General features: G+C 70.0%; 57 protein-coding genes. 33 read left to right on the top strand and 24 right to left on the bottom strand.

Annotated features, from left to right (window positions below; genetic code table 11):
• The first annotated feature begins 43 nt into the window (after positions 1–43).
• From IEZ13_RS11020 to IEZ13_RS10995, 6 genes are all read left to right on the top strand, one after another.
• Positions 44–829 carry a hypothetical protein gene (locus tag IEZ13_RS11020; RefSeq protein ID WP_183220920.1) on the top strand — a complete coding sequence of 262 codons (786 nt, stop codon included), beginning with the start codon at positions 44–46 and terminating at the stop codon, positions 827–829.
• 18 nt (positions 830–847) lie between these two features.
• Positions 848–1,585, top strand: a complete 738-nt coding sequence (locus IEZ13_RS11015) for a VOC family protein (RefSeq protein ID WP_183220918.1) — start codon at positions 848–850, stop codon at positions 1,583–1,585.
• 22 nt (positions 1,586–1,607) lie between these two features.
• Positions 1,608–2,258 (top strand): hypothetical protein, encoded by a 651-nt coding sequence (locus IEZ13_RS46420; RefSeq protein ID WP_203833801.1) that lies wholly within the window; start codon positions 1,608–1,610, stop codon positions 2,256–2,258.
• The gene (locus tag IEZ13_RS11005; protein WP_203833802.1) at positions 2,255–2,662 is read left to right on the top strand and encodes a GrpB family protein; all 408 of its coding nucleotides are present in this window, start codon (positions 2,255–2,257) and stop codon (positions 2,660–2,662) included. Before IEZ13_RS46420 ends, IEZ13_RS11005 begins: the two co-directional genes overlap by 4 nt.
• Positions 2,659–3,180, top strand: a complete 522-nt coding sequence (locus tag IEZ13_RS11000; RefSeq protein WP_183220912.1) for a hypothetical protein — start codon at positions 2,659–2,661, stop codon at positions 3,178–3,180. Before IEZ13_RS11005 ends, IEZ13_RS11000 begins: the two co-directional genes overlap by 4 nt.
• Before the next feature lie 414 nt (positions 3,181–3,594).
• Positions 3,595–4,122, top strand: coding sequence for a GNAT family N-acetyltransferase (locus tag IEZ13_RS10995; protein WP_183220910.1), 528 nt, complete (start codon positions 3,595–3,597; stop codon positions 4,120–4,122).
• 33 nt (positions 4,123–4,155) lie between these two features.
• Here the strand turns inward: IEZ13_RS10995 and IEZ13_RS10990 are convergent, their stop codons facing one another.
• Positions 4,156–4,824, bottom strand: coding sequence for a potassium channel family protein (locus tag IEZ13_RS10990; RefSeq protein WP_183220908.1), 669 nt, complete (start codon positions 4,822–4,824; stop codon positions 4,156–4,158).
• Entirely contained in the window at positions 4,817–6,391 is a 1,575-nt protein-coding gene (locus IEZ13_RS10985; protein WP_229794616.1) for a TrkH family potassium uptake protein, read from the bottom strand. Before IEZ13_RS10985 ends, IEZ13_RS10990 begins: the two co-directional genes overlap by 8 nt.
• 270 nt (positions 6,392–6,661) lie before the next feature.
• Here IEZ13_RS10985 and IEZ13_RS10980 point away from each other — a divergent pair, with 270 nt between their 5' ends.
• Genes IEZ13_RS10980 through IEZ13_RS10955 form a run of 6 tightly spaced genes read left to right on the top strand, consistent with a single transcriptional unit; the run spans position 6,662 to position 14,518 of the window.
• Positions 6,662–6,751, top strand: coding sequence for a potassium-transporting ATPase subunit F (locus IEZ13_RS10980; protein ID WP_183220906.1), 90 nt, complete (start codon positions 6,662–6,664; stop codon positions 6,749–6,751).
• Complete coding sequence (kdpA, locus tag IEZ13_RS10975) at positions 6,751–8,397, top strand: potassium-transporting ATPase subunit KdpA (RefSeq protein ID WP_183220904.1); 1,647 nt, start codon at positions 6,751–6,753, stop codon at positions 8,395–8,397. Before IEZ13_RS10980 ends, kdpA begins: the two co-directional genes overlap by 1 nt.
• 41 nt (positions 8,398–8,438) lie before the next feature.
• A complete protein-coding gene (kdpB, locus tag IEZ13_RS10970; RefSeq protein ID WP_203833817.1) occupies positions 8,439–10,526 on the top strand; it encodes a potassium-transporting ATPase subunit KdpB in 2,088 nt (695 codons plus the stop codon).
• A gap of 5 nt (positions 10,527–10,531) precedes the next feature.
• On the top strand, positions 10,532–11,374 hold the full coding sequence (locus tag IEZ13_RS10965; protein ID WP_183220900.1) for a potassium-transporting ATPase subunit C: 843 nt from the start codon (positions 10,532–10,534) through the stop codon (positions 11,372–11,374).
• On the top strand, positions 11,361–13,844 hold the full coding sequence (locus IEZ13_RS10960; RefSeq protein WP_183220898.1) for a DUF4118 domain-containing protein: 2,484 nt from the start codon (positions 11,361–11,363) through the stop codon (positions 13,842–13,844). The genes IEZ13_RS10965 and IEZ13_RS10960 overlap by 14 nt, the downstream gene beginning before the upstream one ends.
• Positions 13,841–14,518, top strand: a complete 678-nt coding sequence (locus tag IEZ13_RS10955; RefSeq protein ID WP_183220896.1) for a response regulator — start codon at positions 13,841–13,843, stop codon at positions 14,516–14,518. Before IEZ13_RS10960 ends, IEZ13_RS10955 begins: the two co-directional genes overlap by 4 nt.
• A gap of 6 nt (positions 14,519–14,524) precedes the next feature.
• Here the strand turns inward: IEZ13_RS10955 and IEZ13_RS10950 are convergent, their stop codons facing one another.
• Positions 14,525–15,019, bottom strand: coding sequence for a GNAT family N-acetyltransferase (locus IEZ13_RS10950; RefSeq protein ID WP_183220894.1), 495 nt, complete (start codon positions 15,017–15,019; stop codon positions 14,525–14,527).
• 68 nt (positions 15,020–15,087) lie between these two features.
• On the opposite strand from IEZ13_RS10950, the gene IEZ13_RS10945 reads away from it, so the two are divergent.
• The gene (locus IEZ13_RS10945) at positions 15,088–15,834 is read left to right on the top strand and encodes an alpha/beta fold hydrolase (RefSeq protein WP_183220892.1); all 747 of its coding nucleotides are present in this window, start codon (positions 15,088–15,090) and stop codon (positions 15,832–15,834) included.
• Here the strand turns inward: IEZ13_RS10945 and IEZ13_RS10940 are convergent.
• Both IEZ13_RS10940 and IEZ13_RS10935 read right to left on the bottom strand, forming a co-directional pair.
• Positions 15,822–16,106: a VOC family protein gene (locus tag IEZ13_RS10940; protein WP_229794646.1), complete on the bottom strand. Its 285-nt coding sequence runs from the start codon at positions 16,104–16,106 to the stop codon at positions 15,822–15,824. The genes IEZ13_RS10945 and IEZ13_RS10940 overlap by 13 nt on opposite strands.
• A gap of 101 nt (positions 16,107–16,207) precedes the next feature.
• Entirely contained in the window at positions 16,208–16,606 is a 399-nt protein-coding gene (locus IEZ13_RS10935; protein WP_183220888.1) for a tautomerase family protein, read from the bottom strand.
• Between the two features lie 177 nt (positions 16,607–16,783).
• On the opposite strand from IEZ13_RS10935, the gene IEZ13_RS10930 reads away from it, so the two are divergent.
• The 4 genes from IEZ13_RS10930 to IEZ13_RS10915 all read left to right on the top strand — a co-directional run bounded on the left by IEZ13_RS10930 (position 16,784) and on the right by IEZ13_RS10915 (position 18,843).
• Positions 16,784–17,113, top strand: coding sequence for a hypothetical protein (locus IEZ13_RS10930; RefSeq protein WP_183220885.1), 330 nt, complete (start codon positions 16,784–16,786; stop codon positions 17,111–17,113).
• A gap of 227 nt (positions 17,114–17,340) precedes the next feature.
• Positions 17,341–17,679, top strand: a complete 339-nt coding sequence (locus tag IEZ13_RS10925; RefSeq protein WP_183220883.1) for a YnfA family protein — start codon at positions 17,341–17,343, stop codon at positions 17,677–17,679.
• Between the two features lie 27 nt (positions 17,680–17,706).
• Positions 17,707–18,198 (top strand): GNAT family N-acetyltransferase, encoded by a 492-nt coding sequence (locus IEZ13_RS10920; protein WP_183220881.1) that lies wholly within the window; start codon positions 17,707–17,709, stop codon positions 18,196–18,198.
• A 108-nt stretch (positions 18,199–18,306) separates the two neighbouring features.
• Complete coding sequence (locus tag IEZ13_RS10915; RefSeq protein ID WP_183220879.1) at positions 18,307–18,843, top strand: DM13 domain-containing protein; 537 nt, start codon at positions 18,307–18,309, stop codon at positions 18,841–18,843.
• On the opposite strand, the gene IEZ13_RS10910 is transcribed toward IEZ13_RS10915, so the two are convergent.
• From IEZ13_RS10910 to IEZ13_RS10865, 10 genes are all read right to left on the bottom strand, one after another.
• Positions 18,840–19,229: a MerR family transcriptional regulator gene (locus IEZ13_RS10910; RefSeq protein WP_183220877.1), complete on the bottom strand. Its 390-nt coding sequence runs from the start codon at positions 19,227–19,229 to the stop codon at positions 18,840–18,842. The genes IEZ13_RS10915 and IEZ13_RS10910 overlap by 4 nt on opposite strands.
• A gap of 12 nt (positions 19,230–19,241) precedes the next feature.
• Positions 19,242–20,696: a SulP family inorganic anion transporter gene (locus IEZ13_RS10905; RefSeq protein WP_229794615.1), complete on the bottom strand. Its 1,455-nt coding sequence runs from the start codon at positions 20,694–20,696 to the stop codon at positions 19,242–19,244.
• A gap of 67 nt (positions 20,697–20,763) precedes the next feature.
• On the bottom strand, positions 20,764–21,534 hold the full coding sequence (locus IEZ13_RS10900; RefSeq protein WP_183220875.1) for an ABC transporter ATP-binding protein: 771 nt from the start codon (positions 21,532–21,534) through the stop codon (positions 20,764–20,766).
• The gene (locus IEZ13_RS10895) at positions 21,531–22,289 is read right to left on the bottom strand and encodes an ABC transporter permease (RefSeq protein WP_183220873.1); all 759 of its coding nucleotides are present in this window, start codon (positions 22,287–22,289) and stop codon (positions 21,531–21,533) included. The genes IEZ13_RS10900 and IEZ13_RS10895 overlap by 4 nt, the downstream gene beginning before the upstream one ends.
• Positions 22,286–23,065, bottom strand: a complete 780-nt coding sequence (locus IEZ13_RS10890) for a class I SAM-dependent methyltransferase (protein WP_183220871.1) — start codon at positions 23,063–23,065, stop codon at positions 22,286–22,288. Before IEZ13_RS10890 ends, IEZ13_RS10895 begins: the two co-directional genes overlap by 4 nt.
• Positions 23,062–24,042, bottom strand: coding sequence for an ABC transporter substrate-binding protein (locus IEZ13_RS10885; RefSeq protein ID WP_229794614.1), 981 nt, complete (start codon positions 24,040–24,042; stop codon positions 23,062–23,064). The genes IEZ13_RS10890 and IEZ13_RS10885 overlap by 4 nt, the downstream gene beginning before the upstream one ends.
• A gap of 70 nt (positions 24,043–24,112) precedes the next feature.
• Positions 24,113–24,820, bottom strand: coding sequence for an ankyrin repeat domain-containing protein (locus IEZ13_RS10880; protein WP_183220870.1), 708 nt, complete (start codon positions 24,818–24,820; stop codon positions 24,113–24,115).
• 9 nt (positions 24,821–24,829) lie between these two features.
• Positions 24,830–25,627, bottom strand: a complete 798-nt coding sequence (locus IEZ13_RS10875; RefSeq protein ID WP_203833804.1) for a helix-turn-helix domain-containing protein — start codon at positions 25,625–25,627, stop codon at positions 24,830–24,832.
• Between the two features lie 52 nt (positions 25,628–25,679).
• Positions 25,680–26,195 (bottom strand): DUF6879 family protein, encoded by a 516-nt coding sequence (locus IEZ13_RS10870; RefSeq protein WP_183220868.1) that lies wholly within the window; start codon positions 26,193–26,195, stop codon positions 25,680–25,682.
• A 2-nt stretch (positions 26,196–26,197) separates the two neighbouring features.
• Positions 26,198–26,533: a hypothetical protein gene (locus tag IEZ13_RS10865; protein ID WP_183220867.1), complete on the bottom strand. Its 336-nt coding sequence runs from the start codon at positions 26,531–26,533 to the stop codon at positions 26,198–26,200.
• 179 nt (positions 26,534–26,712) lie between these two features.
• Here IEZ13_RS10865 and IEZ13_RS10860 point away from each other — a divergent pair, with 179 nt between their 5' ends.
• On the top strand, positions 26,713–26,850 hold the full coding sequence (locus tag IEZ13_RS10860; RefSeq protein ID WP_183220866.1) for a hypothetical protein: 138 nt from the start codon (positions 26,713–26,715) through the stop codon (positions 26,848–26,850).
• The gene (locus IEZ13_RS10855; RefSeq protein WP_183220865.1) at positions 26,847–27,200 is read left to right on the top strand and encodes a hypothetical protein; all 354 of its coding nucleotides are present in this window, start codon (positions 26,847–26,849) and stop codon (positions 27,198–27,200) included. Before IEZ13_RS10860 ends, IEZ13_RS10855 begins: the two co-directional genes overlap by 4 nt.
• 87 nt (positions 27,201–27,287) lie before the next feature.
• Here the strand turns inward: IEZ13_RS10855 and IEZ13_RS10850 are convergent, their stop codons facing one another.
• The gene (locus IEZ13_RS10850; protein ID WP_183220864.1) at positions 27,288–28,346 is read right to left on the bottom strand and encodes an NAD(P)/FAD-dependent oxidoreductase; all 1,059 of its coding nucleotides are present in this window, start codon (positions 28,344–28,346) and stop codon (positions 27,288–27,290) included.
• A gap of 125 nt (positions 28,347–28,471) precedes the next feature.
• Between IEZ13_RS10850 and IEZ13_RS10845 the strand changes: the two genes are divergently transcribed.
• Positions 28,472–29,290 (top strand): helix-turn-helix domain-containing protein, encoded by an 819-nt coding sequence (locus IEZ13_RS10845; protein ID WP_183220862.1) that lies wholly within the window; start codon positions 28,472–28,474, stop codon positions 29,288–29,290.
• A gap of 69 nt (positions 29,291–29,359) precedes the next feature.
• Here IEZ13_RS10845 and IEZ13_RS10840 read toward each other — a convergent pair whose 3' ends face one another.
• Positions 29,360–30,376 carry a hypothetical protein gene (locus tag IEZ13_RS10840; protein ID WP_183220860.1) on the bottom strand — a complete coding sequence of 339 codons (1,017 nt, stop codon included), beginning with the start codon at positions 30,374–30,376 and terminating at the stop codon, positions 29,360–29,362.
• Positions 30,377–30,565: 189 nt separating this feature from the next.
• On the opposite strand from IEZ13_RS10840, the gene IEZ13_RS10835 reads away from it, so the two are divergent.
• Positions 30,566–30,790 (top strand): tautomerase family protein, encoded by a 225-nt coding sequence (locus tag IEZ13_RS10835; RefSeq protein ID WP_183220859.1) that lies wholly within the window; start codon positions 30,566–30,568, stop codon positions 30,788–30,790.
• A gap of 63 nt (positions 30,791–30,853) precedes the next feature.
• Here the strand turns inward: IEZ13_RS10835 and IEZ13_RS10830 are convergent, their stop codons facing one another.
• Positions 30,854–31,645, bottom strand: a complete 792-nt coding sequence (locus IEZ13_RS10830) for an IclR family transcriptional regulator (RefSeq protein WP_203833805.1) — start codon at positions 31,643–31,645, stop codon at positions 30,854–30,856.
• A 165-nt stretch (positions 31,646–31,810) separates the two neighbouring features.
• On the opposite strand from IEZ13_RS10830, the gene kduI reads away from it, so the two are divergent.
• From kduI to IEZ13_RS10785, 9 genes are all read left to right on the top strand, one after another.
• Positions 31,811–32,626 (top strand): 5-dehydro-4-deoxy-D-glucuronate isomerase, encoded by an 816-nt coding sequence (gene kduI, locus IEZ13_RS10825; protein ID WP_183220855.1) that lies wholly within the window; start codon positions 31,811–31,813, stop codon positions 32,624–32,626.
• Entirely contained in the window at positions 32,623–33,375 is a 753-nt protein-coding gene (gene kduD / locus IEZ13_RS10820; RefSeq protein ID WP_183220853.1) for a 2-dehydro-3-deoxy-D-gluconate 5-dehydrogenase KduD, read from the top strand. Before kduI ends, kduD begins: the two co-directional genes overlap by 4 nt.
• Before the next feature lie 91 nt (positions 33,376–33,466).
• Positions 33,467–34,519, top strand: coding sequence for a sugar ABC transporter substrate-binding protein (locus tag IEZ13_RS10815; protein ID WP_203833806.1), 1,053 nt, complete (start codon positions 33,467–33,469; stop codon positions 34,517–34,519).
• A complete protein-coding gene (locus IEZ13_RS10810; protein WP_203833807.1) occupies positions 34,516–35,517 on the top strand; it encodes an ABC transporter permease in 1,002 nt (333 codons plus the stop codon). Before IEZ13_RS10815 ends, IEZ13_RS10810 begins: the two co-directional genes overlap by 4 nt.
• Positions 35,514–37,037, top strand: a complete 1,524-nt coding sequence (locus tag IEZ13_RS10805) for a sugar ABC transporter ATP-binding protein (RefSeq protein WP_183220849.1) — start codon at positions 35,514–35,516, stop codon at positions 37,035–37,037. The genes IEZ13_RS10810 and IEZ13_RS10805 overlap by 4 nt, the downstream gene beginning before the upstream one ends.
• Complete coding sequence (locus tag IEZ13_RS10800) at positions 37,034–38,017, top strand: ABC transporter permease (RefSeq protein WP_203833808.1); 984 nt, start codon at positions 37,034–37,036, stop codon at positions 38,015–38,017. Before IEZ13_RS10805 ends, IEZ13_RS10800 begins: the two co-directional genes overlap by 4 nt.
• 18 nt (positions 38,018–38,035) lie before the next feature.
• A complete protein-coding gene (locus IEZ13_RS10795) occupies positions 38,036–39,523 on the top strand; it encodes an aldehyde dehydrogenase family protein (protein WP_183220847.1) in 1,488 nt (495 codons plus the stop codon).
• Between the two features lie 313 nt (positions 39,524–39,836).
• Positions 39,837–44,081 (top strand): LamG-like jellyroll fold domain-containing protein, encoded by a 4,245-nt coding sequence (locus tag IEZ13_RS10790; RefSeq protein WP_203833809.1) that lies wholly within the window; start codon positions 39,837–39,839, stop codon positions 44,079–44,081.
• Positions 44,082–44,350: 269 nt separating this feature from the next.
• Positions 44,351–45,463 (top strand): hypothetical protein, encoded by a 1,113-nt coding sequence (locus tag IEZ13_RS10785; RefSeq protein ID WP_183220844.1) that lies wholly within the window; start codon positions 44,351–44,353, stop codon positions 45,461–45,463.
• Positions 45,464–45,855: 392 nt separating this feature from the next.
• On the opposite strand, the gene IEZ13_RS10780 is transcribed toward IEZ13_RS10785, so the two are convergent.
• From IEZ13_RS10780 to IEZ13_RS10765, 4 genes are all read right to left on the bottom strand, one after another.
• Positions 45,856–46,191: a DUF4387 domain-containing protein gene (locus IEZ13_RS10780; protein WP_183220842.1), complete on the bottom strand. Its 336-nt coding sequence runs from the start codon at positions 46,189–46,191 to the stop codon at positions 45,856–45,858.
• The gene (locus IEZ13_RS10775) at positions 46,184–47,554 is read right to left on the bottom strand and encodes an acyclic terpene utilization AtuA family protein (protein ID WP_203833810.1); all 1,371 of its coding nucleotides are present in this window, start codon (positions 47,552–47,554) and stop codon (positions 46,184–46,186) included. Before IEZ13_RS10775 ends, IEZ13_RS10780 begins: the two co-directional genes overlap by 8 nt.
• A 106-nt stretch (positions 47,555–47,660) precedes the next feature.
• Positions 47,661–48,608 carry an NAD(P)-dependent oxidoreductase gene (locus tag IEZ13_RS10770; protein ID WP_203833811.1) on the bottom strand — a complete coding sequence of 316 codons (948 nt, stop codon included), beginning with the start codon at positions 48,606–48,608 and terminating at the stop codon, positions 47,661–47,663.
• Entirely contained in the window at positions 48,605–49,855 is a 1,251-nt protein-coding gene (locus IEZ13_RS10765) for an MFS transporter (RefSeq protein ID WP_183220839.1), read from the bottom strand. The genes IEZ13_RS10770 and IEZ13_RS10765 overlap by 4 nt, the downstream gene beginning before the upstream one ends.
• Positions 49,856–49,952: 97 nt before the next feature.
• Here IEZ13_RS10765 and IEZ13_RS10760 point away from each other — a divergent pair, with 97 nt between their 5' ends.
• The 3 genes from IEZ13_RS10760 to IEZ13_RS10750 all read left to right on the top strand — a co-directional run bounded on the left by IEZ13_RS10760 (position 49,953) and on the right by IEZ13_RS10750 (position 53,593).
• Positions 49,953–50,642 (top strand): GntR family transcriptional regulator, encoded by a 690-nt coding sequence (locus IEZ13_RS10760; RefSeq protein WP_183220837.1) that lies wholly within the window; start codon positions 49,953–49,955, stop codon positions 50,640–50,642.
• The gene (locus IEZ13_RS10755; protein ID WP_183220835.1) at positions 50,639–51,721 is read left to right on the top strand and encodes a tartrate dehydrogenase; all 1,083 of its coding nucleotides are present in this window, start codon (positions 50,639–50,641) and stop codon (positions 51,719–51,721) included. Before IEZ13_RS10760 ends, IEZ13_RS10755 begins: the two co-directional genes overlap by 4 nt.
• Before the next feature lie 279 nt (positions 51,722–52,000).
• Entirely contained in the window at positions 52,001–53,593 is a 1,593-nt protein-coding gene (locus IEZ13_RS10750) for a methyl-accepting chemotaxis protein (protein WP_183220833.1), read from the top strand.
• Between the two features lie 406 nt (positions 53,594–53,999).
• Here the strand turns inward: IEZ13_RS10750 and IEZ13_RS10745 are convergent, their stop codons facing one another.
• Together IEZ13_RS10745 and IEZ13_RS10735 are read right to left on the bottom strand one after the other, a co-directional pair.
• Positions 54,000–55,595 (bottom strand): cellulase family glycosylhydrolase, encoded by a 1,596-nt coding sequence (locus IEZ13_RS10745; RefSeq protein ID WP_229794613.1) that lies wholly within the window; start codon positions 55,593–55,595, stop codon positions 54,000–54,002.
• Between the two features lie 145 nt (positions 55,596–55,740).
• Positions 55,741–56,073, bottom strand: a complete 333-nt coding sequence (locus IEZ13_RS10735) for an STAS domain-containing protein (protein WP_183220831.1) — start codon at positions 56,071–56,073, stop codon at positions 55,741–55,743.
• Positions 56,074–56,174 lie beyond the last annotated feature (101 nt).

Raw genomic sequence — 56,174 nt, 5'->3', positions numbered from 1 at the left:
GCCGTCGGTAGTATCCAGCGACAGTTCGAATACTGGAGCGTTGATGACCTACCCGCCGCCGCCCGGTGAACCGCTTCCACCGCCCGTCGACCCGTATGAGACGCCGCAGCACACCGCGCCGCTCTACGAACAGCCGGACTTCGGTCGGCCCACCTATGCCCAGCCGGGCTACAGCCAGCCCGGATATGGCCAGCCGGGCATTCCGGCGGCCCCGCCGCAGCCGCAGGGACAGTCGCGAACGGTCGCGATCACACTTCTGTCGGCGGCGATCGCGCTCGTCGTACTCGTCGGTGGTGGAATCGTCTTTTATCTGGTCGGTGAGAAGTTCTCCCAGAACGAGAAGGCGAGCCCCGGCCCGAGCGAAATGGCGAAGGCCGACATCAGCATCCGTGAGCCGAGCACGCTGAACGGTCATTCCAAAATCGAGGCTCAGGAACTGTCGTCGCTCACCATGGACCTGGCGAAGGAACTGGAAGGCTACCCGGGCGCCGCGAACGCGTTCGGGGCCTTCTACGGGTCCCTGGCCGACAAGAAGATGATCGCCGTGCTCGCGGCCGAGGTCGACATCGACGATCCGCAGCGCATGCTCGACACCATGTTCCAGTCGTTCAGTGGCGAGAACCAGCTCACCCAGGTCTCCGCCGTCAGCACCGGCTCGCTCGGCGGCGTGGCGCAGTGCGGCAACAGCGTCATCGGTAAGGAGGACGTGGCCATCTGCGGGTGGGCCGACGAAGGTAGCGTCGGCATGTTCCTGCACTTCTACGTGACCGCGGTGGACGTGAAGGGCGACTTCCCCGACATGCGCGCGGAGATCGAGACCAAGAAGTGAACCTTTAGGATCGGCGGCGTGGCAACGCGGCTCGTACAGATCAACATGAAGGCGTACGACGACGCCGGGCTCGGCGCTTTCTGGGCGGAGGCGCTCGGCTGGGCGGTCTCCAGCGAGGGACCCGGCGTGACCAATCTCGAACCCGAGGGTTTCGTCTACCCCGATCCCGTCGCCGTCTGCATCGACCTGGTCGTCTCCCCGGAGCCCAAGACGGTGAAGAACCGGGTGCACCTCGACCTCGCCACCACCTCGAAGGACCATCAGGCGGAGCTGGTCGCCCGCCTGACCGGCCTCGGCGCCACACCGGTCGACCTCGGGCAGGGCGACGTGCCGTGGAAGGTCATGGCCGACCCGGAGGGCAACGAGTTCTGCGTGCTGGACTGGCACGACCCGGGCTCGGACACCGGGCCGATCTCCACCGTCGTGGTCGACTGCGCGGATCCGCGTGCCATGGCCCGGTTCTGGGGCGCGGCCATGGACTGGACCGTGTTGCGGGTGAGCGACCACAACGCGGTCCTGCGCTCGGCGGCGGGTGTCGGCCCGTATCTGCAGTTCCTGCGCACACCCGACGTCAAGACCGGGTGGAACCGCGTCCATCTCGACGTTCGCCCGTACCCTGGTGACGATCCGGAGGCCGAGGCGGCCCGATTGCTGGGTCTCGGCGCCACCACTGTCGACCTGGGCAAGGATGACATCCCGTGGACGGTTCTCGCCGACCCGGAAGGCAACGAGTTCTGCCTTCTCACTCCGGGTTGATTTCGTTCATCAACATTGACGTGTGGATGATGTTGATGCTCTCGACCGGCTGTACAGGACCGTGTACCGCGCGGCACGGACAGGCGAGGTCGATTGCACGGACGCGTTCGATCTGGCCGCGTCCGTGCTGGAGCTTGAACCGGCGGACCCGGACGCTACCGAGCTGGCCACGCTGAGCCTCGACTGTGCGGACGTGAGCCGGCCCCGGATGGCCGGGCTCGCCCTTGCCCTGCTCGCGGGCATCGGCTTCCAGCCGTGCTTCACGGAAGAGCCGGAGCGGCTGGCCCGCCTCGAGGACGCGATGCGCCTGGTCAACCAGGACGTGGCCGCGACCGGGCTGCCCGATCGGTGCCGGCTTCGGGTTGACGACCACGACTGGCCCGGCCTCACCCGTCACGCCCACGCCGAGACCTGGGACGGCCACCGGGGCACCGGGGGAGGCATCTCTCCGGCGTCCGGCGCCGACCCGGTGTCCGCGCTTGTGGCGGTGGCCGAAGACGTGCAGGACGCGGTGATGCACGCGATTTGGTCGGCATGGCCGGTGTGTCCCGTACACGAGCTCGGGGTTCACGCCCGAAGCCACGACGGGGCCGCCGTCTGGTGGTGCGGTGGTGCCGGCGGACATGCCGTCGCGGCGATCGGCGTGTGGCGCTCCGCTACCGTGCTGCCGTGACGTTCATTGCCGCGTACGACCCGGATCGGCGACACCAGGGAGCGGCTCCGGTCGGCGAGTTGCAGGCCGTGTCGGCGCCGTTGGCGCTGCGGGTCGATCACATCGGCAGCACCTCGATTGCCGGGATGGCGGCCAAGCCGGTGTTCGACGTACAGGTCAGTGTCGTTGATCTTGACGGGGCGGCGGCCGCGTTCGATGGACCGTTGGCCGCGCTGGGATTCTGCCGGCGACTGTACGAGCGGGATCACGTGCCGGCCGGTCGTGCGGATCCGCCGCACCTCTGGGCCAAGCGGTACTGGAACAGGCGTGTACCCGGTGAGCGGCAGGTCAACCTGCATTACCGGGTCGCCGGGTCGCCGGCGGCCGCCACCGGCTGGTCTCCTACGGTGCGGGGGACGGCATGAACCTCGACTCGATACGTGCGGACGTCGCCGTACTCGATGAATTGTTGCGGGAGATCGCGAAGCGCCCGGTCGACGTGGATGACCCGGAGTGGCAGGACAAACTTCGCCGGGCGCCGGTACCGGTGGACGAGGCCGGGGTGGCGGTCGAGGCCGCTGCCGCGTTGGAGGCGCTGCTCAACGCGTACGAAATGGGTGGTCCGTTGATCCGCGAAGAGGTCCGGTCCGTCTTCCGGGACTTTCCGTCGTTCCGCTGGGCGGCCCATCTGCCGGCCGAATCGGAGTCGGTGACGGAGTTTCGCCGCGAGCTGATGCACGTCTCCGCGATGGATCAGGGCGATGACCCGCGCGACGAGCTGATGAGGATCTGGTGGCTGTGCAATCGGGCCCGTGACCGGGGCATCGACGTCGAACCCGTGCTCCGCCGGGTGGCAGACCTGTCCTCTGATGTGGATATCTACGGATTCGGGTCCATGCGGACCCTGATCGTGCGAGGGCTGGAGGTTCACGACCTCGACTAGAAGACCTTTTGTGGTCGAGGTCCGCGTTTCGCTTCCGGCGCCTTCTGTGGTAAGCGTGTTCGCGTTCGGCCCGAAGGGCCGTCCCGTCCGGTCGGCGCCGCGCCCGCCTGAGGACGGGTAGCCGCACACGGAAGACGTCTCGTGGGCGGCCGTCACGGCTATATGCCAGGTGGGCGATCACGATGCCGTCACCGTGTGCGCCTGTCCGTTCGTGGGGAACCGCGACCACCGGCCCGGCGCTGCGGCGGCGAGCGGGCGACCCGGGTGCCTGGCCGGCAGGACCGTGACACCGACGGCGGGTGGCCGTGGCCGGCGGCACATGAGGAAGCGGCGGTCGGGCCGGCCTGCCCGGGCACCGATCTCAGCCCGGGCAGGCCGGCCCGGGCGGAAAGCGCGCTGGCTAGATTCGGTGGCATGCGCACGATCACGAGCGACCGGCTCCTGCTACGTCCCTGGCACGATGACGATGCCGAATTCCTTCTGGATCTGGAGTCGCGCTGGGAGGTCGTGCGCTTCCTCGGCGCGCATCCGGCGGTCATGCGAACGAGGCAGGACGCGCTCGCGTCGATCAGGCGGCGGCGTGCCGTCGACCACCCCGTACAGGGCATCTGGTTGATCACTGCGGCGGACGGGGTGCCGGTCGGAAACCTGCTGCTCAAGCCGATCCCGTTGTCGGCGGGGGAACCCACCGGCGGGCCGGACGAGGTCGAAATCGGCTGGCACCTGCACCCGGACGCCTGGGGACTGGGCTATGCCACCGAGGCGGCGGAGGCCGCCCTCCGCGATGCGTTCGGTCGCGGGCTGGCCAGGGTCGTCGCCGTGACCGATCCGGGCAACCATGCCTCCCAGGCCGTCTGCCGACGGCTCGGCATGACCGCATTGGGGCGGACGGCGAAGTATTACGACGCCGTTCACGAACTCTTCGAGATGGCGCCCGACTGACGCCATGGATGGGGTCGGGCAGTTGGCGGTCCGTCACGGCAGGGTGCAGAAGGCCTGGACGCTGCGGGGGTCGCCCGCGACGATGAGCATGTCCCCGGCGTAGATGGTGGTGGCCGCGGTCGTGTGGGTGAACCGCTCGCCCGGCCGTTTGATCGACATCACGGTCACGCCGTAGGTGCCGCGCAGCTCCATGTCGGCCAGCGTCTGTCCGATGACGGCCTCCGGCGCCCGGGTCTTGGCGAGCACGTAGTCGTCGTCGAACTGGATGAAGTTCAGGATCTGGCCGGTCACCAGGTGGGCCATGCGTTCGCCCATCTCCTGTTCGGGCAGCACCACGTGGTGGGCGCCGACGCGGCGCAGGATGGTGGCGTGCTGGGGGCTCAGCGCCTTGGCCAGGATGTGGGGCACGCCCAGGTCGGTCAGCAGTGAGGCGGTCATGATGCTGGCCTGGATGTCGGTGCCGATGCCGACCACGACGTTGGTCAGTTCGTGTACGCCCAGCTGGCGCAGGGCCTCCTCGTCGGTGGTGTCGGCGACCGCGGTGTGGGCGAGTGCGTCGGCGTGTGCCTGCACCGGGCGCGGGTCGGCGTCGATGCCGATGACCTCCCAGCCCTGGAAGGTCAGTTCCAGGGCCAGGGAGCCGCCGAAACGGCCCAGTCCCAGTACGGCGATGCGTTCGTGGGGTGCCGGTTTCCTAGCCAACGATGGTTCGCTCCTCGGGTAGTTCGTAACGGCGGTTGCGGTGCCGCAGGGCCAGTGCCGCCGCGGCGGTGACCGGGCCGAGCCGTCCGATGAACATCAGCGCGATGAGGACGAGGTGCCCGGCCGTGCCGACGTGGGCGGTGATGCCGGTGGACATGCCGACGGTGGCGAACGCGGAGGTCACCTCGAGCAGGACCTGGTTGAGGTTGAACGGGGTCAGCGCCAGCAGCGACAGCGTGGCGGCCATCACCAGGCCGATGCCGAGCAGCGCGATGGTCAGCGCCTGCCGTTGGATGCCGGTGGGCAGGTTGCGGCCCAGCACGTGCACGCTCGGTTCGCCGCGGATCTCGGCGAGGATCACGAAGCCGAGCAGGGCGAACGTGGTGACCTTGATGCCACCCGCGGTGCCGGCGCTGCCGCCGCCGATGAACATCAGCATGTCGTTGACGAGCAGGGTGACATCGTGCATCTGCGCCACGTCGATGCTGTTGAATCCGGCGGTGCGGGGCATCACCGCGGTGGTGAATCCGGCCAGCAGCCGTCCGCCGACGCCCAGCGGGCCCAGCGTGGCGGTGTTCGCCCATTCGGCCCAGGTGATCAGCAGCCAGCCACCGGCGAGCAGTACGCCGGTCATCGCCAGGGTGACCTTGGTGTGCAGCGACCACTTCCGTGGGGTGCGCAGTTTGCGGCGCAGCTCGAACAGGACCGGGAACCCGAGCCCGCCGATGATGACGGCCGCGCAGATCGGCAGGCAGATCAGTGGGTCGCCGACGAACCGCATCAGGCTGTCCGGGTAGAGGCCGAAACCGGCGTTGTTGAACGCCGACACGGCGTGGAACAGCCCCAGGTAGGCGGCGTGGCTCCAGCTCTGGCCGTAGCCGTCGGCGAACCGCCAGGTGAGCGCCACCGCCACCGTGGTCTCCACCAGCAGACTGATCCGCAGGACGCCGAGGATCACCTGCCGGACGTCGCCGACACTCATGGCCTTGGTCTCGGCCTGTGCGCCCAACTGGAGGCGCATCCGCATCCGGCCGGCGACCAGGAGCCCCAGCAGTGACGCCACCGTCATGATGCCGAAGCCGCCGATCTGGATCAGCCCCAGGATGACGGCCTCGCCGAACCCGGACCAGTAGCTGCCGGTGTCCTCGATGACCAGCCCGGTCACACACACCGCGGACGTGGCGGTGAACAGCGCCGTGACCGCTCCGGCGCCGCGGCCCGACTCGGTCGCCGGCGGCAGCATCAGCAGCCCCCAACCGACCATGACGGCCACCGCGAAGCCGGCCACCACCAGCCGGGACGGGTGCCGCACCACGTGTTCGAGCGCCCGGGTGACCGGTGCGGGTGGCCGTACCCGATGAAGTCTTCGCGCCGTCGCGGCGGCACGCCGCCACAGCCGGGCCCGGAGATCGGTGTCGGTGCGGCGGCGGGCCCATCGCGGCGCCTGTTCGGTGGCCGGCCCGGCCAGCGGCGCCCAGAGCAGCACGACCACGCCGATGGCCACCACGGCGAAGAACCCGGCGATCGTCGCCAGTCCCAGCAGCAGTTGGCCCCACGTCGAGTCCACCCGGTCATGATCCCGAATCGGGCGGGGCGGTGTTGCCGACTCGGCCAACTGCCGGACGCGGCGTCAACAGGGCGTCAACATTCACGCCTGCCGCGTACGCATCGCGTGAACAACCGTTCTCACCGGCTTGCGGGCGCGCTTGGCTGGGGGAGCAGTACCCGAGACATCATCACCTTTCTGGGAGTCCTCCGTGGCTGATCTCCTGTTCGTCGTGCTCACGGTGACCGTGTTCGCCGTGTTCACCGCGCTGGTCAAGGCGGTCGAACGTCGATGAACGCCGTCAACCTGATCGGTCTGATCCTGGCCGTGTCGCTGGCCGTCCTGCTGGTGGCGGCCCTGCTGTTCCCGGAGCGTTTTTGATGACCGGCTGGATCGCCGTGCTGATGCTGGCCGCCGCGCTCGTCGCGGTGCACCGGCCGTTCGGCGACTACATGTACCGGGTGGTCTCCGGCCGGGACCACAACGTCGTCGAGCGCGGTGTCTACCGGCTGGTCGGCGTGGACGCGAACGCCGGGCAGGCCTGGGGTGTCTACGCCCGTGGTGTGCTCGCGTTCTCCGCGGTCTCGATCCTGTTCCTCTACGCCTTCCTGCGGTTGCAGGACCGGCTGTGGCTGTCGCTGGGCCTGCCGGCGGTCGAGGACCACATCGCCTGGAACACCGCGGTCAGCTTCGTGACGAACACGAACTGGCAGGCCTACTCGGGTGAGTCCACGATGGGTCACCTGGTGCAGATGGCCGGTCTCGCCGTCCAGAACTTCGTCTCCGCCGGTGTCGGCATCGCGGTGGCGGTGGCGCTGGTGCGCGGCTTCGCGGCCCGTCGAGCCGAGACGCTCGGCAATTTCTGGGTCGACCTGACCCGGATCACGCTGCGGATCCTGCTGCCGCTGTCGGTGGTGTTCGCCGTCGTGTTCATGGTCGGCGGTGTGGTGCAGAACCTGTCGGCCGGTGTCGATGTGACCACGCTGACCGGCGGTGTCCAGCACATCACCGGCGGCCCGGTCGCCTCGCAGGAGGCCATCAAGGAACTCGGCACCAACGGGGGCGGCTTCTACAACGCCAACTCGGCGCACCCCTTCGAGAACCCCACGGCCTGGACGAACTGGTTGCAGATCCTGCTGATGCTGCTGATCCCGTTCAGTCTGCCGCGGGTGTTCGGCCGGATGGTCGGCCAGAACCGGCAGGGTTATGCCATCGCCGCGGTCATGGCCCTGCTGGCACTCGGCAGCATCGCCCTGACCGTCGGGTTCGAGACGCACGGCGCCGGCACGGTGCCGCAGGCGGTCGGCGCGGCCATGGAGGGCAAGGAGGCCCGCTTCGGGATCCCCGGCTCGGCGACGTTCGCGGCCGCGACCACGCTCACGTCGACCGGGGCGGTCAACTCGTTCCACGACTCGTACACCGCGCTCGGCGGGATGATGCCGATGGTCAACATGATGCTCGGCGAGGTCGCGCCGGGCGGGGCCGGCTCGGGTCTCTACGGCATGCTGATCCTGGCGACGATCACGGTGTTCGTGGCGGGGCTGATGGTCGGCCGTACCCCCGAATACCTGGGCAAACGGATCCGGGTCCGGGAGATTCAGCTCGCGTCGCTGTACTTCCTGGTCACCCCGCTGATCGTGCTCGGCGGAACGGCGGCGGCGTTCGCCACCGGCAACGACGCCACCGCGCTCAACACCGGGCCGCACGGCCTCTCCGAGGTGCTGTACGCGTTCACCAGCGCCGGCAACAACAACGGCTCCGCGTTCGCCGGCATCACGGTCGACACACCGTGGTGGGACGTCGCGCTGGGCCTGGCGATGCTGCTGGGCCGGTTCCTGCCGCTGATCCTGGTGCTGGCCCTGGCCGGGTCACTGGCCGGGCAACATTCGGTTCCGGAGTCCGAGGGCACCCTGCCCACCCACCGGCCGCTGTTCGTCGGCATGGTCGCCGGCGTGACCGTCGTCCTGGTCGCGCTGACGTTCCTTCCCGCGCTGGCGCTCGGCCCGCTCGCCGAGGGCCTGTCATGACCCGGCCCAGCACCGAACGTGAGAAAGGCACTTCGATGACCATGACCCTGGACGACCTGGTCGAGGCCGGGCCGGAACCCGCACCGTCGGCCAGGCCGGTGAAGGCGGGCCTGCTCGACCCGAAGCAGTTGCTGCGGTCGCTGCCGGACGCGCTGCGCAAGCTGGACCCGCGCATCATGTGGCGCAACCCGGTGATGTTCATCGTCGAGGCCGGCGCCGTCTTCACCACCGTCCTGGCCGTCGTCGAGCCGAGCCTGTTCGCCTGGCTGATCACGGTCTGGCTGTGGCTGACCGTGGTGTTCGCGAACCTGGCCGAGGCCGTCGCCGAGGGCCGCGGCAAGGCCCAGGCGGCCGCCCTGCGGTCGGCCAAGCGGGACACCGTCGCCCACCTGGCCGACGGCCGGGACATCCCGGCGACCGAACTACGGCAGGGCGACCTGGTGACCGTCGAAGCCGGGCAGGTCATCCCCGGTGACGGCGACGTCGTCGAGGGCATCGCCAGCGTCGACGAGTCGGCCATCACCGGCGAGTCGGCGCCGGTCATCCGCGAGTCCGGCGGCGACCGGTCCGCGGTCACCGGCGGCACCACGGTCCTCAGCGACCGCATCATCGTGCGGATCACCCAGAGGCCGGGGGATAGCTTCGTGGACCGGATGATCGCCCTGGTCGAGGGCGCGAACCGGCAGAAGACCCCGAACGAGATCGCCCTGAACATCCTGCTCGCCGCGCTGACGATCATCTTCCTGCTGGCGGTCGTCACGCTCCAGCCACTGGCCATCTACACCAAGGCCTATCAGGCGGCGGCGCCGGACACGACGGCGATCGACGGCCACGGCGTCACCGGCGTCGTGCTCGTGTCGCTGCTGGTCTGCCTCATCCCGACCACGATCGGGGCGCTGCTGTCGGCGATCGGCATCGCGGGCATGGACCGCCTGGTCCAGCGCAACGTGCTGGCCATGAGCGGCCGCGCCGTCGAGGCGGCCGGGGACGTCAACACGCTGCTGCTCGACAAGACCGGCACCATCACGCTCGGCAATCGGCAGGCGGCGGAGTTCGTACCGGTCAGCGGGGTTGATCCGAAACGTCTCGCCGACGCGGCGCAACTGGCCAGCCTCGCCGATGAGACGCCCGAAGGTCGATCGATCGTGGTGCTCGCGAAGAACGAGTTCGGGCTGCGGGACCGGGAGCCGGGCCTGCTGGCCGGGGCGCGGTGGGTGCCGTTCACCGCGCAGACCCGGATGAGCGGCGTCGACCTCGACGGGCGCACGATCCGCAAGGGGGCCGCCGCGGCCGTGCTGAAATGGGCCGGGGTACGCGACGCCGAGATCGACGAGATCGTCGACCGGATCAGCTCCGACGGCGGAACCCCGCTCGTGGTGGCCGAGAACGATCAGGTGCTCGGGGTGATCGACCTCAAGGACGTGGTCAAGCCGGGCATGCGCGAGCGGTTCGACGAGATGCGCCGGATGGGCATCCGCACCGTCATGATCACCGGCGACAACCCGCGCACGGCGGCGGCGATCGCCGCCGAGGCCGGCGTCGACGACTTCCTCGCCGAAGCCACCCCGGAGGACAAACTCGCCCTTATCCGGAAGGAACAGGCGGGTGGGCGGCTGGTCGCCATGACCGGAGACGGTACGAACGACGCGCCCGCACTCGCCCAGGCCGACGTCGGTGTCGCCATGAACACCGGCACCTCGGCGGCGAAGGAGGCCGGCAACATGATCGACCTCGACTCCGACCCGACGAAACTGATCGAGATCGTCGAGATCGGCAAGCAGCTGCTGATCACCCGCGGCGCGCTGACGACGTTCTCCATCGCCAACGACATCGCCAAGTACTTCGCGATCATCCCGGCCATGTTCGCCGCCGTCTACCCGGGCCTGGACACCCTCAACGTCATGCGGCTGCACTCACCCGGGTCGGCGATCCTGTCCGCGGTCGTCTTCAACGCGATCGTCATCGTCTTCCTGATCCCGCTGGCCCTGCGCGGTGTCCGCTACCGGCCGGCGGCGGCGAGCCGGCTGCTCAGCCGCAACCTGCTGATCTACGGCCTCGGCGGCGTGGTCACACCGTTCGTCGGCATCAAGCTCATCGACCTGCTCATCCAGCTCATCCCCGGGATCTGATCATCATGCGCCTTCCCGCCTGGCTCGCCCAGCACCTCGCCGCCCTGCGCGCGCTGCTCGTGCTCACCGTCATCCTCGGCCTGGCCTACCCGCTGCTGATCGTCGGGATCGGCCGGCTCCCCGGGCTGTCGGACAAGGCATCCGGCTCGATGGTCTCTGCCGGCAGCACCCTGATCGGCCAGTCCTTCGACGGCGATCCCCGCTATTTCCAGAGCCGGCCGTCGGCGAACCGCTACGACCCGACCGCGACCGGCGCGAGCAACCTCGGCCCGGAGAGCGTCGTCGACACGCTCTCCGGCGACCCGTCGCCGAGTCTGCTCACCCAGGTCTGCGCCCGCAGCCTCGCCATCGGCAAGCTCGAGGGCGTCGACGGCCGCCGCCCCTACTGCACCCCCGACGGCGTCGGCGCGGTCCTCGCGGTCTTCCACCGCGACGGCCTCACCGGGCCGGTCACCCGGGTCGTGTCGGTCAACCAGACCGGCACCCCGTTCCTGACCACCTACCGGGGCGTCACCGTCGAACCGGCCGGGAACGGCACGGACTACCGCGCCCTCGGCGCCGTGATCACCCCGATCCGCGGCGACGCGCCGGCCGACCCGGTCGTGCCCGCCGACGCGGTCACCGCCGGCGGCAGCGGGCTCGACCCGCACATCAGCCCGGCCTACGCCGCCCTGCAAGCGCCCCGGGTGGCCCGCGAACGCGGCCTTCCCGAGGCCCGGGTGCGGGAACTGATCGCCGAGCACACCACCGGCCGGGCGCTGGGCCTGCTCGGCGAACCCGGCGTGAACGTCCTCGAACTCAACATGGCCCTGGACGGGCGGGACAATGAGCCCCATGCCTCGCGGTGAACTGCGGATCTACCTCGGCGCGGCGCCGGGCGTCGGCAAGACGTACGCCATGCTCGAGGAAGCCCGGCGACGCGCCGGACGCGGCACCGACGTCGTGATCGGCCTGGTCGAGACGCACGGCCGCAGACACACCGCCGCCATGCTCGGCGACCTCGAGGTCGTGCCGCGCCGCACGATGACCTACCGCGGCGTGGCCTTCACCGAGATGGACCTCGACGCCGTCCTGCGCCGCCGCCCCGACATCGCCGTCGTCGACGAACTCGCCCACACCAACATCCCCGGCTGCCGCAACGCCAAACGCTGGCAGGACGTCCAGCAACTACTGGACGCCGGCATCAGCGTGCTCACCACCGTCAACATCCAGCACCTGGAGTCACTCAACGACGTCGTCACCCGCATCACCGGCGCCGAACAGCGCGAGACGCTCCCCGACGCGATCGTCCGCGCCGCCGAACAGGTCGAACTCGTCGACATGACCCCGGAGGCGCTGCGCCGCCGGATGGCCCACGGCAACATCTACCAGCCCGAGAAGATCGACGCCGCGCTCGGCAATTACTTCCGCACCGGCAACCTCACCGCCCTGCGCGAACTGGCCCTGCTGTGGCTCGCCGACAAGGTCGAGGACCAGCTCGACAAATACCGCGCCGACCACGCCATCGACTCCACCTGGGAGACCCGCGAACGCATCGTCGTCGCGCTGACCGGCGGGCTCGAAGGCGACACCCTCATCCGCCGTGCCTCCCGCATCGCCGCCCGCACCAAAGGCGCCGACCTGCTCGCCGTACACGTGGCCCGCAGCGACGGCCTGGCCGGCGCCGACCCGGCCGCGCTCGCCAAGCAGCGCGTCCTGGTGGAGAGCCTCGGTGGCAGCTACCACCAGGTCGTCGGCGCCGACATCCCGCAGGCCGTGCTCGACTTCGCCCGCGGCGCCAACGCCACCCAGATCGTCCTCGGCGCCTCCCGCCGCGGCCGGTTCGCCCAGATCCTCTCCGCGGGCGTCGGCGTCACCACGATCGCCCGCTCCGGCTCCATCGACGTGCACCTGGTCAGCCACGAACACGCCGGCCGGGGCCGCCGCCGCGGCCCGATGCCCGCGGCGCTGTCCCGCAGCCGCCGCGTCGCCGGGTTCCTCACCGCGCTGCTCGGCCTGCCGCTGCTGGTCGCGCTGCTCAAGGTCGGCCCGCAACTGTCGCTCACCAACGACATCCTGCTCTTCCTGGCCGCCGTCGTCGGCGTCGCCCTGATCGGCGGACTCTGGCCGGCCCTGCTCGCCGCCGTCGGCGCCTCCCTGGCACTCAACTGGTTCTTCACCCCACCGCTGTTCCGGTTCACCATCGCCGAAGTGCAGAACCTGCTCGCCCTGGCCATCTTCGTCACCGTCGCCGTCGCCGTCAGCTGGGTCGTCGACACCGCCGCCCGCAAGACCCGGCAGGCCGCACAGGCGTCCGCCGACGCGCAGACCCTGGCCACCGTCGCCGGCAGCGTCCTGCGCGGCGAACGGCCCCTGATCGCCCTGCTCGACCGGCTCCGCGAGACGTTCGGCCTCGACTCGGTCACCCTGATCGACGACGGCACGGTCGTCGCCGCCGTCGGCCATCCGGTCTGTGTGGCACCCGTCGACGCCGACGTCGAGGTCAAAGCCGACGAGACCCTGACGGTCCTGCTGCGCGGCCGGATCCTGGAAGCCTCCGACCGGCGCATCGTGGAAGCCTTCGCCGCCCAGGCCGCCGTCGCCCTGAAACAGGAACGCCTCGCCACCGAGGCCGCCGCCGCCAAACCCCTCGCCGAGGCCGACCGGCTGCGCACCGCCCTGCTGGCCGCGGTCAGCCACGACCTGCGCACCCCACTGGCCGCCGCCACCGCCGCCGTCGCCGGACTGCGCAGCCGCGACATCCAACTCGACGACGAGGACCGCGACGAGCTGCTGGCCACCACCGACGAATCCCTGGGCCGCCTCGACCGGCTCGTGGCCAACCTGCTCGACATGAGCCGTCTGCAGGCCGGCGCCCTCGGCGTCGTCGCCATCGACGTCGGCGCCGAAGACGTCGTCCCCCGCGCCCTCGACGAGATCGGCCCCGACGGCCACGACGTCACCGTGCACGTCCCCGACGACCTGCCGCCCTTGCACGCCGACCCCGGCCTGCTCGAACGTATCCTGGTCAACATCGTCACCAACGCGCTGCGCCACAGCCCACCCGGCCGCCCGCCCGTGATCACCGGCAGCAGCCACGGCGACACCGTCGAACTACGCGTCATCGACCACGGCCCCGGCATCCCCCACGACCGGTGGGACGACGTCTTCCTGCCCTTCCAGCGCCTCGGCGACCGCGACACCGGCACCGGCGTCGGCCTCGGCCTGGCCCTGTCCCGCGGCCTCACCGAAGCGATGGGCGGCACCCTCACCCCCGACGAGACACCCGGAGGCGGCCTCACCATGATCCTCGCCCTGCCCGCCGGCGGCATGGCATGACCCGCCTGCTCATCGTCGACGACGACCCACAGATCGTGCGGGCGCTGCGGATCAACCTCAAAGCCCGCGGCTACACCGTCGACACCGCACCCGACGCCACGTCCGCCCTGCACCATGCCGCACGCCACCACCCCGACCTGGTCATCCTCGACCTCGGCCTGCCCGACATGGACGGCACCGAGGTCGTCCGCGGCCTGCGCGGCTGGACCACCGTCCCGATCATCGTGCTCTCCGGGCGTGCCGGCAGCCTCGACAAGGTCACCGCCCTCGACGCCGGCGCCGACGACTACGTCACCAAGCCGTTCAGCATCGACGAGCTGCTCGCCCGGATCCGGGCCGTCACCCGCCGGATCCAGCCCACCGACGAAGCCGGTCCGCAGGTGCGCATCGGTGAGGTCACCGTCGACCTCGCGGCCCGGACGGTCACCGGGAACGGCGCCGACATCCGGCTCACCCCCACCGAGTGGCAGCTACTCGAACACCTGCTGCGCCACCCCGGCAAACTCATCACCCAGCAGAACCTGCTGCACGACGTCTGGGGGCCGGAATACCACAACCAGACCAACTATCTGCGTCAATACATGGCCCGGCTGCGCCGCAAACTCGAAGCCGACCCGGCCCGGCCCCGCCACCTGATCACCGAACCCGGCATGGGCTACCGATACCAGCCCTGACCGCCGTCAGCCCACCAGGATCTTCGTCAGCACGTGCTCGCGGCGGATCCCGTCGGGCATGAGACCGCTGATCTCGCCCGTGTCCCGGAACCCGTTGCGCTCGTACAGGGCCCACGCGTTCTCGTTGCCCTCCGCCACGGCCAGCCTCAGCACCTCGGCTCCCCTCTGGCGGGCCCACCGCTCCACGGCCTCCACCAGCAGATCCCCGGCTCCGCGGCCGCGTCCCGCCGGAGCGACGTACATCGAGATCAGCTCGACGATCTGCTCATTTTCGCCCGGTACGCCGCTCGCCATCCCCACCGGCTGCCCGTCGACGACCGCCACCAGGTTGATCGAACCCGGAATCGCGAGCCGTGCCCGCCACCGGTCCTCCCGGTCGCCCTCGCCCGACCAGTCCGCCAGCCGGGCACCGAACGCGTCACCCGCCTCGGTCAGTGCGGCGAGCCGCAACCCCCGCCAGATCCTCCAGTCGTCCGGAGCCAGCACCCGCGTCTCGATCATGAGTGCAGGCTGCCTCATGAGGGAGGAGCGGACAACTCGATTCCGTCGCCGGATGGCATCATCCGGTGATGGAAGCTGATCTGCGGGTACGCGCCGGCGGCGACGGTGAGCCGCTGCTGCTGTTGCTGCACGGGCTGGGCGCCACCGGTGACGTGTGGTCCGGCTGGTGGCCCGAACTGGCGAACCGCTGGCCCGGCCGGTGGATCGCGCCGGACCTACCCGGGCACGGCGGGTCTCCGGCGCTGCCGGAATACACGTTCGATGCCCTGGCCGAGGCGGTGCGCCCGCTGGTGACCGGCGGCGGCCCCACCGTCGTGCTGGGCCACTCGCTCGGCGGGGTGGTCGCGCTCGCGCTGGCCGCCCGCCTGCCGGTGGCCGCGGTGATCGGGCTCGGCATCAAGGTCGCCTGGAGCGATGAGGATCTGGACCGTGCCGGGGCCATGGCGGATCGGCCGGTCGCCTGGTTCGACTCGGCGGACGAGGCCGCCGCCCGGCATCTGCGGGTGTCCGGGCTGGCCGGGCTGCTCACGCCGGACGATCCGGCGGTAAGTGCCGGGATCCACGAGACCGGCGGGCGCTGGCGGCTCGCGCTCGACCCGCGCGCCTTCGGGGTGGGGAAGCCGGACATGGCCGCACTGGTGGCCGGCACGGCGGCGGCGGTCACGCTGGCCCGCGGCGAACACGACCCGATGAACACCGATGACCAGTTGCGGCAGTGGGGCGTACCGGTGGTCACCCTGGCCGGGCTGGGCCACAACGCCCATGTGGAGAGCCCACGGCACTGCCTGGAGCTGTTGGCGGATCACGTTCGGTAGTACTGAACCAGGCAGAACTCGTGATCCTCCGGGTCGGCCATGACGACCACCACGCCTTCGTCGTAGTCGTGCCGCTCACCGGTGGACCGTCCACCGAGGGCCAGGACCGTCGCCATGGCCTCCTCGATGTCGTCAACGGTGACGTCGAGGTGGATCCGCACCTTGCCGGTGGCCGGCTCGGAGACCGGCTGGAAAACCAGTCGCGGTTGCGGGTCACCCCGTTCGCCGAGATAGACCCATCCCTGCTCGGACGGTCCGGGCTCACGGCCCAGCAGGCACTCCAGAATCGCGCCACGCGCTCCGGATCGAGACAGTCGATCGTCACCCCGGACCAGACATTCGCCATGCCGAACGATGATGGCAGCTTGATCTGTCAGCGGGTAGCGGAGTCGCTGATGACGTTGCCGCCGAGGCCGGAGCGGGACGTGGGCTGGCCGACCAGTTCGACGAGGACCTCGTCGCGGCAGCCGGGGCCGAACACGGATGTGACGGCGTCGGTGAACGCGGACACCAGTTGGGCGACGACCCGGGGCGCGTCCGGTCGGGCGAAGACCTCCTCGCGCATCCCGAACGTGACCGAGGGCGCGGCGGTGGCGACCGCTACGCCGCCGCGCGCCCAGCGGCCGGCCGGGACGCCGATCAGCCGGACGTCCACCGAACTGCGGGCCCAATCGCCGTACACGGACACGACGGCGTCGGTCAGTTCGCGGATGAGGCCGGGTTCGCGCCCGGTGAGTTCCTCTTCGAGCGCGTGGAGCGTCACGTGTGGCATCGGAAGACTCCTCGACATCGGGAAGCGGTTGCCGGGCCGTACTGATCGCCCCGCGATCGAGCAGCATAGAGCCGTCTTGCCCCAGGATGAAGCCATTATCGGACAGCGATCACGGGCCGGCCGAGCGGGCATCCACGCGGGTACCCGGAAGTAGCATCAGCTCCCTAGCCTGACCGCATGAACGATGGATCAACATCGAAGTCCGATGCGGTTGGGCCGCTCACCATCGCCGGCCTGACCCTCTGCTGGCCGGTGACTTCGGCCGGCCTTCTTTACCTGTCGCTCGTGGTCACCTTCTCTACGTGGAAGGAGAAGTCCGACCCGGCTGTCGAGTTCGCCGGCATGGCTCTGTTCGTCGCGACTCTGGTCGTCTTCGTATTCGGTCCGTTGTGCATCGCGGGCATCGCCCACAAGTCCGGGATGCGCCGGACCGCAGGGGTCTACGCCGTCCTGAGCGGGCTCATCCTGGTCTGCACGATCATCCAGTTCCACTGGAGCCCGCTGTAAGGAGCGGGCCTCGGTCAGCCGGGGGCTTGCATCCGGTACCAGCGGCGGGGGCTGCTGGCCGAGCCGGAACGCAGCCTGGGCCTGGTGGAGTGTGCCGCGCAGCCGTGCTGCCCGATCCCGTTCGCGAGCATCGGACGCAGGGAGGCCGATGCCGGCGATCATTGACCGTGCCCGCCGCCTGCTCCTGCGCGACGCGGTGATGATCTCCACCGGGTAGGTTGCCGGGTGTGACGATTGTTCGGTCCCTGCTGTTGTTCGTGCTGGCCGCGCTCGCCGAGATCGGCGGCGCCTGGCTGATCTGGCAGGGCTGGCGGGAGAACCGCGGGCTGTGGTGGATCGCCGCCGGGGTCGCCGCGCTCGGCGCCTACGGGTTCGTCGCGACCCTGCAACCGGACGCCAACTTCGGCCGGATCCTGGCCGCCTACGGTGGTGTCTTCGTGGCCGGGTCGCTGGCCTGGGCCATGGTGGTCGACAAGTTCCGCCCCGACCGGTGGGACCTCATCGGTGCGGCGATCTGCCTGGTCGGCGTCGCGGTGATCATGTACGCACCGCGCGCCGACCACTGACCACCCGGTGCGGGAGAATGCCACACCATGACCGCGATCACCGCGATGACCGGCGAGCACGCCGCCCAGGTTCTGGAGATCTACCGGCTCGGCATCGCCACCGGTAACGCCACCTTCGAGACCGAGCCGCCCACCTGGGAGCGGTTCACCGCCTCCCGGCTGCCCGATCAACGCTTCGTCGCCCTCGGCGCCGACGGCAGCGTGGCCGGCTGGGTCGCGTGCAGTCCGGTCTCCGAGCGCTGCGTCTACGCCGGCGTCGTCGAGCACTCCGTCTACGTGCACCCGGATCACGGTGGCAAGGGCGTCGGCCGGGCCCTGCTCGACACGCTCATCACCGCGACCGAGGCGGCCGGGATCTGGACCATCCAATCCGGGATCTTCCCGGAGAACACGCCCAGCCTTGCCCTGCACGCCGCCTGCGGCTTCCGTACCGTCGGCACCCGCGAACGCGTCGGCGAACACCACGGTGTCTGGCGTGATGTCATCCTCCTCGAACGGCGCAGTCCCGTCGTCGGCTGAATCACCGCTCGGCCACCCGCGGGCCGGGCAGGCGCCGGAGGAGCGGTAAGTAATCCGTAAGGCGACCGGGGCTGGCCATCGCCGGGGCGGAGCGGATTGACTTGACGGGTGATTCGCCGACTTCTCAGCAGACCCGTCACCTGGATCGCCGTCGCGGTGCTCGGCCTCGGCGTGGCGGGCGGCCTCTACTGGTTCGAGCCCTGGCGGCTGTTCACCGACACCGTCGTCACCGACACACTGTCGACCGTGCCGTCCACGGCGCCGCAGCCGTCCGGCTTGCCCGCGGTCGCGCCGGTCGTGATCGCCCAGGGCGACTTCATCACCCATGAGCACGACACCAGCGGTACGGCGCGGATGGTCCGCAATCCCGACGGCAGCCACCAGCTGGAGATCGCCGGGCTGGACACCAGCGACGGTCCCGACCTGCGGGTGTGGCTGTCCGACCAGGAGGTGCGCACCGGAACGGCCGGCTGGCGGGTGTTCGACGACGGCGAGTACGCGGAACTCGGCGAACTCAAGGGCAACCACGGCGACCAGGTGTACCGGCTCGCCGCCGGGATCGACCCGGCGGCGTTCCGCAGCGTCAGCATCTGGTGCAAGCGGTTCTCGGTCTCGTTCGGGGCCGCCGAACTCGCCGCTGTCTAACCGCCGTGCCGCCGCATCTGTTCGGCGATCTGTCCGGCGAAGTCCTCGGCCATCTCGAGCTGGTCGCGTAACTGCTGGACCCGCGTGTGGGCGGCGCTGTGGAACGCGGCGAGCCGTTCCAGCAGGGCCGCCCGGTCGCCGTCCGGGTCGCTCAGCGCGTCGAGTGTGGTGAGCAGGTCGCGCATCTCGTCGAGGGTGAAGCCGAGCGGCTTCATGCGTTTGATGACGCGCAGCCGGTCGAGGTCGGGTTCGGTGTAGAGCCGGAACCCGCCCTCGCTGCGTGCCGACGGCCGGACCAGGCCCGCCTCCTCGTAGTGGCGCAGGGTGCGGATGCTCAGGCCCACCCGTTCGGCGGCCTCACCGATCCGCATGCGTCCAGCCGTCATGGCAGCAGTCTCTCAGTGGCCGGCGTTGAGTTTCCCGGCCAGGGTCTCGTGGATCCGGGCGCTGGCCTCGTTCAGGCCGGTGATCTCGACGGTCTTGCCGCGCTGGGCGTACTTGGTGGTGATCGCGTCCAGGGCGGCGACCGAGGAGGCGTCCCACACGTGCGTGGCGGACAGGTCGATGACGACGTGATCCGGGTCGCCGGCGTAGTCGAACTGGTAGACCAGGTCGTTGCTGGAGGCGAAGAACAGCTCACCCCGTACCAGATAGGTGTTGTCGTCGATCTTCTCGACCGCCGCGAAATGCGCCACCCGGCGAGCGAAGATCACCATTGCGGCCAGCACGCCCAGGACGACACCGACGGCCAGATTGTGGGTGGTCAGCGTGCCGGCGACGGTGACCAGCATGACGATGATCTCGCCGGCCGGCATGCGCCGCATGGTGGCGGGGGCGATGCTGTGCCAGTCGAACGTCGACACCGAAACGATGATCATCACGGCGACCAGGGCGGCCATCGGGATCAGCGCGACCACGTCACCGAGAGCGACGACCAGGATCAGCAGGAACGCCCCGGCCAGGAACGTCGACAGGCGGGTACGCGCGCCGGACGCCTTCACGTTGATCATCGTCTGGCCGATCATGGCGCAGCCGCCCATGCCGCCGAAGAAGCCGGTGACGATGTTCGCGACGCCCTGTCCCCACGACTCGCGGGTCTTGTCGGAGTGGGTGTCGGTGATGTCGTCGACCAGCTTGGCGGTCATCAGCGATTCCATCAGACCCACAAGGGCGATTCCGAGAGCGTACGGAGCGATGACCCGCAGCGTGTCGAAAGTGAACGGCACGTCGGGGATGCCGAGCGTGGGCAGGCTGTCCGGCAGCGTGCTCTCGTCACCGACGGTGGGCACGGCGACGCCGGCGAGCACGGTGAATCCGGTCAGCAGCACGATCGCGATGAGCGGCGCCGGTACGACGGTGGTCAGCCGTGGCAGGAACACCATGATCGCCAGCGCGACGGCCACCAGCGGGTAGACCGGCCACGGTACGTCGATCAGGTGCGGCAACTGGGCCGTGAAGATCAGGATGGCCAGGGCGTTGACGAAGCCGATCATGACGCTGCGCGGGATGAACCGCATCAGCCTGGCCACCCCGAGCACCGCGAACAGCACCTGGAACAGCCCACCCAGGATGACCGCGGCGATCAGGTGGTCCAGCCCGTGCGAGGCGACCAGCGGGGCGACCACCAGTGCGACCGCACCGGTGGCCGCACTGATCATCGCGGGCCGGCCGCCGGTGAAGGCGATGGTGACGGCCATCGTGAACGAGGCGAACAGCCCGACCCGCGGATCGACGCCGGCCAGGATCGAGAAGGAGATCGCCTCCGGGATCAGCGCGAGTGCCACCACGAGGCCGGCCAGAACCTCGGTACGCAGGACCTTCGGTGAGGTCAGCCAGGAGGAGATCGTTTTCACCGGCCGAATCTACCCTCACGTAAGAGTAGGTTCGTGCGTTCCGGTCGGCGGCGTGATCACCGGCACGTTACGGTTCGAGGTCGTCTCCGGCCTTGGCCAGCACGTCGTGCAGGTGAGCCACGCACTCCGCCACCGCCGGCAGCGCCGCGCTGCGGCCCAGCGACCGTGGCCGGGGGATGTCGACGGCGAGCACCTCACGCACCCTCCCCGGCCGCGGTGACAGGACCACGACGCGGTCGGCGAGCAGCACGGCCTCCTGGATCGAGTGCGTGACGAAGACCGTGGTCGCCGGCCGGGCCAGGTGCAGGGCCTGCAACTGGGCGGCCATGTCCTCGCGGGTCAGGGCGTCCAGCGCGGAGAACGGCTCGTCCATCAGCAGCACGTGGGGCTGCTGGATCAGCGCCCGGCACAGCGCCACCCGCTGCTGCATGCCACCTGACAGCTCGTACGGATGCCGGTGATGAAAACCGGCCAGCCCCACCGCGTCGAGCAGCTCGCGGGCCCGGTCGGCGCCCTCGCCCCGTGGCAGCCGCGCGATCTCGACCGGCAGCAGCACGTTGCCCAGGGCGGTACGCCATGGCAGCAGCGCCGGTTGTTGCTGCATCAGCGCCACGTCCCGGCGTGGGCCGTGCACCGGGCCGCCGTCCACGGTGATCGTGCCCGACGTGGGTTCGAGCAGTCCGGCGATCAGCCGCAGCAGGGTCGACTTGCCGCATCCGGACCGGCCGATCACCGCGACGAACTCGCCCTCGGCCACCGTCAGGTCGATCTCGTGCAGCGCGGCGACGGTCTCGGTCCGGGCCGGGAACGTCCGCGACACCCGGGTCAGCGCGATCATCCGGAGATCGCCCGCGCCCACGGCACCATCAGCCGTTCCAACGCCACCACCAGGTAGAACAGGGTGGTGCTGAGGACCGCCAGCAGGATGATGGCGGCGAACGCGAGCGGCGTGTCGAACGACATCCCGGACAGCACGATCACCGCGCCGAGCCCGCCGGTCGGGTTGTTGATCTCGGCGACCACGGCGCCGATCACGGCGAGGGAGATGCCGACCTTCAACCCGACGAACATCTGCGGCAGCGCCCACGGCAGGCGGATCTTGACGTACGCCTGCCAGACGCTCGCCGACAGCGACCGGCTCAGCTCGCTCAGCTCCGCCGGGGTGGAGGTGAGCCCGGCCATCGTCGCGACCACGACCGGGAAGAAGCAGATCAGCACCACCAGTACGATCTTCGGCTGCGCCCCGAACCCCAGCCACACCACGAGCAGCGGCGCGACGGCCACCTTCGGCACCGAGTTCAGCGCGACGAGCACCGGCAGGGTGGCGCGTTCCAGGGCCCGCCAGGCGGTCAACGTCATCGCCAGCAGCAGTCCGGCGACCACGGCGATGCCGAACCCGGTCACCGTCACCGCCACCGTCGATCCGGCCTCCCGCAACAGGTACGCCGGTTGCCGCCCGAAGGCTTCCACGATGTCCGGTGGCGCCGGCAGGAAGAACGAGCGGATCCCGAACACGGCCGTCGCCGACCACCACACGGCGAGCGCCGTCACCGCACCGAGCAGCGGCAGCCCCCACGACCGGAACCGGGTCACCGGCGGCGGCCCATCGTCGAATACGTGAAGTGACTGCGGACCACCAGGGTCGGGTCGTCGGCCAGCCGGCACAGGCGCTCCAGCTCGGCCTCGGTCATGCCTGCCGCGCGCAGTCCGTCGCCCACCTGCGCCACGTTCACCGCGATCAGCCGGGCGCCCGCCGTGCCGCCGGCCCACGAACCGGCACGGATCTCGGTGGTCACCTCGCCGAAGCCGGCCGCCAGCATCGCGGCGTGTGCGCGGCCGGCCCAGGCGGGATCGGCGCCGTTGGCCGGCAACAACTGATTCACCAGGATGCGGTGGTAGCGCTCGACCAGTTCGGCGGCGGCGGCGTCGGGGGCGGCCAACACCACATCGGGGTACGCCGAAAGCCAGTCCTCGACGACCAGGATCCCGCCCGGGGCGAGCGCGTCCGCCAGGCGTACCAGAATCCGGTTTTGATCGTGAAGGTGGGCGAGGACCAGGCGGGCGTGGATGAGATCCCACGGTGGCTCCGGGACGGGCTCGCTGGTGAGGTCGTGACGGCGCACCGCGTACCCCTGATTGTCGGGAACGTGCCGTGGGTTGAGATCGGTGGCCAGCACGCGCCCGCCCCGCTCCGCCAGCCAGCGCGCCACGCTTCCGCCGCCGGCGCCGGCCTCCAGGCAGCGCAGACCGGTCAGGTCACCGAGCGCGCCGAGCCGGTCGAAGGTGAACGGGTCGAGGATCTCGGCGAGCAGATCGTGCCGCAGCTCCGCGGCCGGGTCGTCGTTGTCGAAGGAGTAGGCGGCCCTCATGCCGTCGGCGCCAGCGAGAAGTCCACCACCGACTCCGGGGTCAGGCCCGGCGGAATCAGGCCGTTGCCCTCCAAAGTGGCCAACGCGTCGGCGACCTTGGTCTTGTCGATGACCCCGGACGGCTTCACCGCCGGCGTCATCAGCGTGATCTCGCCGACGGCGGCCGTCACATCGGCGGTCGGCTGCGCCTTCTTCAAGATCTGCGCGGCTTCGTCCGGATGGTCCAGGGTGTATTGCAGGCCCTTCAGCGCCGCGTCCCGGAACCTGCGGACCATGTCCGGATCCGCCGCGGTGACCTTGCTTGACGCCATCAGGCCGTTACCGAAAAGACCGGGCAGGAATTCACTGTACGGAAGGACGACCGTCTTCTTGCCGCCCGCCGCCTTCTCGATGCCCCGGGCGCCGATCAGGAAGGTGCTGAGCGCGTCGACCCGGCCACTGGCCAGCAGCGACGGCAGTTGAGCGGGCGGGGCGTTGACCCACTCCACCTTGCCGGCGTCGATGCCGGCGAGTTTCGCGTACGCCGGGAAGAGCAGCTGGTTCACCGAGCCGGTCGCCGCGCCCAGCTTGCGGCCCTCCAGATCCTTCGGCTTGGTGATGCCGGAACCCTCCAGCGCGATGATCGAGACGAGGGTCTGCTGATGCACCGCGGCGAACGCCCGGATGTCGGGGGCCTGGCCCTTGCCCGCCAGAATCCAGGCGCCGGTCATGTCCAGGTTCGCGAACTGCGCCTGCCCGGCGCTGAGCACCTTGATGTTCTCCCCGGTCGCGGCGCCGAGCTGGATGGTGACGTCCAGGCCGGCGTCGCGGAAGTAGCCCTTCTCCTGCGCGACCCAGGCGAAGGCGTCGCGGCCCACCGCACCGAACGCGGTCAGGTAGGTGACCTCGTCGGCGCCGGCTTCGGGGGAGTCCTCGGAATCCCCGCAGCCCGTGGTCAACAGGATGATCGACAGAAAAATGGCAAGTATTCTCTTCATCGCCATGATCCCCCGCATCGGCGGCAAATGCATCGGAAACGATACGCCTCGATGTGCAAGATCGGTGCACTTAGGAGGCTCGTGCCGCTCCGTGTTCGCGCAACCAGGCGATGACCTCGGCGTCGCCGCCGCGGATGGCGGCGTCCAGCGGGGTCAGGTTCTCCCAGCGGGGGATCCGGTCGAGGTCGGCGCCCCGGTCGAGCAGGAAGCGGGCGGCCTCCAGTTGGCCGCCGTGACAGGCGCCCCAGAACAGGTCGCCGACCTCGGCGGGCTCCGGCTGCCCGGGTCCGTCGAAGGCGGCGCGCAGCAGGTCGAGCCGGCCGAGCGTCGCGGCGTGCCACAGTGTCATGTGGGCGCCCCGCTCGACGAGCCGGCGGGCGGCCCGCCACTGCGCGAACGCGGTCGCGTCGTCCAGCGGCGTGCCGCCGGCGATCACCGCGCCCGGCGCGTCGATGTCCGCGCCGGCGTCCAGCAGCGCGTCGAGGACGGGGACGTCGTCGCAGCTGGCCGCCCAGTGCAGGGGTGTCTCGGCGTGCGAGCCGGTGAACCGGGCGTCGACGTCGGCGCCCGCCTCGACGAGCGCGGCCACCGTGGCAGGCCCGCCCGGGTAGTTTCCGGGCCAGTCGGTGACCACGTGCAGCAGCGTCCGGTCCCCGATGCGGGCGGTGGCCAGGTCGGGCCGCTCGGCCAGCAGCTCCCGCAACCGTGCGACGTCCCCGGACCGGATCACCGCGACGACCACGACCGCGAGTGGATCCTCAGCGTTGAGTTCGACCATGCCGCCCATTCAACCCTCGCGGCGCCGGAGTTCGTCCAGGATCATGCTGCGCGCCCTGGTGCCGTATGCGGCTTGGCCGGCGAGGATGCCGAACGCCCGCGCGTACAGGGCGATCTCTCGCGGCTGCGTGACGGTGAGTTCGGCGGAGATCGCCTCGACGTGCACGAGTCGGTCATCGAACATGATGAACTGGTTCGACGGCGCCAGGTACGGCGCCTGGTCGGGGATGATGCCCAGCCGCACTCGGCCCATCGACATCACGGACAACAGACGGTCCAGTTGGCCGGCCATCACCTCGCGGTTTCCGACGGTCGTGCGCAGCGCCTGTTGGGCCATGACGAAGTGAAAACTGTGACCGCGCCGGTAGAGGACCTGTTGACGTTCCATCCGGGCGGACACGCCCGCGTCGACGTCGTCCGGGATCTCGTAGAAGGCGGTGACCCTCCGCAGGACTGCGGCGGCGTACTCGGCGGTGTGCAACAAGCCGGGTATCAGGACCGGCTCGAACCAGCGCATGAGCCGCGTCTCGCTCTCCAGGGTCTGCGACTTCTCCTGGCGGGCGCGGGTGCCGGTGCGCAGCCTTCGGCGCCATTCGACGTACGACGACTCGACGTCCCGTGCGGTGACGACGAGATCCTCGGCCTGGCCCGGAACCCCACATGCTCGACACCAGGCCCGGATGTCCTCCTCCGAAGGCGCCTGTCTGCCGTACTCGATCTTCGAGACCTTGGAGCTGTCCCAACCGGCAAGGTCGGCCAGTCCTTTGCCGGTCAGGCCGGCGTCCTTACGGAGGTCACGCAACCGCACGCCGAGTGCCTCGCGTGCCTGATGAACCGCGCTCGTCGACAACTGGCACCGCTCAGCGCACGTAGTCGGCGTGGGGGATGGCGAGTTTCCCGAGCGTGTTGCGGACCCGCACGCACCGGTCGACGATCTTCGAGTCGGTGGTCTCGGCTCCGCCGGACCAGGTGCCGTCCGATGTGAACACCGTGAAGACCACCCGCCGATCGTCGATGAGCCAGAAATCGTCGGCGGTGACATCGATGCCGTGCAGGAGGTGCCGGGGAAGCCACCGGATGTCCTCGCCGGCCGCGATGTTCAACGGCGCCACCGTCAGGCCCCAGCGGGAGTAGTCGACGTGCGGCACCGACACGATCCGGATGCGTTCGATACGTCGCCCCGTGGCCGTGACCTCGCGTACGAGGTCGAGCCATGGCTGATGCCACTGGAAGTCGTCCACCTCACCGCGGAGAAACCTCCGGAACGGCTCCGACTCGCTGGGGGTGTGATAGCTGTCCTCCACCTCCAGGTGGAAGGCGAAGTGCTCACTCGTGTGAAAGATGTCGAAGAACGCTGATCCCTGGAGCAGCCGCACCCTCACTCGTCCTTCCGTCGCTCCCGAACCTCGATGCATGCCTCATGGCCCGGGACGGCCAACCGCGCAAGAACATCATCATCGAGCCTTTCACCCGTGAGAGTGAAGGTGCCGCACTCCCCGTCGTCGCCGTTCCATCGGTGCCCGGTCGGAACGAGGGCGACGGCGAGGGTCGTGCCCGGCATCAGAAACCGCAGCAACGACTCGGGAATCTCCACCGTGGTCGACGGCTGTCCGTGCACCCTCCACCCCTGAACGACGTACGACCCTCGATCGGACGCGTAAAGCGTCGGAGAACCGCCACCCTGTGTCGACTTGCCGAGGAACGTCAGCTGCATTTCCGATCCCTCCGATCAAGGGTTGCTTGAGTTTGCTCGACCTTCCTTTGATGCTTCGCGCGCTGAAACGCAACCGTCAAGCGTTCGAGGGACAAGCAAACTGGAGCAAACTTCTTTGAGGTCCACCCGAGGGATCTCTAGCGTCTTTACATGACGGAAACGCAAGGGTGGTGGGCGGCGTGACAACCGAGCTGGCTCTCGCCACGCCATCGCAACCGGAGCCGGGCCGCGAGCACACCGCCGACCGCTCGTCCTGCCTGCACACGCCGGAGCCGCCGGACCACTATGGACGCTTCGTGATCCGGGCCGTGAGGTGAGTGAACCTTTGATCCGCCGCCACTACCCGCCGATGATGACGTTCCATGCGCCGCACTGTCCCGCGGTCAACGACGGGATGCCGTCCTTCCCCGTCGATGAGGCGCGGACCGCGTACCCGAACCACCATTTCTGCGTGTGCGCCGCCGGCGACATCGCGCCTTACGTGATGGTGGAGCCTGCCACGGCGGAGCACGAGTACGACCCGAGCGGCACCCGCCCCGACGACGCCGTGCGGTCGCTGTGCCGGAGATGCTTCGGCACGCACGGCGAGGGCGAGGACCGAGAAGTGATCAACGTCCGGCCACAACACAGACCGCCGCCGCCGGGCTTGATTCTTCCGGGTGACTGAGGCGCGGCTCGCCTGGCGAAACCGGCGAGTCCGCGCCGTGAAATCCGCCCTGTCCGGGATCACGACCATCCCACCCGGACGGATGGGTCAGGCGCCGAGCAGCTTGCGGAAGTCGGCCAGGCGGAAGGTGCCCTTGAACCGGGTGGTGGCGGTGGCGTCGAGGAAGCCGAGCTCCGGCACCCAGCCGGCGCCGCCGGACGGGCCCAGGGTGAGGATGACACCGTCCGGGAACGGCTCGTATGTGGTGAGCGGGCCGCCCTCGATCAGGGCGCGGATGTTCGCGGCGGCCACCTCGCCCTGGTGCCCGGCGGCACGGGCCGTCTTCAGCTCAGGGGTGTCGTTCGCGTCGCCGACGGCGAAGACCCGGTCGTGCCCGGCCACCCGCAGATGTTCGGTGACCGGGAGCCGCCCGTCCGGGCGCCGGACCGCGGACAGGGCGGCGCCGAGGTGGCCGCTCGGCACCGTCGTGCCGTAGCAGGCGAACCACAGGTCGGCGCTGATCGTCTCGCCGTCGGCGGTGGTGGCGGCGAACGGGCGTACCGTGCCGGCCGGGGTGTCCGGAAGGGTGTCGAGTTTGGCGCCGAGCAGCACCCGCACCCCGAGGCCGTCGAGTTGCCGGGCCACTTCGGTACGGAGTTCGGCGGTGAACCGGCCGCCGAGCAGTTCGGGCGCCGGGTCGACGACGGTCACCGGCTTTCCCGGCCAGGCCGCCGCGATCTCGCCGGCGAACTCCAGGCCGGTCGCGCCGGCGCCGAGCAGCAGCACCCCGGACGCGGCCCGGAGGGCCTCGTGGGTCTCACGCAGCCGCTGCCGGCCGGTGTCGAGCCGGTGCGGGAAAGCGCCCGTCGAGCCGGTCGCCAACACCACGTAGTCGGCGTCCAGCCGTGTCCCGGAGGCGAGGTCGACCCGGCCGGGCCGGACATCGGCCGCCATGTCGCGGAGCACGCGGCCGCGGGTGAGCAGTCCGTCGTACCGGATGAAGATCTTGTCGGTCCAGGCCGGGTCGGTGGCCGCGCGCAGTTGAGCGACGACGTGGACGAAGGTCTCCTTCGGCTCCACCAGCGTCACCTCCGCGATGTCGTCCAGGGCCCGGGCCACCGCGATGCCGCCGTAGCCGCCGCCCACCACTACCACTGTCGAAGCCATGTCGGGACTCACCTTTCGTCGGGTCGTCTCGACTGTGGTGCGGACGGCGGGCGGCAGGGAGACCGCGCTCAGGGTGGTACTCGCGGGGCCACCTTCGGCGGGCCGGGCGTTGTTACTGTCGGCGGGTGGGTGACAACGAGCTGGGACTGTTCCTGCGGGCCCGGCGTGCGGAGGTGACCCCGGCCGAGGTCGGTCTGCCTCCCGGGATCCGCCGGCGCACGCCCGGCCTGCGCCGTTCCGAGGTGGCGATGCTCGCCGGCATCAGTGTGGAGTATCTGATCCGGCTCGAGCAGGGCCGCGACCGGCGTCCGTCGCCGCAGGTGCTGGCCGCGCTGGCCGGCCCGTTGCGGCTGACCGCCGCGGAGCGCGCCCATCTGCACCGGCTCACCCGGACGGCCCGGCTGTGTGGTGGGCTGGTCAGAGATCAGTACCCGACGGTCCGGCCAGGGCTTCGCGGGTTGCTCGACCAGTTGGAGCCCGGCGCGGCGATGCTGGTCGACCAGGTCGGCGACGTGCTGGCGTACACATCCGGGTTTCGTCGCCTGGCCGCGCCGATCGGTCTGCTCGCCGGCGATCCGCCGAACCTGATCCGTTACGTCTTCACCGACCCGCGCGCCCGCGAGGCGTACCCGGACTGGGCGCATGTGGCCGATGAGCAGGTGGCGGCGCTGAAGGACGGCCCGCCGCGCCAGGATTTCACCGGGGCGCTGGAGGCCGCGGCGGGTGACGAGCTCACGGAGCGGCTGCGGCGGGTGCCGGGCCTGCCGCGGGCGCACGGGCTGCTGCGCCTGGAGCATCCCGAGGCGGGGTCGCTGCGGCTGGCGTACGAGACGATGAAGCTCCCGGGCGACGACAATCTGCGGCTGGTGGTCCAGTTGCCGGCCGACGAGGCCACCGCCGAGGCGCTGCGGCGGATCGCACCACTGCGGCTGGTCGCCGGCTGATCGGTCACCGCCGGCCGGCGCGGCGCGAGTTCGTCGTCAGCCCGCCGGGAACTCACGTCGGGGCGGGCGTCACGACGGGCTGCTGTCGTCGCTTTCGATCGTGAAGTGGTAGGGGTTCCCGCCACCGTCGGCCTGGTCGGTGGAGATCCGCAGCACGTGGTAGGCGCCACCGGTCGTGCGCAGACAGACGGTCACCGTGCCGCCGGGCCGTCCGGCGAGCTTCGCCTTCAGCACGAGTTCGTTCTTCGAGCCGTGGGCGGCGTGGGTGTCCGCGCAGGTGCCCGAGTCCCGGAACCAGTTCTCGGCGCCGTTGTGGGGATAGAGGTTGTCCGGCCCGACTTGCACGTCGGCTGTGCCCGGACGGGACTCCGGTGAGCCGACCGGTGTGATGACCGGCGGCCATTGATCGAAATCGACCAACCGGTCGCCGTTGATCGAGATGGTGCGGCCGGTCGGGGCGGCGGCCTCCGTGGCGTGTGGAGTGGGCGGGGGAGGGGCCGCGACCGGCGTGGTCTTCGTGCGGGTGGTGAGCCGTGGCGCAGCGGCGTGCAGCGGCCGGGTTTCGGTGGACGTCTGTTTCACCGTCACGGCCGGCAGTGACGGTGATGGTGAAACGGATGGTGACGGTGACGGCGCTGGTGAGACGGGTTCGGAGGAGGCGGCCGGCGGGCCGGGTTCGCGCTGCGCCGGAATGGCGCGACTGGTGGCCGTTTCTGACTTCGGCCCGAAGAACCACACCGCGGCAACCGCCACCGCGGCTGCGGCGAGGATGGCGATGATGGCCACGAGCGCGACCACCGTGCCCCGTTCCACCGTGACGTCCCGCCCGGCCGAATGTCCCTGGCGGACCGGCTGCGGTGGGTCGCCCTGCTGCTCGTCGGTGGACACCGGCCGCTCCTTGCGGTTGAGAATGTAGGGCCTGAGCAGGACGGCGACCGCTACCACCGCGCTGATCACACTGGCGAGCTGATCAGCCTGTTCCAGCCCTACGTCGTAGAGGTAGGCGCACAGGCACACGACGATCCCGCCCGCGACCACCCGCTCCATCAGGATCCGCTGGGACTCCGACGGTCGTGTCGCGCGCAAGGGTCTCCTCCGGCCGGGCCTGCGGTGGCGTCCTTCGGCACTTCAACGCGGTGGTGGCCTGCCGGGTCACGGGTTTCAAGGATGCGAACCGTGTTCGGAATGCATTGCGATGCAGCAGTCCGAACTGTAAGGTCGGTTCACATTGGTGAACTCGGATCCATCTTGTGGACAGTGATAGGAGAGAGCGTCATGCCCAACATCACCGTCGAGCTGCTCGCGGGCCGGAGCCTGGAGCAGCGCAAGGCCTTCGCCCGGGCCGTGACCGAGCATGCCGTCGAGATCCTCGGCGCCCGTCCGCAGGACGTCCGCATGGTGTTCAACGAGATCAGCCCGGACGTGGTGGCCAACGGCGGCGTGCTGGCCAGCGAGGACGCCAGCCGTGCCGGGGTGCTGGCCGCGCTCGAGAAACGGTGACGACATCGGGCGCCGTCGTGGGCCGCGATACGGCCCACGACGACGCCCGGTAGAGGGTGGCGGTCAGCGCATCAGCCGGTTGTCCCGCGTCGCCGACAGGCGGGCCTTCACGCTCAGCAGCGTCTCGATGATGAAGTCCTCCCGGCCCTGGCCGAGGCGGCTGATCGGGACCGCGACGCTGATCGCGTCGACCGATCGGCGGGAGAAGGGCAGAGAGACGCCGAAGCAGCGTACGCCCAAGCAGGACTCCTCACTCTCCTCCGCATACCCCACCTGGACGGCCTTGTCGATGATCGCCATGAGGGCGTCCCGGTCGGTGATCGTCTGGGCGGTGAGCGCCTTGATCTCGTGGGGGACGAGCGTGCCGCGGACGTCCTCGGGCATCTCGGCGAGCATGGCCCGGCCGAGCGCCGTGGTGTAGGCGGGCAGGCGCCGGCCGACGGCCGAGTACATGCGCAGCGGATGCTTGGACTCGCGTTTGGCGGTGTAGATGATCTCCGCGCCCTCGAGCCGGCCCAGGTGCACGGTCTCCTCGGTGGCCGCCGCGATCTCGTCCATCACGGCGCCGGCGCGGGCGAGCACCGGGTCGCCGTCGAGATAGGCGGAGCTGACCGTCAGCGTGTGGACGCCGAGGCGGTAGATGCTGCCGGTCTCGTCGGTGTCGAGCCATCCGCGGGCGCACATGGTGCGCAGCAGCGCGTGCAGGCTGCTCTTCGGGATGCCGAGGCGCTTGGCGAGCTGCAACTGGGTGCCGGGGCCATGGGCGGCGATGTCGTCCAGGACGTCGAGGACGCGGGCGGCAGACTTGACCTGCGAGGTGGCGGAGCTGCCGTTGACTGTCTTCTCCGTGTCCACCGAGACCTCCTCATCACACATGGCGCGGCGTTCGCGGTCGCACAACCCTACACCACGGTTCACATAGGTGGACTGGTTTCACTCCCTTGACCTGTGATCGGAGTCATAGGTATCTTCGGACCCAGTTCACGTAGCGGAACGCGGTTCACAAACGAGGAGCAAGTCTTGATTGAAGTTAGGTACTCGACCTCGCCGGGCGAAGTGGAGACGGCGACGAATGCGGACCTGCGCAAGAACTTCCTCGTGGAGCAGCTGTTCCGGGCCGGCGAGGTGCGCGGGGTCTACACCCACGACGACCGGCTGGTCGTCGGCGGCGCCGTCCCCGGCGACGGCCGGCTCGAACTGCCGGCCTGGGACGTGCTCGGCGCCCCCTCACACCTGACCCGCCGCGAGCTCGGCATCGTCAACGTCGGGAAGTCAGGCCACGTCCTGGTCGACAACGAGAAGTTCGAACTGTGCCACCTGGACGGGCTGTACGTCGGCCGCGGCAGCGAGGTCGTCTTCGCCGGCCCCGACGCCGCCTTCTACTTCGTCTCCGCACCGGCGCACGCGACCTACCCCACCACCCTGCTGAGCCGTGCGGCGGTCGAGCCGCTCAAGCTCGGCAGCCCGCAGGGCGCCAACGAACGCAGCCTCTACCGCTACGCCTGGGGCCAGGAGCTACAGACGGCGGTGCTCCAGTTCGGCGTCACCGTCATCGCCGACGGTTCGGTGTGGAACACCTGCCCGCCGCACCTGCACGACCGGCGCACCGAGGTCTACCTCTACGTCGACCTCGACGAGAAGGACCGGGTCTTCCACTTCATGGGCCGGCCCGGCGCCGCCCGCCACCTGGCCATCCGCGACCGCGAGGCGGTCATCTCGCCGCCGTGGTCGATCCACTCCGGCGTCGGCACCGGCTCGTACGCCTTCATCTGGGCCATGGGCGGCGAGAACAACGACTACACCGACCTCACCCCGGTAGCGCTGGAGGACCTGTGACGCCGTTCGACCTGCACGGTCGCCGCGCCGTCGTCACCGGCGCCGGCCGCGGCATCGGACAGGCCATCGCCTACGGGCTCGCCCAGGCCGGCGCCGACCTGGTCCTGCTCGGCCGCCCCGGATCCCAGACGGCCACCCGCGACCGGGTGGCCGCCCTCGGCCGCGACGTCCGGGTCGTCGACCTCGACGTCAGCGACCACGACGCCGTCGAGCGGGCCGCCGACCGGGTCAACGGCGACCACCCGGTCGACATTCTGATCAACAACGCCGGGATCATCGACCGCGAGGACTCGGTGGACGTCAGCCGGAAGTCCTGGAACCGCGTGCTGGACACCAACCTGACCGGCCTGTTCCTGCTCTGCCAGGCGTTCGGGCGCCCGATGACCGAACGCGGACACGGCAAGATCGTCAGCGTCGCGAGCCTGCTGTCCTTCCAGGGCGGGATCCGCGTCGCGTCGTACGCCGCCAGCAAGCACGGCGTCGCCGGCCTCACCAAGGCCCTGGCCAACGAATGGGGCCCACACGGCGTGCAGGTCAACGCCATCGCCCCCGGCTACATGGCCACCGACAACACGACCGCGCTGCGCACCGACCCCGACCGCAGCCGGGCCATCCTCGAACGCATTCCCGCCGGCCGCTGGGGTGACGCCTCCGATGTCGCCGGAGCGGCCGTCTTCCTGAGCTCCACCGCCGCCGACTACGTCAACGGCCACGTCCTGGTCGTCGACGGAGGCTGGATGGCCCGCTGACCGTTCTCTCCGTTCCCCGCCGGGGCCCACCGGCGATTCACGAAAACGAGGTTCGATCATGAGATTCACCGCTCGTCCCGCCGCAGCCATAATGTCGCTGTCCCTGGCCGCCGCCGTCCTCGCCGGGTGCAGCGAGCAGGCCGCCGGCGGAAACGACGCCGCCGCCGAGGGTGCCTGCCAGCCGTCCGACGTCCGGCTGGTCGGCCAGGTCCGCAACGAGTCCAACCCGTACGAGGCCTCGTGGCTGGCCGGCGGCGACGCCTACGCCAAGTCGGTCGGCCTCACCCAGGAGCGCCTCACCTACGACGGCGACTCCACCAAGCAGCAGGAGCAGATCAGCCAGCTCCTCGCCGGCGACACCAAGTGCCTGGTCATGAACGTGCTCCCGAACGGCGACTCGGACACCGCGCCGATCGTCAAGGGCGCCGACCAGGCCGGCGCCTACCTCGTCACCCAGTGGAACAAGCCGGCCGACCTGGACCCGGCCGACCACCGGACGTGGGTCAGCCACATCACCTACAACGGCGTCGAGTCGGGCCAGCAGATCGGCGACGCGCTCGCCACCGCGATCGGCGGCAACGGCGGCATCATCGCGCTGCAGGGCATCCTCGACACCGCGGCCGCCAAGGACCGGTTCGCCGGACTCGAGGCGTCACTGAAGAAGAACACCGGCGTCAAGCTGCTCGACCAGCAGGCCGCCAACTTCTCCCGCGCCGAGGCGCTGACGGTCACCAAGACGCTGCTCACCAAGCACGGCGAGCACGTCAAGGGCATCTGGGCCGCCAACGACGACATGGCGCTCGGCGCGCTGGAGGCACTCCAGCAGCAGGGCCTGGCCGGCAAGGTCGCGGTCGTCGGCATCGACGCCGTACCGGACGCCGTCAAAGCCGTCCAGGGCGGCACCATGACCGCCACCGTCTCCAGCGACGGCGCCTGGCAGGGCGGCATCGGCCTGGCGATCGGCTACTGCGTGGCCACCGGCAAGCTGGCGGTCAAGGACATCGCCGCCGCCAACCGGGCGTTCTTCGCCGAGCAGTTCCTCATCACCAAGGACAACGCCGCCGACTTCGTGTCGCCGAAGACGAACCCGGCCGACTTCGAGTGCGCCAACGTCTTCAACCGTGTGGCCGGGCCCCTGACGTGACCGTGACAGCCGGTGTCACCGCTGCTCCCCGCCGTCGCACGCGGCGGGGGGCAGCGTTCCGAGACGCGGGCCCACCGGTCGCGCTGGTCGTCATCTTCGGCATCTTCGCGGCCCTGAGCCCACAGTTCCGCAGCGTCGACAACGTCCAGAACATCGTGGACGCGGCCGCCGTGCTCGCCGTCGTCACCTGCGGCATCACGTTCGTACTGATGATGGGGTCGATCGACCTCTCGGCCGCCGGCGTGATGGGCGCCGCCGCCCTGACCGTGTCCCTGCTGGTGGCCAACAACCGCAACGACAACGACTTCGGGCTCCTCGGGATCCTGGTCGCCGTCCTGCTGGGCTGCGCGTTCGGCTGCCTCAGCGGGCTCGCCCTGGTGCTGCTGAAGGTGCCCTCGTTCATGGCCACGCTGGGGGTGTCGGCCGTGGGGCTCGGCGTCGCGACGCTGCTGTTCGCCGGAGTCCAGCCCAACATCTCCGACACCATGCTCAAGGGCTGGGCCATCGAACGGTTCCTCGGGTTCTCCTACCTCACCTGGATCGCCGCCGCCTGCGTCCTGGTGGGCTGGCTCGTCCAGCGCTACACCCGGCTCGGCCGGTACGCCTTCGCGATCGGCGGCGCCGAGGAGGTGCTCACCCTCTCCGGGGTGCGCGTCAAGCCGTACAAGATCGCGGTCTTCGCTCTTGCCGGGGCCTTCTACGGCCTCGGCGGTGTCATGGTCACCAGCCAGCTCGGCGCCGGCCTCGTCCAGGCCGGCGACGGGTACGACTTCTCCGCCATCACCGCGGCCGTCGTCGGCGGCACCCTGCTCACCGGCGGACGGGGCGGCGTCCTGCACTCCGCCGTCGGCGTCCTGCTCGTCATGGTGCTCACCAACGGCCTCGTGCAGGTCGGCGTCAGCCCCTACTGGCAGGGCGGTGTCGAGGGCCTCATCGTCGTGGCCGCGGTCGCCGCCGCCGTCATCCCGCAGCGCCGAAGGAACCAGGTGGTCAAATGAACGCGTCCACGCCGGCTCTGGAGGTTCGCGGCCTCGTCAAGCACTACCCGGGTGTGAAGGCACTCGACGGCGTCGACCTGATCGTCCGCCAGAACGAGGTCCTCGGCCTCGCCGGCGAGAACGGCGCCGGCAAGTCCACGCTGCTCAAAGCGCTGGTCGGCCTGGTCACCCCGGACGCCGGGGAGATCTATGTGCGCGGCGAGCAGGTCAAGCTGCGCAGCGTCGTCGACGCCGCCGACCACGGCATCGGCATGGTCTTCCAGGAGCAGTCGCTGGTGCCGAACCTGACCGCCGCGGAGAACATCGTCCTCGGCAGCGAGGGGGCCGCCGTCCGGCGGGGCGTCTACCGGTGGGACACCATGCGCCGGCTCGCCCAGGAGCAACTCGACAAGATCGGCTCGGACATCGACCCGCTCGCCCGCACCGACACCCTCACCTTCGCCGACCGGCAGATGGTCGAGATCGCGAAGGTGCTGCGCATCGAGGAACGCAGCCAGCACCCGCCGGTCATCATCCTCGACGAGCCGACCTCCGTACTGGAGTCGAAGGAGATCGAGACCCTGTTCGCGCAGATCCGCCGGCTGCGCGAGTTCGCCTCCGTCATCTTCGTCTCGCACCGCCTCGACGAGGTGCTCGACGTGTGCGACCGGGTGACCGTGCTGCGCGGCGGGCAGTCGGCGGGCGAGGTCGCCACGGCCGGCGCGGAGCCCGGTGAGCTGCACCGGATGATGATCGGCTCCACCGGCTCCGACGACCATTACCACGAGAACGCCGCCGCTCCCGTCACCGCCGCGGAGCCGCGGCTGTCCGTACGCGGAATGTCGGGAAAGACCTTCCACGGCATCGACCTGGACGTCGCGGCAGGGGAGATCGTGGCAATCGTCGGCGTGCACGGATCCGGCCGTGAGGACGTCTGCCGCGCGCTGTTCGGCGCCGAACCGACCACCGCCGGCGAGATCCGGATGGACGGCAAGAAGATCGACCTTCCCGGTACGCGTGCCGCCTGCGCCGCCGGCATCGGCTACGTGCCGGCCGAACGCAAGATCGAGGGCATGGTCGGGCCGATGTCGGTGGCCGAGAACATGACCCTGACCAAGCAGAGGGCCCGCTGCACCGGACCGTTCGTGGCGCCTCGCAAACAGGCCGGCCTGGTGGACCGCTGGATCGAAAGGCTGTCCATCCGCACGCCCGGCCGCGACACCGCCATCGGGCGGCTCTCCGGCGGCAACCAGCAGAAGGTGGTCCTGGCCCGCTGGCTGGTCGCCGGCGACATCCGGCTGCTGCTGCTCGACCACCCGACCCGCGGCCTGGACATCGGCGCCCGCTCCGAGGTGTACCGGCTGATGCGTGAGCTCGCCGCGAGCGGTGTCGCCACCGTGCTGCTGGCCGACAGCCTCGAGGAGGCCATCGGCATGGCCGACCGGATCCTGGTCATGAACGACGGCCGGGTCGCGGCCGAGATCGCCTGCCCGAGCGGCGGCAAGCCGAGCCCGCTCGACCTCGTCAAGGAGATGGTGTGAGCATCCCCGTCGCCCTGCAGCCGGCCACCGTTTCGGCGAAAGCCCGCCCGGCCCGGCGGCTCACCGGGTTCATGCCGATCATCGCGCTGGCGGTCCTGGTGGCCGCCCTGACCGTCGCCGACCCGGGTTTCCTGACCCAGCGGAGCCTGACCGCGGCGTCACGGACCGCCGCGCCGCTGATCGTGCTCGCCGCGGGGGCGACGCTCGTCGTGCTCTGCGGTGGCATCGACCTGTCCATCGCGGCGCTGGCGTCACTGTCGACGGTGCTGCTGGCGCTGTGGTTGCCGGACCTCGGCGGCCTGGCCACCCCGGTGGTCGTTCTGGTCGCGACGGTGATCGGCGCGGTGCAGGGCACGGCGCACGTGCTGCTGCGGATCCCGTCGTTCATCGTCACGCTGGGCGGGTTGAGCATCCTGTCCGCGGTCGCCCTGGTGGTCTCCGGCGCCGGCACCGTACGGGTCGTGGACGACTCGGCGGTCAAGTGGCTGGACCTGTACGTCGGCGGCTACGTGCCGATGTCCTTCGCGGTGGCGGTCGTCGTCGTCGCGCTGATCGCCCTGGTTCTCAGGGTGACCCCGCTGCACAGCTGGATCTCGGCGACCGGCTACTCCGAGTCGGCCGCACGGCTCGCCGGCACGCCCGTCGACCTGGTCAAGGTCGGCGCGTTCTGCGTGTCCGGAGCCTGCGCCGGGCTGGCCGCGGTCATGCTGGTCTCCCGCCAGTTCAGCGGCGGCCCGACGATGGCCGACAACCTCCTGCTGCCGGCGGTCGCGGCGATCGTCGTCGGCGGCACCGCGATCACCGGCGGTCACGGCAGCGTGTGGCGCAGCCTGGCCGGGGCGCTGGTGGTGACGCTGCTGCGGGTCGGCCTGCCGATCGTCGGGGTGCCGTCCGCCTACGAGCAGATCCTGTACGGCGTGATCATCGTCGTCGCTGTCGCGCTCACCCTCGACCGCTCCCGAGTCTCGATCATCAAGTAACCCCTACGGAAGGCCACCATGAACACTCACCTGCTGCCCGCCGTCCGTTCGTTCCTGTCCTCGCCCAAGCAGCTGCTCATCGACGGTGACTGGGTGGACGCCAAGGACGGCCGGACCTTCGCCACCGTCAACCCGTCGACCGAGGAGGAGATCGTTCAGGTCGCGTACGCGTCGAGCGTCGACGTGGACCGGGCGGTCGGGGCGGCCCGTGCCGCGTTCGAGCACGGCTCGCCGTGGTCACGGATGACGCCGCGGGAGCGCTCGCACCTGCTGTGGCGCATCGGTGACCTCATCGACGCCCACGCCGACGAGTTCGCCCAGCTGGAGGCCCTCGACAACGGCAAGCGCGTCGAGGCGGCCCGCGACGGCGACATCGCGGTCTCCGCCGAGCTCTTCCGCTACTTCGCGGGCTGGGCGACCAAGATGGAGGGCACGTCCATCCCGATGTCCGTGCCCGGCCGAGACTTCCACGCGTACACCCGGCGGGAGCCGGTCGGTGTGGTCGCGGGCATCGTTCCGTGGAACTTCCCGCTGCTGATGGCCTGCTTCAAGATCGTGCCGGCGATCACCGCGGGCAACACCGTCGTCCTGAAGCCGGCCGAGCAGACGCCGCTGACCGCGCTGCGCCTGGGTCAGCTGCTGCTCGATGCGGGCCTGCCCGCCGGTGTCGTCAACATCCTGCCCGGCTTCGGTGACACCGGCGCCGCGCTCGTCGACCATCACGGCGTCGACAAGGTCGCCTTCACCGGTAGCACCGAGGTCGGCAAGAAGATCGCCGCGGCGGCCTCCGGCAACCTCAAGAAGGTCTCCCTCGAACTCGGCGGAAAGGCTCCGAACATCATCTTCAACGACGCCGACATCGAGGCCGCGATCGCGGGCGCGGTGCTGGGCGGCTACTTCAACGAGGGGCAGTGCTGCGTCAACGGCTCGCGCCTCTACGTACAGCGTGGGGTCTTCGACCAGGTCGTCGAGGGCGTGGCCGCGGCCGCGGCGGCGATCCGGGTGGGCGACGGGTTCGACCCGGCCTCGCAGATGGGCCCGCTGGTCTCCCAGGAACAGCATGAGAAGGTGCTCGGCTACATTCGCGGGGCGGTGCGGGAGGGCGCCGTGCTGAACGCGGGCAGCGCCGACCGGGTGGGTGACCGAGGCTACTTCGTGCAGCCGACCCTCATCACCGGCGTCGACGAGCGGATGGCCGTGCAGACCGACGAGATCTTCGGCCCGGTCGTGACGGCGATTCCGTTCGACACCGAGGACGAGGTCGTCGCGGCCGCGAACAACACGGTGTACGGCCTCGCCGCCGGCGTCTGGTCGAACAACATCGGCACGGCGCACCGGGTCGGCGCCCGGCTGCGGGCCGGCACGGTGTGGCTCAACACGTGGCACGCCGACGACGTCACCCTGCCGCGTGGTGGTTTCAAGCAGTCCGGGTGGGGCCGTGAGCTGGGGTCGTTTGGCCTGGACGACTACACCGAGCTCAAGACCGTCATCGCCGAGCTGCGGTGAACGCCGGCGCGCTCGCGATGACCACACCGGGGGACACCTCGATGGCCACGCGCGAGGAGGTCCGGGCGCCGGCCGGCGGCGGCAACGCCCGCGTGCGCTGCTAACCGGGGAAACCGACGGCAGAGGTGGGTTCCAGGAGCCCACCTTTGCCTCCTATCTCAAAATCAAGTTCACATATGCGTACGGCTAAAGCTCTTGTTTCATGGATATGGATAGGGTTCTTGACTGAGTATCCATCAGCGTCTTAGGTTCAGCCCACTCATGGCGGTGGCCGTCCTCCCCGCCATATCTGCCGAACCTCAAGGGGATCCACATGAAAGTGCCCCGCTCCCGATTGTTCGCCATGCTCCTCACCCTGCTTCTGGTCACCGGCTCGATGTCCCCGATGCCGGCCAGGGCCGCTGCCGTCGACGATGGACGGCTCAACGTTCTGCTGTTCTACAAGCCCAACTTCCACGCCTCGAACGTGCAGGCCCGCCAGGCCGTCCGTGACCTGGCCAACCAGCTCGGCACCCAGTACGGCCAGCCGGTCGAGATCCAGGAGACCGACGACCCGGCCGCGTTCACCACGTCCAACCTGGCCGCCCGCGACACCGTGGTCTTCGCGCAGACCGGTGGGGTGCTGTTCAACGCGGCGCAGCGGTCCGCGCTCGAGGCCTACATCCGTGGCGGCGGTGGCTTCATGGGCCTGCACTACACCGGCTGGTCGGTCGGTGAGAGCGAGCACGACGTCAACCCGTTCTACGCCCGGCTGGTCGGCGCGGTCTCCGAGGGGCACCCGGAGAACCCCGGCGTCCGGCCCGGCCGCGCCGTGGTGCGCGACGCCGCCCACCCGCTCACCCAGGGCGTGCCGGCCACGATCACCCGCAACGACGAGTGGTACGACTGGGTGGTCAACCCGGCCCCGAACGTGCGCACCCTGATCGAGGCCGACGAGGCGTCGTACGGGGGAGGCCACCAGGGCACCTCGCACCCGGTCACCTGGTGCCAGAGGATCGACTCCGGCCGGTCCTGGTACACCTCGATGGGCCACGAGGGCACCGCCTACTCCGAGGCGTACATGCTCGCCCAGATGAAGAACGGCCTCGCCTACGCGGCCGGGCTGCTCGCCGGGGACTGCTCCCCGCCGGTGAAGGACCGCGGCGGCGCCTGGAGCGGTGTCACACCGTGGCCGCTGGTGCCGATCAACATGTCGCTGACCTCCGACGGCAAGGTGCAGTCGTTCGGCAGCGTCGGCGGCTGGAGCAACGACACCACGCCGTACGACTGGGGCGGCAACGACTCGGTCACCCAGGGCGGCCAGATGGAGGTGGACATCTGGGATCCGGCCCAGCCCCGCAACCTGGCGAACCTGCGCGCCGGCATCCTCCCGAACACCACCTACACCGACCTGTTCTGCGCCATGCAGGTGCAGAACCCGCACGACCACTCCACGATGACGGTCGGCGGCGACGACGGCCTCGGTGGCAACAGCCCCAACGACGCCGCCATCGGTGTCACCAGCTACACCACCAACAACGGGCTCCAGAACAAGGCGCCGATGAACTACCCCCGGTGGTATCCGACCGGCACCACCATGCCCAACGGCGACATCGTCGTGCAGGGCGGCAGCCTCCGCGGCGGGACGGGCGGCCCCGGTGTGCACACCCCGGAGATCTACACCCCGCAGTCGGGCTCGGGCTGGAAGACCCTCGACGGCGCCCGGAGCCCGGCGGCCTACGGCGACGGCGGATCCGACCACGCCGGCGCCGACGAGAACCGCTGGTGGTACCCCCGCGCCTTCGTGGCACCGGGCAGCGGAACCCTGTTCACCATCAGCGGCACCCAGATGTTCGAGCTCAACCCGGCCGGCAACAACGGCACCGGACAGCTGGTGCTGCGCGGCACACTGCCCGCCGCCATCGCCAACCAGGGCGCCAACGGCAACCCGGTTGGCGCGACGTCCACCGCCACCATGTACCGCCCCGGCAAGATCCTCCAGGTCGGCGGCGGCTGGTGGGGCAACGGCGGCGGCCCGGACGGCGCCCGTGCCGGCTTCACCGTCGACATCACCGGAGGCACGGCCGGCCCCGTCGTCACCGCGACCAGGCCGATGAAGTACCAGCGCCACTGGGCGACCTCGACGGTCCTGCCCGACGGGGACGTGCTCGTGACCGGCGGCGGCCGGGAGAACAACGGCAACGGCGGCTACGTCACGAACGCCGAGATCTGGGACCCGGACACCGGCGACTGGACCGAGGTGGCCGTGCCGTACGAGCACGCCCGCCTCTACCACTCCGCGGCCCTGCTGCTGCCCGACGGCCGCGTGATGATGGGCGGTGGCGGCACTCCCGGCCCGCGCAACTACACGGACGTGGAGTACTACTCCCCGGCGTACCTGTTCAACGGCGACCAGCCCGCCCCGCGCCCGGTGATCAACACCGCGCCCGCCAAGATCGGCTACAACGGCGGCTTCACCGTCACCGCGTCCGGCACCGTCTCCCGGGTCACCCTGGTACGCAACGGGTCGGTGACGCACGGCTTCAACAACGACCAGAACTTCCAGGACCTGGCGTTCAGCCAGTCCGGTGGCACGGTCACCGTCACCGCGCCGGCCAACGGCACGTACGCGCCTCCCGGGTCGTACATGCTGTTCGTCTGGGACGCCAACGGCACCCCGTCGGTCGCCAAGATCCTCCAGATCGACCCCGCGGTGAAGCTGACCCAGCTCAACCCCCGGATCGTCGACCAGTTCGAATACCCGCGCCTGCCCGCCGAATGGCGCACCGCCAACCCGCCCGCCACCGTCGACGTCGCCCCGGGCAACATCCGGATGTCACCGTGGACGGTCGACAGCCAGGTCCAGCTGGTCCGCGGCACCGTCACCGGTCAGGGCGGCCTCGGGCTCACCGGCTACCAGCTCGGCCTGGGCAACGCGGGCAGCATCCGGCGCACCCTCACCGACCTGACACCGGGAACCACGTACCGGGTCTCGCTGCGCTACGCCCGCGACAGCAGATCGACCGGGACCGCGGCGGCGACGGCCGCACTGACCGTCGGCAACCTCAACGCCACCCTCACCGCCACGACGAGCCTGCCCTCGACCGCCGCCTACGGCACCTACTCGGGCACCTTCACGGCCGCGACGAGCACGCAGACGCTCACCCTGAAGGGCCCCGGAACCGGCGCCGGCCTCATGGTCGACGACCTGGTGGTCGTGGGCGACGACCCGCCACCGCCGACCTCCGGCATCCCGGTCCGCTACGAGTTCGAGGAGGGCCAGGGCGCCACCGCCGCCAACACCGGCACCAACGGTGGGGTGGGCGCCGCCGTCCTGACCGGGACCACCGGCTGGTCGGCCAACGGCGTCATCGGCAAGGCGGTCAACCTGCCCGGCGGCAGCACCGCCAACGCGGTGGACCTGCCGGACAACCTGCTCCAGGGCGCGGCGAACTTCTCGACCGGGTTCTGGGTGCGCCCGGACACGAAGGCCAACTGGACCGGCCTGTTCCACATCGGTGACGGCCTCGGCTCCGCCGGAAGCTACTTCCAGATCCAGATGCAGACCCAGGCGGGCGGGAGCACCGGGCTCGCGGCCACGTTCAAGGCCAAGACCGGCCCGGAGGAGCGGGTGTACGCCAGCCCGGCCCGGGACGTGACCGCCGGCCAGTGGAACCACGTGGCCTTCACCCGCCAGGGGCCGGTCGGCACGCTCTACCTCAACGGCGAGGCCATCGCGACCCGTACCGACCTGACGATCGACATGACCGCCATCGGCCCGACCGCCAACAACTGGCTGGGCCGCAACGGATACCCGGACGCCGCCTTCGACGGCCTGATCGATGACGTACGGGTGTACACGTCCACGTTGAGCACCGCCGACGTGGCCGCGATGTACAACGAGGGCGTCCCGGTGCGCTACACCTTCGACGAGGGCACGGGCACCTCCGCCGCCAACACGGGCACCAAGCCGGCGATCGGCGCGGCCACACTCCAGGGCACCACGGCCTGGAGCACGGCCGGCCGGACCGGCGGCGCGGTGTCGCTGCCGGGCGGCGCCGCGGCTTCGGGCAACCAGGTCCGGCTGCCCGACAACGTCGACGCCGGGCTCGACGAGCAGTTCAGCGTGTCGTTCTGGGCCCGCCCGGACGCGCTGCCGTCGTGGGTGCCGTTGGTGCAGATCGGCAGCAGCACGGACACGTTCTTCCTGTTGCAGTCGGCCACCAACGGCGGGACCACCGGGTTCGGGGCCACCTTCAAGGCGCCGGGGGTGGCCGCACAGGAGCGGCTGCTCCTAGGAGCGGGCCGGGACCTGCCGCTCAACCAGTGGACGCACGTGGTGTTCACCATGAGCGGCTCGACCGCACGGATCTACTTCAACGGCACGCTCCAGGCGATCCGGAGCGATTTCCCCATCAATCTCGGCGACGTGGGCGTGGGCGGCAACACCACGGCCAACTTCATCGGGGGTACGAGCTGGGGCGACGCCAGGTTCGACGGGCTGATCGACGACTTCCGGCTGTACGGCTACGAGCTCAGCGCCGAGCACGTGACCCAGCTGTACGCCGGCCGCCGATGAGCCGGTAGGCGACAGGACCGCGCAGGCCCCGGGGATCCGTCCGTCCCGGGGCCTGCGCCGGCCGTCGCCCGGCCGCCGGACAACGGCCGCTCGGCACCGTGCCGCGGGCGGTCATGAACCGCGTGAACAGGTGAGCGGGTGTTCCACCGTTTGGCGACCGCCTGAGACCGACCGTTCTCCCGGAAGCCGGGACCATCCGTCAGTGCCGTCCGGGAGGCCGATCCGATTTCCGTTTAACCCGCATATGTTCGTTTCTCCCTGCTGCTTCCGTGTTTGAGGTGTTCATGCTGCGCCCGTCCCGGTCCGTCCTTCTGGCGACCACCGCGTCACTGACCATTGGCCTGCTCGCCGCACCCGGTGCCGCGTACGCGACGGACACGACCACGAGCCTGTCCAAGGAACAGATGGTCGCCGAGCTCAAGACCGTCGCCGACGCGTCGACCGTCGCGGCCGAGAAGGGCTGGAAGGCGAACATCGTCTTCACCGACTGGGCGACCGATGTGGCCGCCACCGGCTGGAAGGCCGATGTGGCCGACGCCGGCCGGAAAGCCGCAGTAACCGCCACCAGCGGGAAAGCCACAGCAGCCGGCAGCGTCGAGGCCGCGGCGACCGGCGCCGGCGAGGTGTCCATGTCGATGTTCTACGTCGTCGACCCGGTACACGGGCGAACACTCCAGCGCTACCGCTACGGCACCATGACCGGAGGGGGCTACTCGGTCGAGGGCACGGGCAGGTACGACGCCCTCAACGACCCCACCTCACGGTCGGCGCTGAAGATGATGCGCCGCCCGCAGGTGCGCTACGTGTTCACCGCGGATCCGTCGCTCGACTTCGACGAAGCCGTTCCGGCGCCGACGGCCGTTCTCACCGAGGACATCCAGGCCGGCACGAAGACCGTCCACGGTGACGGGTCCGCCGACTACACCTTCCGCCCCGAGGCCGACACGAACATCACCCTGCGGGTCAACTCGGTCGGCACCCTGGCCAGCGCGCGGGCCGGCCTCGAGGAATCCGCCGTGACCCTCACCTACGCGTACGCCCCGCAGCAGGTGACCCTGCCATCCCGCTCGGCCACGATCAACTGGGCCGAGTTGGCGAAGGGGCAGGCATACCTCGACATGCGGACATTCGTGGCCTCGGCCGCGAACCAGGGCGCGGCGGAAACCCTCCGGACCGCGGCCGGCCGCACCGTCAAGGTGACCTCGCTGCGCAAGCACGTCCGTCAGGAAGCGGCCGTGTTCAACTCCTACGCGAGCACCAACATGATCAAAACCAAGGACATCCGCGGCGGCATACGAGCACACGCGACCAACCCCTGGACGCACAAGACCGTCTCCTACACGGTCAAGGCGTCCGGCAAGAAGATCACCGTCCGAGGCTGACCTAACCGCACACCTGGCAGGCAAGGGCCCGTCGACGGCGACGGGCCCTTCCCTGGTCACCGGGCCGCAGCCGCGGCATCAAGGTGCCCCGGTTCACGGGCGGCGGCTGATCGGAAACGCCTGACAGGCTACGGCCGCGGTCCATGCCTCGGCCCGCGCGCTCCGGGGTAGCGGTGGCATACACGGGCGCGGGGCGTTGGCCGTGGCGGTTCCCCAGCGGTTCACGGGAGGTTGAGGCCCGGGCCGAGCAGCGTTACCCCCGGGCGGGATGTCGCCGGCCAACCGGTGGCAGCAGCCGGGCCATCGTCGCCGCCCGCTGCTCAGCGAGGGGTACGAGGAGGCTGATCGCCTCGGTGACCGACTCCAATCAACGTCTTCTCCGAGACATGGCCTCAGAACACCTCCGGCAGCGGGTACAGAGCCAGCGGCACGTGATGCTGCCCGGCGTGGATGTCGCGGTCGCGCAGACTTCCCTGGGCCACCGGCCTCGGAAACGAGATCTTGACGACGTTCAGCTCGGGGATCCGGAAGATGCGGATGGTCTCCGCCGCTACACCGTAGAGCCGCGCGATCACCGGCGCGGACAGGTAGCCGGGGCCGGCGACCAGGTCGTACCCGGTGGAGTCGCGGATGAACAGCTCCATGGTGACCCAGAACGGTCCGGCGTTCTTCGAGCGGACCTCGAGCGCCAGGTCCGCGACGGTACGGGGCGTGCCGGTCTCAGGCATCGGTGTTCTCCAGGAGGTTGATGCGGAACAGGGCGGTGGGCGAGTCGACGTCGACGACATGGTTGAGGACGAACTCGTACGCCGCCCCGCGCTCGGTCTCCGCTGGGGAGAACGGGAAGGCGAGGCTGGGCAGGTAGTCCATGTCGGGAGTGGGAAGGTGCAGCATGAGCGGGTTGGCGATCTTCGCGATGGCCGTGGCCGTCTGCTGGTCCGCGGCGCTGACCAGGAGCATCACGCCGACCTCGCGGGGCGGGAGAGTGCCGGGGTCGATGGCCTCCAGCACGGCGTTGTATCCGTACAGGCGGATGTCGAAGGCGTAGTCGTCGGTGCTGAGCCCGAGTGTCTGGGTGACCCGGTCGGCGGTGACCCGGCGCAGCAGCTGCGCCCAGGTGGTGATCTGGCCGAGGATGTGGGGATCGCGGATGGCGGTGAACGACATGGTCTCGTAGCCGGTGATCCGGGCGCCCTCGAGCTTGTTCGTGTGCGGGCCGGGTTCGAACCGGGAGCCCTCCACGCGTACCCGCCGGTCGTCCAGGGCTCGGTAGGTGGCGTCGGCGACCATCAGGGTGCCGGCTGGTTCCCGCATCGAGAAAGGGTCTGCGGTCTCGTAGAGCATGTGGGCCGCGACCGAGGTGGGCGTGCAGGAGACGGCCGGGTCGAGCGGTTCGATGGTGAAGCCGGTGGCGTCGATGGTGGCGAAGACCCCGCTGGAGCGCGGGTCTGTGGTGCATTGCGCCCCGCACTCGACGATCTTGGCGGCGTGCCAGGCCGGGCCGGCGGGCAGGCCCGCCATGAGCGGCAGGGCCGCGGCGAGGGCGGTGTCGGTGGCGCGCCCGGCCAGCACCACGTCGGCCCCGGCCGCCAGCGCCTCGACGATCGGCTCGTGGCCCATCATCGCGACGATGTGGGTACAGCTTTCCAGTGTCGCGAGGTCGAGGTCGCCGTGCGGTGGCAGTGGGTGGATCCGGCCCTGGTCGAGGTGTTTCTTGAGGTCGGTGGCCTGCTGCTCGCTGTAGATGGTGGCCACCCGCAGGCCGAGGTTCTCCTCGGCGAGGATCTCGCGGGTCATCGCGGCGACCCAGTCGACGCCGGAATCGGTGCCGCTGGTGCCGCATGAGCCGATGATCAGGGGGATGCGCGCGGTGGCAGCGGCCCGCAGCAGCAGACGCAGGTCGCGGGACACCGCGGCGGCGGTGGTCTTGGCGGTGCCGGTGCCGAGATAGTAGGGGCCGGAGTCGGTCGATCCACCGTCCAGCGCGATGACGTCGGCGCCGAGGTCCAGCCCGCGCTCGATGATCTCGGGCGGGAATCCCGAGCCGAGCATGCCGGAGGGCACGAGTACGCGTACGGAATCGTGGGTCACAGGTTCCTCATTTCGCAGGTAGGAGCCGGTCATGCGGCGCGGCCGGCCCGGCGCTCGGAGAAGAGGCAGCCGCCGAGGAAGCCGGCGGTGCCGGCGTCGCTGGTGGTCATGCCGGTTCCTTTCGTTCGGTGAGCGAGTGGGCAGGACGGCCGTCGAGGGCGGCGACGAGTTCCCTGGCGCCTTCCATCCCGGCGGCCAGCCGGGCCTCGGCGGTCTGCCCGGCCATGTGCGAGTAGACCGCGATGCCGTCGATGCCGCGCAGGATGCTGTCGGCCGGCAGCGGCTCGACGTCCACGACGTCGAGGGCGGCGCCGGCCAGCCGACCGGATCGGACGGCCGCGGCGAGGGCGGTCTCGTCGACGATCGGCCCGCGCGCGGTGTTGATCAGGTGCGCGCCCGGCTTCATCCGGGCCAGTGCCGCAGCGTCGATGAGGTGGCGCGTGAGCGGGGTCAGCGCAGTGTGGACCGACACGAAGTCGGAGTCGCACAGCAGTGTGTCGAGCGCGACCCGGACGACCGGGGCGGGCAGGTCGCCGGTGCACAGCACTGTCATGCCGAACGCGGCGGCGAGCGGTGCGACGTGCTGAGCCACCGCGCCACGGCCGATCAGACCGAGGGTCTTGCCGCGCAGCTCGTGACCGTCCGTGCGGGGCCAGCTCCCGGCGGCGACCCCGGCAGCCATCGGTATCAGCGACCGTGCCTGAGCGAGTAGCAGTGCGATGGTGTACTCGGCCACCGCGTTGGCGTTGATCCCGGGCAGGTTGCTGACGCTGATCCCGAGCCGTTCGGCGGCCGCCACGTCGACGGAGTCGTACCCGACGCCCGTGCGTACGATCGCGCGCAGGCTCGGCACCTGGCGCAGCACCTGCTCGGACATCGGCTCGTTGGCGATCAGTGCCCCCTCGGCGCCGGCCAGGGCCGCGACCAGATGCTCCGGCCGGCGTGGTCCCCGCATGGGGTCGTGCCGGGTCGTGAAGCCGAGGCCGGTGAGGTAGGTGTCCACCTCGTCGCCGGGGGTGAGGTAGTCGGTGGTGATGAGGATGGTCGGCATCATTCGCTTTCGGTGAGGGTGACGGCCCGGTGCAGACGCTGCAGGCGTCCGAGGCGTACGACGACGAGGACGGCGATCATGGCGAGTACGGCGATGTAGAGCAGCATCGCGTCCCAGCCGACGAGGTCGACCACGGCGCCGACGAGGGCGGGTCCACCGAACCCGCCGAGGTACCAGGTGACCGCGTACAGGCCGGTGTAGGTGCCGAGCACCTGGCTGGACGGGGCCAGGTTCCACAGGGCCACCGCCGCGTTGACGGTGTAAGCGGCGGCGCCCGCGGAGGCCATGCAGAACGCGACGACCGTCCCGGTGGCGGTCTGTACGACGGCGCCCGCTATCAGTGCGACGGCGAAGACGGTCATGCCCACCGCGATGGTCCGCAGGCGCCCGAAGCGCTCGGCCAGTAGCGCGGCCGGATAGGCGGCCGCGACGTAGACGATGCCACTGGGCAGGGTGAGCCCGCCTGCCTCGCCGCGGCTCAGCCCCAGCGTCTCCATGCCGTACGGGGTGATCAGCGACCGCGAGGCGAACCACGCGCCGCCGAAGAGCAGGACGGTCAGCAACAGCAGGAGCCGCCGCCGGTCGTGGTCGGTGATCAGGCCGGTGACGATCTGCCGGAGCGGCACGCGCGCCGGGGAGGGACCGGCGGCCGCGTCCTCGGCCACCGCGGCCCGGTACGCGCTCGATCGGCTGTCGCGCACATTGGTGAGCAGCACCGCAGTGGCGGCCAGCATGATCACCGACGGGATGACGAAGGCGGCCCGGGGATGGTCATCGACCACCAGAAGGCTGATCAACGAGGCAACGATGATCGTCAGGGCAGTCGCGATCTTGACGGCGGCGTTCGTCCGGCCCCGCCGCTCGGGGGCGACGAAGTCCGGCACGAGCGACTCGGCCAGCGGCCGTGTGGTGTTGGCGATCAACGCGTAGCAGAACATCACCACGGCCAGCGTGAGCAGCGACGTCGCCCATGGCAGCAGCACGAAGATCACGGCGGCCAGCGGCATGCCGACCGCGAGGTACGGGATCCGCCGCCCCCACCGGGTCCGGGTGTTGTCCGACCGGTTCCCGATCCAGGGCTGGACGAAGATCCCCAACAGGTTGTCCATCCCCATCAGGGCGCCCACGAGGGCCGCGCTCGCCACGTGTTCGCGCAGCAGGGCAGGCACCTGATTGTCATAGAAGTTCCACGTCGACTCCTGTGCGAAGAGCGCCAGGGCGATGAAGAACGTGATGCGCCGGTCGGACACCCGTCCACCTCCTCGTGTCCGGCCACGGTATTTTGCTGTAGCAAACTCGTCAAGAGTTGCAAATTAGGTTGCTACATCATGCGCTAAGGTGTGTCGCATGACGACGACAGGGACGCTCGCCGACCAGGCGTACCGCAAGGTTCGCGCCGCGATCGCCGCCGGCGAGCTCGCGGCGGGAGAGAAGATCACCGAGCGCGGCATGGCCGAACGGCTCGCGATCAGCCCGACACCGGTCCGCGAAGCTCTGCGGCGGCTGGAACTCGACGGACTGATCGAACGGATCGGTCCGCGCACCGTGCTGGTCGCCGCCATCCGTGACGGCGCCATCGACGACCTCGCGGAGGTGGAGGTCGGCCTTCGCGGCCTCGTCGCCCGGTTCGCCGCCCGGCGTGCCACCGCCGCCCAGCTCGACGCCCTGGATGCCACCCTCGACCGTGCCGACGACCTGCTGATCCTGCTCAAGGAGCGGGGCGGGCAGGGCCGCCCGGTGGAGCGGCATCTCAGCGAGCTGTTCGACACCATGCAGCAGTTCAACGACATGGTCAGCGCCTGCGCGCACAACCCGGTGCTGATCCGGATGCTCGAACAGAGCCGCGTGTTCTCCCGCCCACGGCGCCGCGAGCTGCTGCTGCAACGGGTGGCGGACGACGAGACATTCGGCCTGGAGCGCTACACCAGCCATCGCGCTCTGGTCCGAGCGCTGCGCGCGGGCGATTCCGCAACCGCGGAGCGTATCGCCATCGAGGACTCGCAGGGCGGACTGGCGGCGCTGCGGGAGGCGCCGTGACCGCGCAGCGGATCGCCGTCATCCCCGGCGACGGCATCGGCAAGGAGGTCGTCCCGGCCGGCCTCGAGGCGCTGCGCGCGACCGCCGACAGGTTCGGGCTGAGCCTGGACTTCGATACCTTCGACTTCGCCAGCGCCGACTACTGGCAGAAGCACGGCACGATGCTCCCGCCCGACTGGGAACAGACACTACGGGCGTACGACAGCATCTACTTCGGTGCGGTCGGCTGGCCCTCGGTGGTGCCCGACCATGTGTCCCTGTGGGGCAGCCTCCTACAGTTCCGGCGCGTCTTCGACCAGTACGTGAACCTACGTCCCTGCCGGCTCATGCCCGGCGTCCGCAGCCCTCTCGCGGGCCGCGAGCCGGGCGACATCGACTTCGTCGTCGTCCGGGAGAACACCGAAGGTGAGTACTCCAGCGTGGGCGGGCGCGTCTTCGAGGGCACCGACCGCGAAACCGTGCTGCAGGAGACGGTCATGACCCGCATCGGCGTCGACCGTGTCCTGCGCTTCGCCTTCGAACAAGCGCGCCGGCGCCCGAAGCGGCATCTCACGTCGGCCACCAAGAGCAACGGAATCTCGATCACCATGCCGTACTGGGACGAACGGGTCGCCGCCATGGGCGAGCAGTTCCGCGATGTCAGGCTCGACAGGTTCCACATCGACGCCCTGACCGCCCAGTTCGTCCTGCATCCCGAATGGTTCGACGTGGTCGTCGCCAGCAACCTGTTCGGCGACATCCTCTCCGATCTCGGCCCGGCCTGCACCGGCACCCTCGGCATCGCTCCGAGCGCGAACATCAACCCCGAGCGCGACCACCCGAGCCTGTTCGAGCCTGTACACGGCTCCGCGCCGGACATCGCCGGCAAGGGCATCGCCAACCCGGTCGGCCAGATCTGGTGCGGCTCGATGATGCTGGAGCACCTCGGCCACCCCGAGGCGGCGGCTCACCTGCTCGGCGCGATCGAAGACGTCCTGGCGTACGGACCCGACCACGCGCCTCTGACCCCTGACCTGCACGGGACCGGGACGACGGCCGAGCTGGCGGACGCGATCGCCCAGCGGGTCCGCGAACGCTGAGCGCGCTCGATTCCCAGAGCGGTCCATTTTCGGGCCCCCGCTGGAAGTCCAGATTTGGCCACCGTTGACGACTCGGACCGCAGCGCCAGCCTCGGCGCGAGGACCGGAAAGCGGCGCAGCATGCAAAGGCCCCAAGCGACGAACTGTGCGCCACGTTGCTTGGCTGCTGTTCGGGTCGCAGTGGGTAGCAGCATTTGACGGGACCTCTGGACCGTAAGCCGGCGGCTGTCTGCCGTCGATGGGATACCCGGCGAACCAGTCGTGACAGAGGGAGTTCTGATGGCGTTGCGGATGACGGTCGGGCGCAAGCTGACGGCTTTGGCGGCTACCGGGTTGGTGTCCTCCTCGGTGATGGTCGGCATGACGTTCATCAACATGCGCACCGTCGACTCGGCCAGCGACCTGCGCCGGACGCTCAACGTCACCAACGCCTCGCTGATCGACCTGGACAAGTTGCAGACCGAGGCGACGCAGGCCGAGCGTGACGCCATCCTGGCCAACAGCCCGGAGACGAGGAAGCCGGTCGACGAGAGGTGGGCCGCCACCCAGCAGGAGATCGACGCCGAGTGGAACAAGATCGCCGGACTCGATCTGCCCGCCGAGGTGCGGACGGAGCTGGATGTTCTCCAGGCTGACTACACCGGCTTCATCGAGAGCATCGCGACCGAGTTCAAACACCTGAGCGACATTGATGTTCGCAACGCGAAGGACATGGCGTCCGCCCGGACCGCCCTTCGGGCGGCGGAGGAACAGGCCGCCGTGATCGAGGAGCGCATCGACGAGACGCGCGCCTTCGTCGATGGGAAGGTGCTCGAGGCGCGGGCGACCTCGGACGAGGCGAGTGACGACCTGAAGGTGCAGGCCCTGCTCAGCCTCGGGCTCGGTGTGATCGCGCTGACCGCGATCGCGGTGCTGATCACCCGGTCGATCACCGGGCCGCTGCGGCAGATGGTGGCCGCGCTGGACCGGGTGGCGAGCCGGGATCTGACCAGCACCGTCGACGTCAAGAGCCGTGACGAGATCGGTGACATGGCCGGCGGGCTGGTCCGGGCCGTCCAGGCGATGCGGGAGGCCGTCTCGACCATCGGGGAGACCTCGCGTGCGCTCACCGGCGCCGCCGAGCAGCTCGGCGCGGTCTCCGCCCAGCTGGGCGACAACGCCGACGAGACCTCCGCACAGGCCGGCGCGGTGTCGGTGGCCGCCGAGCAGGTGTCGACCAACGTGGACACCATGTCCGCCGCCACCGAGGAGATGACCGCCTCGATCCTGGAGATCTCCCGCAGCGCCTCGACCGCGGCCGAGGTCGCCACCGGAGCGGTGGACACCGCCCAGGAGGCGGCCGAGACGGTCCAGCGACTGGACGAGGCGAGCGCGGAGATCGGCTCCATCCTCATGGTGATCAAGACGATCGCCGAGCAGACCAACCTGCTCGCCCTCAACGCCACCATCGAGGCGGCCCGGGCCGGCGAGATGGGTAAGGGCTTCGCGGTGGTCGCCAGCGAGGTCAAGGACCTGGCGCAGGAGACCGCCCGCGCGACCGAGGACATCTCCCAGAAGACCACCGCGATCCAGGCCAGCACCGGGGAGGTCACCGAGGCGATCGGCCGGATCGCCGGCGTCGTGGAACAGGTCAACGAGCTGCAGACCACGATCGCCACGGCGGTCGAGGAGCAGTCGGCCACCGCGTCCGAGATCAGCCGCAACGTCGGGCAGGTCGCCGCAGGCTCCGCCGAGATCGCGCAGAACATCACCGGCGTCGCCACCACCGCCGGATCCACCTCGCAGGGCGCCGGTGCGACCCGCCAGTCGGCTGCCGAACTGTCCGGCATGGCCGGGCGCGTCGACGAATTGCTGCGTACCTTCACGTACTGAGCACGCCTCGGCGGGTAGCCGACCGCAGCCAGGCCGCCCACCAGCAGGGTCACAGTCCCGCTGGTGTGGTGGCCTGGCGCAGTGCCCATAGGCCATGCCTCGGATGAGGGCGGCAGCGGTAGGCGGAGAGATCGACAAGTGCAGCCGTGAAGCCCGTTAGCTCCTCCGCAGGACCGCCGCCGCGATTTTCGCCGCGATTGCTGTCCTCGCTGTGTGAGATGCGGGCGGCGCAGGTGCTCACCGCCGCCTAACCGGCTGCCTCCGCCTGATTCGCGAACGGGTGCCGGCGCCCGAATCGGTACGCCGTCACCCGTCGCGTATCAAGACCCTACTCACGGCCCCGGGTGAGAGTGTTCACCCGGGGCTTGGCGGTGCTGTCCCGGTCGTACGACGACGCTGTGACAGTTCAGGCGCCCATGATGGCGTCGATGATGGTCTGCTGGGTGACCGTCGCGGAGTTGCGGTCGAACAGGGCGAACCCGTACTGGCCGTTGTGGCCGTTGTCCCAGTAGGCGGTCGCCGCGCCGTACTTCTTGGCGGTGGCGACCAGGGTGCGCGCGTAGTCCGCCCGGTACCTGTTGTTGGTCGAGTCGAACGCCGTCTTGTCGATCGAGCCGTACTCGCCGACGAACACGGGATAGCCCTTCACCACGAAGGTGTCGTACATCTTCTTCAGCTGGGCGTCCATGAAGTCCTGCTGGCCCCACGTCGACTTCTTCGCCGCATCGGTGGCCGCCGGGCCCCACTGCGTGATGGTGCCGCTCTCGGTGCCGGTGAAGTCCCACGGGTCGTAGTAGTGCACGGAGATCATGATCCGCTGCTCGGCGCTGGGGATGGCGGCCGACCGGTACTGGTCGGTGGGAAGGGTGAAGCCGTAGTTGCCCGCGGTGTAGTCGATGTTGGTGTTCCAGCCCGGCACCAGCAGCCACCGCGACGTGTTGTTGCCGCCGGTCCTGCGGACGGTGTCCACGAAGGTCTGGTTGTAGGCGTTGATGTTGGAGTAGCAGGGCTGGGTCGGGTTGCCGTACTGCCCGTCGAAGTTCTCGTTCATCGACTCGAAGATCAGGCGGCCGCTGTAGCTCTGGAACTTCGTCGCCACCTGCTGCCAGACCTTCTGGTACTTCTCCTTGATCGTCGTCTGGGCGGACGAGTCACAGATGAGCCAGGCGCCGTTGATGCTCTTGTAGCCGTCGCCGTGCATGTTGATCAATACGTACAGTCCACGGTCATGGGCGAGGTTGACGACCTCCTGGATCCGGTTCAGCCAGGCGGAGTCGACGGTGTAGTTCGGTGCGGCCCCGATCTTGCCCAGGTAGGAGAGCGGGATGCGGATCGTCTTGAACCCCGCCGCCTTCACGCGGTCGATGAGGGCCGCCGTCACGACCGGGTTGCCCCAGGCCGTCTCGCTGGGGATCCCGTTGCTGTTGGCCTCCAGCTGGTTGCCGAGGTTCCAGCCCTTGCCCATGTCCGCGACGAGCTGCGCGGCGTTGCCGGTGATCGGCCCGGTGGACGGCGAGGTGGACGGCGAAGCGGACGGGGATGCCGACGGCGAGGTGGACGGCGACGTGGCCGGCGAGCTGCTCGGGGTGGTCACGCCTCCCGTGCAGGCCGTGCCGTTGAGGGTGAAGGCGCTGGGCACCGGATTGGTCCCGGTGAACGCGCCGTTGAAGCCGAACGACGTGGCGCCGTTGGTGGCGATGCTCCCGTTGTAGGACGCGTTGCGCACCGTCACCGCGGCTCCGGACTGGGTGAAGGACCCGTTCCACAGCTGCGTGACGGTCTGGCCCGCGCCGAAGGAGAACCCGAGGTTCCACTGCGTGATCGGGTCACCCAGGTTGGTGATCTTCACGTCGGCACCGAAGCCGCCCTGCCACTGGCTGGTCACCGTGTAGTCGACCTTGCAGCCGGCGGCGGCGCTCGCTTGCAGCGCCACCGCGACCGAACCGCCGACGGCGACCACGGCCATCGCGGCCGCGGACAGCACTTTTCGTGTTCGAGACATGGGGATGGTTCCTTCGGGGATATCGGGAGCGCTCCCATTGGGGGATGGCGACCGCTCCGCTGAGCGACGGGGATTACGCATACTATGCCTGACGAAGCGGGCAGAGCACTCACCGGCTTCGATTCCCCGCTCGCTCCGCCGGCCGTCAGTCGAGCGGGGGAAGCCCGAAGATCTCGGCCAGCCCGGTCACCTGGATGGCCTTGAGCACCGGCGGCGACGGGTTCACCAGGGTCACGGCGACACCGGCTCCGGCGGCGGCGTTACGGACGCTGACCAGGGCGCCCAGCGCGTACGAGTCGATCATCGTCACGTCGGAGACGTCGATCCGCAGGAGCCGGTACGTGGACGCCTGCGCGGCCGCCGTCAGGTCGTCGCGGACGTCGTCGGCGTACGCGAGGTCCAGTTCCCCGGATAGCGCGGCACGCAGGGTGACGCCGTCGTCGCTGGTCTCGTACGTGATCACAGTGCTGGCGGACATCCCACGACCGTAACGGTGATCGCGCCGGCGCGCCCGTTGGCCGGATTCGGTAAACCCGGCGTTCTCGTGGCCGATCCTCCGTGGCGAGTCGCTCGCCCCGG

The organism is Actinoplanes campanulatus, from assembly GCF_014647795.1.
In the GTDB taxonomy this organism is placed as follows: Bacteria; Actinomycetota; Actinomycetes; order Mycobacteriales; family Micromonosporaceae; genus Actinoplanes; species Actinoplanes campanulatus.
Note: the sequence above shows the minus strand (reverse complement) of the source record. Positions and strands in the feature narration are given on the sequence as shown.

Excerpts from the sequence above, each read along its gene's own strand:
- IEZ13_RS11020 (WP_183220920.1), top strand. The coding sequence starts at position 44 with ATGACCTACCCGCCGCCGCCCGGTGAACCGCTTCCACCGCCCGTCGAC.
- IEZ13_RS11000 (WP_183220912.1), top strand. The coding sequence starts at position 2,659 with ATGAACCTCGACTCGATACGTGCGGACGTCGCCGTACTCGATGAATTG.
- IEZ13_RS10995 (WP_183220910.1), top strand. The coding sequence starts at position 3,595 with ATGCGCACGATCACGAGCGACCGGCTCCTGCTACGTCCCTGGCACGAT.
- IEZ13_RS10980 (WP_183220906.1), top strand. The coding sequence starts at position 6,662 with ATGAACGCCGTCAACCTGATCGGTCTGATCCTGGCCGTGTCGCTGGCC.
- kdpA (WP_183220904.1), top strand. The coding sequence starts at position 6,751 with ATGACCGGCTGGATCGCCGTGCTGATGCTGGCCGCCGCGCTCGTCGCG.
- kdpB (WP_203833817.1), top strand. The coding sequence starts at position 8,439 with ATGACCCTGGACGACCTGGTCGAGGCCGGGCCGGAACCCGCACCGTCG.
- IEZ13_RS10965 (WP_183220900.1), top strand. The coding sequence starts at position 10,532 with ATGCGCCTTCCCGCCTGGCTCGCCCAGCACCTCGCCGCCCTGCGCGCG.
- IEZ13_RS10960 (WP_183220898.1), top strand. The coding sequence starts at position 11,361 with ATGCCTCGCGGTGAACTGCGGATCTACCTCGGCGCGGCGCCGGGCGTC.
- IEZ13_RS10955 (WP_183220896.1), top strand. The coding sequence starts at position 13,841 with ATGACCCGCCTGCTCATCGTCGACGACGACCCACAGATCGTGCGGGCG.
- IEZ13_RS10950 (WP_183220894.1), bottom strand. The coding sequence starts at position 15,019 with ATGATCGAGACGCGGGTGCTGGCTCCGGACGACTGGAGGATCTGGCGG.
- IEZ13_RS10945 (WP_183220892.1), top strand. The coding sequence starts at position 15,088 with ATGGAAGCTGATCTGCGGGTACGCGCCGGCGGCGACGGTGAGCCGCTG.
- IEZ13_RS10935 (WP_183220888.1), bottom strand. The coding sequence starts at position 16,606 with ATGCCACACGTGACGCTCCACGCGCTCGAAGAGGAACTCACCGGGCGC.
- IEZ13_RS10930 (WP_183220885.1), top strand. The coding sequence starts at position 16,784 with ATGAACGATGGATCAACATCGAAGTCCGATGCGGTTGGGCCGCTCACC.
- IEZ13_RS10920 (WP_183220881.1), top strand. The coding sequence starts at position 17,707 with ATGACCGCGATCACCGCGATGACCGGCGAGCACGCCGCCCAGGTTCTG.
- IEZ13_RS10910 (WP_183220877.1), bottom strand. The coding sequence starts at position 19,229 with ATGACGGCTGGACGCATGCGGATCGGTGAGGCCGCCGAACGGGTGGGC.
- IEZ13_RS10900 (WP_183220875.1), bottom strand. The coding sequence starts at position 21,534 with ATGATCGCGCTGACCCGGGTGTCGCGGACGTTCCCGGCCCGGACCGAG.
- IEZ13_RS10890 (WP_183220871.1), bottom strand. The coding sequence starts at position 23,065 with ATGAGGGCCGCCTACTCCTTCGACAACGACGACCCGGCCGCGGAGCTG.
- IEZ13_RS10885 (WP_229794614.1), bottom strand. The coding sequence starts at position 24,042 with ATGAAGAGAATACTTGCCATTTTTCTGTCGATCATCCTGTTGACCACG.
- IEZ13_RS10880 (WP_183220870.1), bottom strand. The coding sequence starts at position 24,820 with ATGGTCGAACTCAACGCTGAGGATCCACTCGCGGTCGTGGTCGTCGCG.
- IEZ13_RS10865 (WP_183220867.1), bottom strand. The coding sequence starts at position 26,533 with ATGCAGCTGACGTTCCTCGGCAAGTCGACACAGGGTGGCGGTTCTCCG.
- IEZ13_RS10850 (WP_183220864.1), bottom strand. The coding sequence starts at position 28,346 with ATGGCTTCGACAGTGGTAGTGGTGGGCGGCGGCTACGGCGGCATCGCG.
- IEZ13_RS10835 (WP_183220859.1), top strand. The coding sequence starts at position 30,566 with ATGCCCAACATCACCGTCGAGCTGCTCGCGGGCCGGAGCCTGGAGCAG.
- IEZ13_RS10815 (WP_203833806.1), top strand. The coding sequence starts at position 33,467 with ATGTCGCTGTCCCTGGCCGCCGCCGTCCTCGCCGGGTGCAGCGAGCAG.
- IEZ13_RS10805 (WP_183220849.1), top strand. The coding sequence starts at position 35,514 with ATGAACGCGTCCACGCCGGCTCTGGAGGTTCGCGGCCTCGTCAAGCAC.
- IEZ13_RS10795 (WP_183220847.1), top strand. The coding sequence starts at position 38,036 with ATGAACACTCACCTGCTGCCCGCCGTCCGTTCGTTCCTGTCCTCGCCC.
- IEZ13_RS10790 (WP_203833809.1), top strand. The coding sequence starts at position 39,837 with ATGAAAGTGCCCCGCTCCCGATTGTTCGCCATGCTCCTCACCCTGCTT.
- IEZ13_RS10780 (WP_183220842.1), bottom strand. The coding sequence starts at position 46,191 with ATGCCTGAGACCGGCACGCCCCGTACCGTCGCGGACCTGGCGCTCGAG.
- IEZ13_RS10770 (WP_203833811.1), bottom strand. The coding sequence starts at position 48,608 with ATGATGCCGACCATCCTCATCACCACCGACTACCTCACCCCCGGCGAC.
- IEZ13_RS10760 (WP_183220837.1), top strand. The coding sequence starts at position 49,953 with ATGACGACGACAGGGACGCTCGCCGACCAGGCGTACCGCAAGGTTCGC.
- IEZ13_RS10750 (WP_183220833.1), top strand. The coding sequence starts at position 52,001 with ATGGCGTTGCGGATGACGGTCGGGCGCAAGCTGACGGCTTTGGCGGCT.
- IEZ13_RS10745 (WP_229794613.1), bottom strand. The coding sequence starts at position 55,595 with ATGTCTCGAACACGAAAAGTGCTGTCCGCGGCCGCGATGGCCGTGGTC.
- IEZ13_RS10735 (WP_183220831.1), bottom strand. The coding sequence starts at position 56,073 with ATGTCCGCCAGCACTGTGATCACGTACGAGACCAGCGACGACGGCGTC.